The 57,671-nt window shown below is 39.5% G+C and carries 54 protein-coding genes (1 of these 54 running past the window's edge); 35 read left to right on the plus strand and 19 right to left on the minus strand.

The features are described from left to right. Nucleotides 1-190: 190 nt before the first annotated feature. Nucleotides 191-1,234 (minus strand): metal-dependent hydrolase, encoded by a 1,044-nt coding sequence (locus tag PSI06_RS07925; protein WP_126008969.1) that lies wholly within the window; start codon nucleotides 1,232-1,234, stop codon nucleotides 191-193. A 266-nt stretch (nucleotides 1,235-1,500) separates the two neighbouring features. Then, complete coding sequence (locus tag PSI06_RS07930; RefSeq protein WP_273603537.1) at nucleotides 1,501-2,388, minus strand: LysR family transcriptional regulator; 888 nt, start codon at nucleotides 2,386-2,388, stop codon at nucleotides 1,501-1,503. 114 nt (nucleotides 2,389-2,502) lie between these two features. On the opposite strand from PSI06_RS07930, the gene PSI06_RS07935 reads away from it, so the two are divergent. The 3 genes from PSI06_RS07935 (at nucleotide 2,503) to PSI06_RS07945 (ending at nucleotide 4,999) form a co-directional block, all read left to right on the plus strand. Continuing rightward, complete coding sequence (locus tag PSI06_RS07935) at nucleotides 2,503-3,675, plus strand: MFS transporter (RefSeq protein ID WP_004586485.1); 1,173 nt, start codon at nucleotides 2,503-2,505, stop codon at nucleotides 3,673-3,675. Nucleotides 3,676-3,830: 155 nt separating this feature from the next. Then, nucleotides 3,831-4,646, plus strand: a complete 816-nt coding sequence (dkgB, locus tag PSI06_RS07940) for a 2,5-didehydrogluconate reductase DkgB (RefSeq protein ID WP_004586484.1) — start codon at nucleotides 3,831-3,833, stop codon at nucleotides 4,644-4,646. Nucleotides 4,647-4,711: 65 nt separating this feature from the next. Beyond that, nucleotides 4,712-4,999 (plus strand): putative quinol monooxygenase, encoded by a 288-nt coding sequence (locus PSI06_RS07945; protein WP_004586483.1) that lies wholly within the window; start codon nucleotides 4,712-4,714, stop codon nucleotides 4,997-4,999. A 117-nt stretch (nucleotides 5,000-5,116) separates the two neighbouring features. Here the strand turns inward: PSI06_RS07945 and PSI06_RS07950 are convergent, their stop codons facing one another. Further along, on the minus strand, nucleotides 5,117-5,770 hold the full coding sequence (locus PSI06_RS07950) for a DUF6058 family natural product biosynthesis protein (RefSeq protein ID WP_273603538.1): 654 nt from the start codon (nucleotides 5,768-5,770) through the stop codon (nucleotides 5,117-5,119). Between the two features lie 172 nt (nucleotides 5,771-5,942). Between PSI06_RS07950 and dapA the strand changes: the two genes are divergently transcribed. The 21 genes from dapA (at nucleotide 5,943) to PSI06_RS08055 (ending at nucleotide 24,498) form a co-directional block, all read left to right on the plus strand. Continuing rightward, entirely contained in the window at nucleotides 5,943-6,860 is a 918-nt protein-coding gene (gene dapA / locus PSI06_RS07955) for a 4-hydroxy-tetrahydrodipicolinate synthase (RefSeq protein WP_138577308.1), read from the plus strand. A gap of 119 nt (nucleotides 6,861-6,979) precedes the next feature. Then, entirely contained in the window at nucleotides 6,980-7,675 is a 696-nt protein-coding gene (locus PSI06_RS07960; RefSeq protein ID WP_095206597.1) for a beta-ketoacyl synthase chain length factor, read from the plus strand. Beyond that, nucleotides 7,668-8,453: a lysophospholipid acyltransferase family protein gene (locus PSI06_RS07965; RefSeq protein WP_273605004.1), complete on the plus strand. Its 786-nt coding sequence runs from the start codon at nucleotides 7,668-7,670 to the stop codon at nucleotides 8,451-8,453. The genes PSI06_RS07960 and PSI06_RS07965 overlap by 8 nt, the downstream gene beginning before the upstream one ends. Then, nucleotides 8,450-8,707, plus strand: a complete 258-nt coding sequence (locus PSI06_RS07970) for a phosphopantetheine-binding protein (protein ID WP_004586478.1) — start codon at nucleotides 8,450-8,452, stop codon at nucleotides 8,705-8,707. Before PSI06_RS07965 ends, PSI06_RS07970 begins: the two co-directional genes overlap by 4 nt. A 22-nt stretch (nucleotides 8,708-8,729) precedes the next feature. Next, the gene (locus tag PSI06_RS07975) at nucleotides 8,730-8,975 is read left to right on the plus strand and encodes an acyl carrier protein (RefSeq protein ID WP_004586477.1); all 246 of its coding nucleotides are present in this window, start codon (nucleotides 8,730-8,732) and stop codon (nucleotides 8,973-8,975) included. Nucleotides 8,976-9,007: 32 nt separating this feature from the next. Continuing rightward, on the plus strand, nucleotides 9,008-9,544 hold the full coding sequence (locus PSI06_RS07980; protein WP_273603539.1) for a hypothetical protein: 537 nt from the start codon (nucleotides 9,008-9,010) through the stop codon (nucleotides 9,542-9,544). Further along, nucleotides 9,531-10,901, plus strand: a complete 1,371-nt coding sequence (locus tag PSI06_RS07985; protein ID WP_273603540.1) for an AMP-binding protein — start codon at nucleotides 9,531-9,533, stop codon at nucleotides 10,899-10,901. The genes PSI06_RS07980 and PSI06_RS07985 overlap by 14 nt, the downstream gene beginning before the upstream one ends. Beyond that, nucleotides 10,885-11,250, plus strand: coding sequence for an ApeI family dehydratase (locus PSI06_RS07990; RefSeq protein ID WP_029771994.1), 366 nt, complete (start codon nucleotides 10,885-10,887; stop codon nucleotides 11,248-11,250). The genes PSI06_RS07985 and PSI06_RS07990 overlap by 17 nt, the downstream gene beginning before the upstream one ends. Beyond that, nucleotides 11,243-11,992, plus strand: a complete 750-nt coding sequence (locus tag PSI06_RS07995; protein ID WP_273603541.1) for a glycosyltransferase family 2 protein — start codon at nucleotides 11,243-11,245, stop codon at nucleotides 11,990-11,992. The genes PSI06_RS07990 and PSI06_RS07995 overlap by 8 nt, the downstream gene beginning before the upstream one ends. Beyond that, the gene (locus tag PSI06_RS08000; RefSeq protein WP_029771996.1) at nucleotides 11,982-12,941 is read left to right on the plus strand and encodes an LpxL/LpxP family acyltransferase; all 960 of its coding nucleotides are present in this window, start codon (nucleotides 11,982-11,984) and stop codon (nucleotides 12,939-12,941) included. The genes PSI06_RS07995 and PSI06_RS08000 overlap by 11 nt, the downstream gene beginning before the upstream one ends. After that, the gene (locus tag PSI06_RS08005; RefSeq protein WP_443197788.1) at nucleotides 12,925-14,487 is read left to right on the plus strand and encodes an HAL/PAL/TAL family ammonia-lyase; all 1,563 of its coding nucleotides are present in this window, start codon (nucleotides 12,925-12,927) and stop codon (nucleotides 14,485-14,487) included. Before PSI06_RS08000 ends, PSI06_RS08005 begins: the two co-directional genes overlap by 17 nt. After that, nucleotides 14,480-14,908: an acyl-CoA thioesterase gene (locus PSI06_RS08010; protein WP_064387201.1), complete on the plus strand. Its 429-nt coding sequence runs from the start codon at nucleotides 14,480-14,482 to the stop codon at nucleotides 14,906-14,908. The genes PSI06_RS08005 and PSI06_RS08010 overlap by 8 nt, the downstream gene beginning before the upstream one ends. A 14-nt stretch (nucleotides 14,909-14,922) precedes the next feature. Continuing rightward, nucleotides 14,923-15,444 (plus strand): outer membrane lipoprotein carrier protein LolA, encoded by a 522-nt coding sequence (locus tag PSI06_RS08015; RefSeq protein WP_264389863.1) that lies wholly within the window; start codon nucleotides 14,923-14,925, stop codon nucleotides 15,442-15,444. Between the two features lie 29 nt (nucleotides 15,445-15,473). Then, the gene (locus PSI06_RS08020) at nucleotides 15,474-17,720 is read left to right on the plus strand and encodes a transporter (RefSeq protein WP_273603543.1); all 2,247 of its coding nucleotides are present in this window, start codon (nucleotides 15,474-15,476) and stop codon (nucleotides 17,718-17,720) included. A 4-nt stretch (nucleotides 17,721-17,724) separates the two neighbouring features. After that, a complete protein-coding gene (locus PSI06_RS08025; protein WP_273603544.1) occupies nucleotides 17,725-18,963 on the plus strand; it encodes an NAD(P)/FAD-dependent oxidoreductase in 1,239 nt (412 codons plus the stop codon). Continuing rightward, the gene (locus PSI06_RS08030; RefSeq protein ID WP_004586466.1) at nucleotides 18,951-19,538 is read left to right on the plus strand and encodes a DUF3261 domain-containing protein; all 588 of its coding nucleotides are present in this window, start codon (nucleotides 18,951-18,953) and stop codon (nucleotides 19,536-19,538) included. The genes PSI06_RS08025 and PSI06_RS08030 overlap by 13 nt, the downstream gene beginning before the upstream one ends. Continuing rightward, nucleotides 19,538-20,707, plus strand: coding sequence for a beta-ketoacyl-ACP synthase (locus tag PSI06_RS08035; RefSeq protein ID WP_004586465.1), 1,170 nt, complete (start codon nucleotides 19,538-19,540; stop codon nucleotides 20,705-20,707). Before PSI06_RS08030 ends, PSI06_RS08035 begins: the two co-directional genes overlap by 1 nt. Then, on the plus strand, nucleotides 20,700-21,155 hold the full coding sequence (locus tag PSI06_RS08040) for an ApeP family dehydratase (RefSeq protein WP_004586464.1): 456 nt from the start codon (nucleotides 20,700-20,702) through the stop codon (nucleotides 21,153-21,155). The genes PSI06_RS08035 and PSI06_RS08040 overlap by 8 nt, the downstream gene beginning before the upstream one ends. Then, complete coding sequence (fabG, locus tag PSI06_RS08045; protein WP_273603545.1) at nucleotides 21,152-21,877, plus strand: 3-oxoacyl-ACP reductase FabG; 726 nt, start codon at nucleotides 21,152-21,154, stop codon at nucleotides 21,875-21,877. The genes PSI06_RS08040 and fabG overlap by 4 nt, the downstream gene beginning before the upstream one ends. Further along, entirely contained in the window at nucleotides 21,877-23,106 is a 1,230-nt protein-coding gene (locus PSI06_RS08050) for a beta-ketoacyl-ACP synthase (RefSeq protein ID WP_273603546.1), read from the plus strand. The genes fabG and PSI06_RS08050 overlap by 1 nt, the downstream gene beginning before the upstream one ends. A 90-nt stretch (nucleotides 23,107-23,196) precedes the next feature. After that, nucleotides 23,197-24,498, plus strand: coding sequence for a DEAD/DEAH box helicase (locus PSI06_RS08055; RefSeq protein ID WP_004586461.1), 1,302 nt, complete (start codon nucleotides 23,197-23,199; stop codon nucleotides 24,496-24,498). A 34-nt stretch (nucleotides 24,499-24,532) separates the two neighbouring features. Here PSI06_RS08055 and PSI06_RS08060 read toward each other — a convergent pair whose 3' ends face one another. Further along, a complete protein-coding gene (locus PSI06_RS08060) occupies nucleotides 24,533-26,032 on the minus strand; it encodes an amidase family protein (protein ID WP_004586460.1) in 1,500 nt (499 codons plus the stop codon). 92 nt (nucleotides 26,033-26,124) lie between these two features. Beyond that, nucleotides 26,125-27,732: an NAD(P)/FAD-dependent oxidoreductase gene (locus PSI06_RS08065; protein WP_273603547.1), complete on the minus strand. Its 1,608-nt coding sequence runs from the start codon at nucleotides 27,730-27,732 to the stop codon at nucleotides 26,125-26,127. Nucleotides 27,733-27,924: 192 nt separating this feature from the next. Between PSI06_RS08065 and fdxA the strand changes: the two genes are divergently transcribed. The 4 genes from fdxA to PSI06_RS08085 all read left to right on the plus strand — a co-directional run bounded on the left by fdxA (nucleotide 27,925) and on the right by PSI06_RS08085 (nucleotide 33,252). Next, nucleotides 27,925-28,248: a ferredoxin FdxA gene (gene fdxA / locus PSI06_RS08070; RefSeq protein ID WP_029774458.1), complete on the plus strand. Its 324-nt coding sequence runs from the start codon at nucleotides 27,925-27,927 to the stop codon at nucleotides 28,246-28,248. A gap of 140 nt (nucleotides 28,249-28,388) precedes the next feature. Continuing rightward, nucleotides 28,389-30,635 carry a carbohydrate binding family 9 domain-containing protein gene (locus tag PSI06_RS08075; RefSeq protein ID WP_273603548.1) on the plus strand — a complete coding sequence of 749 codons (2,247 nt, stop codon included), beginning with the start codon at nucleotides 28,389-28,391 and terminating at the stop codon, nucleotides 30,633-30,635. 21 nt (nucleotides 30,636-30,656) lie between these two features. Next, complete coding sequence (locus PSI06_RS08080) at nucleotides 30,657-31,115, plus strand: Sbal_3080 family lipoprotein (protein ID WP_004586456.1); 459 nt, start codon at nucleotides 30,657-30,659, stop codon at nucleotides 31,113-31,115. Nucleotides 31,116-31,344: 229 nt separating this feature from the next. After that, the gene (locus PSI06_RS08085; protein WP_273605005.1) at nucleotides 31,345-33,252 is read left to right on the plus strand and encodes a putative bifunctional diguanylate cyclase/phosphodiesterase; all 1,908 of its coding nucleotides are present in this window, start codon (nucleotides 31,345-31,347) and stop codon (nucleotides 33,250-33,252) included. Between the two features lie 260 nt (nucleotides 33,253-33,512). Here PSI06_RS08085 and PSI06_RS08090 read toward each other — a convergent pair whose 3' ends face one another. The 7 genes from PSI06_RS08090 to PSI06_RS08120 all read right to left on the minus strand — a co-directional run bounded on the left by PSI06_RS08090 (nucleotide 33,513) and on the right by PSI06_RS08120 (nucleotide 40,283). Next, nucleotides 33,513-34,214 (minus strand): TorF family putative porin, encoded by a 702-nt coding sequence (locus PSI06_RS08090; RefSeq protein WP_004586454.1) that lies wholly within the window; start codon nucleotides 34,212-34,214, stop codon nucleotides 33,513-33,515. 9 nt (nucleotides 34,215-34,223) lie between these two features. Further along, a complete protein-coding gene (locus PSI06_RS08095) occupies nucleotides 34,224-35,441 on the minus strand; it encodes a BCCT family transporter (protein WP_004586453.1) in 1,218 nt (405 codons plus the stop codon). Between the two features lie 146 nt (nucleotides 35,442-35,587). Continuing rightward, complete coding sequence (gene betA / locus PSI06_RS08100) at nucleotides 35,588-37,255, minus strand: choline dehydrogenase (protein ID WP_273603550.1); 1,668 nt, start codon at nucleotides 37,253-37,255, stop codon at nucleotides 35,588-35,590. Nucleotides 37,256-37,265: 10 nt separating this feature from the next. Beyond that, nucleotides 37,266-38,729, minus strand: a complete 1,464-nt coding sequence (gene betB, locus PSI06_RS08105; protein WP_138684780.1) for a betaine-aldehyde dehydrogenase — start codon at nucleotides 38,727-38,729, stop codon at nucleotides 37,266-37,268. A gap of 1 nt (nucleotide 38,730) precedes the next feature. Beyond that, nucleotides 38,731-39,306 carry a transcriptional regulator BetI gene (gene betI / locus PSI06_RS08110; protein WP_024031790.1) on the minus strand — a complete coding sequence of 192 codons (576 nt, stop codon included), beginning with the start codon at nucleotides 39,304-39,306 and terminating at the stop codon, nucleotides 38,731-38,733. A gap of 414 nt (nucleotides 39,307-39,720) precedes the next feature. Continuing rightward, nucleotides 39,721-40,026 carry a hypothetical protein gene (locus PSI06_RS08115; protein ID WP_273603551.1) on the minus strand — a complete coding sequence of 102 codons (306 nt, stop codon included), beginning with the start codon at nucleotides 40,024-40,026 and terminating at the stop codon, nucleotides 39,721-39,723. Next, nucleotides 40,026-40,283 (minus strand): DUF3081 domain-containing protein, encoded by a 258-nt coding sequence (locus PSI06_RS08120; RefSeq protein WP_024031788.1) that lies wholly within the window; start codon nucleotides 40,281-40,283, stop codon nucleotides 40,026-40,028. Before PSI06_RS08120 ends, PSI06_RS08115 begins: the two co-directional genes overlap by 1 nt. A 146-nt stretch (nucleotides 40,284-40,429) precedes the next feature. Between PSI06_RS08120 and PSI06_RS08125 the strand changes: the two genes are divergently transcribed. Further along, nucleotides 40,430-41,710, plus strand: a complete 1,281-nt coding sequence (locus PSI06_RS08125; RefSeq protein WP_273603552.1) for a flavohemoglobin expression-modulating QEGLA motif protein — start codon at nucleotides 40,430-40,432, stop codon at nucleotides 41,708-41,710. 160 nt (nucleotides 41,711-41,870) lie between these two features. On the opposite strand, the gene PSI06_RS08130 is transcribed toward PSI06_RS08125, so the two are convergent. The 6 genes from PSI06_RS08130 to PSI06_RS08155 all read right to left on the minus strand — a co-directional run bounded on the left by PSI06_RS08130 (nucleotide 41,871) and on the right by PSI06_RS08155 (nucleotide 48,890). Further along, nucleotides 41,871-43,094: a type III PLP-dependent enzyme gene (locus tag PSI06_RS08130; RefSeq protein ID WP_273603553.1), complete on the minus strand. Its 1,224-nt coding sequence runs from the start codon at nucleotides 43,092-43,094 to the stop codon at nucleotides 41,871-41,873. A gap of 293 nt (nucleotides 43,095-43,387) precedes the next feature. Continuing rightward, a complete protein-coding gene (locus tag PSI06_RS08135; protein ID WP_273603554.1) occupies nucleotides 43,388-44,242 on the minus strand; it encodes a transporter substrate-binding domain-containing protein in 855 nt (284 codons plus the stop codon). A 57-nt stretch (nucleotides 44,243-44,299) separates the two neighbouring features. After that, nucleotides 44,300-45,103 carry a DUF1338 domain-containing protein gene (locus PSI06_RS08140; RefSeq protein WP_256846281.1) on the minus strand — a complete coding sequence of 268 codons (804 nt, stop codon included), beginning with the start codon at nucleotides 45,101-45,103 and terminating at the stop codon, nucleotides 44,300-44,302. Between the two features lie 27 nt (nucleotides 45,104-45,130). Next, nucleotides 45,131-46,597 (minus strand): succinylglutamate-semialdehyde dehydrogenase, encoded by a 1,467-nt coding sequence (gene astD, locus PSI06_RS08145; RefSeq protein WP_273603555.1) that lies wholly within the window; start codon nucleotides 46,595-46,597, stop codon nucleotides 45,131-45,133. A gap of 7 nt (nucleotides 46,598-46,604) precedes the next feature. Further along, on the minus strand, nucleotides 46,605-47,639 hold the full coding sequence (astA, locus tag PSI06_RS08150; protein ID WP_004586442.1) for an arginine N-succinyltransferase: 1,035 nt from the start codon (nucleotides 47,637-47,639) through the stop codon (nucleotides 46,605-46,607). 45 nt (nucleotides 47,640-47,684) lie between these two features. After that, nucleotides 47,685-48,890 carry an aspartate aminotransferase family protein gene (locus tag PSI06_RS08155; protein ID WP_273603556.1) on the minus strand — a complete coding sequence of 402 codons (1,206 nt, stop codon included), beginning with the start codon at nucleotides 48,888-48,890 and terminating at the stop codon, nucleotides 47,685-47,687. Between the two features lie 182 nt (nucleotides 48,891-49,072). On the opposite strand from PSI06_RS08155, the gene PSI06_RS08160 reads away from it, so the two are divergent. After that, nucleotides 49,073-49,501, plus strand: a complete 429-nt coding sequence (locus PSI06_RS08160; RefSeq protein WP_004586440.1) for an Lrp/AsnC family transcriptional regulator — start codon at nucleotides 49,073-49,075, stop codon at nucleotides 49,499-49,501. A gap of 128 nt (nucleotides 49,502-49,629) precedes the next feature. After that, entirely contained in the window at nucleotides 49,630-50,802 is a 1,173-nt protein-coding gene (locus PSI06_RS08165; RefSeq protein WP_273603557.1) for a cellulose-binding family II protein, read from the plus strand. 53 nt (nucleotides 50,803-50,855) lie between these two features. Here PSI06_RS08165 and PSI06_RS08170 read toward each other — a convergent pair whose 3' ends face one another. Beyond that, nucleotides 50,856-51,788: a hypothetical protein gene (locus PSI06_RS08170; RefSeq protein WP_029774473.1), complete on the minus strand. Its 933-nt coding sequence runs from the start codon at nucleotides 51,786-51,788 to the stop codon at nucleotides 50,856-50,858. 372 nt (nucleotides 51,789-52,160) lie between these two features. Between PSI06_RS08170 and PSI06_RS08175 the strand changes: the two genes are divergently transcribed. The 4 genes in view from PSI06_RS08175 to glgX are tightly spaced (at most 9 nt apart) and all read left to right on the plus strand, a layout consistent with a single transcriptional unit that may run on beyond the window. Next, the gene (locus PSI06_RS08175) at nucleotides 52,161-52,463 is read left to right on the plus strand and encodes an isoamylase early set domain-containing protein (RefSeq protein ID WP_004586437.1); all 303 of its coding nucleotides are present in this window, start codon (nucleotides 52,161-52,163) and stop codon (nucleotides 52,461-52,463) included. 9 nt (nucleotides 52,464-52,472) lie between these two features. Then, complete coding sequence (gene malQ, locus PSI06_RS08180) at nucleotides 52,473-54,470, plus strand: 4-alpha-glucanotransferase (protein WP_273603558.1); 1,998 nt, start codon at nucleotides 52,473-52,475, stop codon at nucleotides 54,468-54,470. Then, a complete protein-coding gene (glgB, locus tag PSI06_RS08185; RefSeq protein WP_273603559.1) occupies nucleotides 54,463-56,682 on the plus strand; it encodes a 1,4-alpha-glucan branching protein GlgB in 2,220 nt (739 codons plus the stop codon). Before malQ ends, glgB begins: the two co-directional genes overlap by 8 nt. Beyond that, nucleotides 56,675-57,671 carry the beginning of a glycogen debranching protein GlgX gene (glgX, locus tag PSI06_RS08190; protein ID WP_004586434.1) on the plus strand. 1,067 nt of this gene lie beyond the right edge of the window, so 997 of the gene's 2,064 nt are visible here — the first part of the coding sequence; its start codon is at nucleotides 56,675-56,677; the stop codon falls past the right edge of the window. The genes glgB and glgX overlap by 8 nt, the downstream gene beginning before the upstream one ends.

Raw genomic sequence — 57,671 nt, forward strand, 5'->3', positions numbered from 1 at the left:
ATTCCATGTCCCGTCTGTTAACATTAATCTTGGCATGTAGGTTCGGTGTAAAGTTTTCTGGCGAATTCAATTATACCTTATCTTCATGCTGTTTGTTTTTCATACCACAAAGATCAACACGCCCTAGCGAAAGCAAACTTAAATATTTTAACGCCAGCTCAGATTAATGAATGCAATTATAATCAGAGTGTTAAGGCGTTTTCATACAATTTTTATCTGCATAGGGCGGGGCTAAACTGACATCAGGGTTCCAAATTCTACCCCACACTTTACTTAGGCTACTTAAATTTGAGCGCTGATTTAGTTTTTCAAAGTTGCTTACCTGCACTCCTTTGTTGGTTTTTTCACCAACTGCAAAATTAAATACGTAATAACACTCTATGCCCATACGTAAGTCGGATAAAACAATTTTATTTTGCTGCTCTTTCACGCTATAAAAACCTTTAGTAAACCATTGTAAGCGTTGTACGCCCCATTCATTTTTAATATCGTTTAGTAAAGCGGGGCTTGTGTTATAGCGGTTTATTGTAACCTCTTCAGGGGAGTCAAATACCGAGGCATAACTTATGTAATATTGCCCATCAGACATTGCAACAACTCGCCATAGCAAGGTTGTAAGCGGGGCGGGGGTGCTTACATAGTTATTAATGTGTATGTGTTTATGTGCAAACGCGGCGTCTATTTTATTGTTAATTATTACTTTTAAAATAAGAGAGCTACATAAATAAAGGCTACTGAGCACAAGCATAGCGGCATTAATTTTATAAATGCGCGGTGTGTGTATTTTAGGTATTAAAGTGCACAGAAAGGCCAACAATAACGGCAAGGTGTACAGGGGGTCAATTATAAATATATTTGAAATAGCAAAAGGGTGCTCGCTAAGCGGCCATATTAATTGCGTACCATATACTGTAAAGCTATCAAGTAATGCATGGGTCGATAAACATAAAAATACCAGCCAAAACCAGCGCGCCTTATGTATTTGCATACCGGAGTGTATTTTTAAAATAAGCCAAACAATAAGGGGGCTAATTAATAAGTGCACAATAAACGAATGGCTAAAACCGCGATGATAAGTAAATGCCTCCACTGGCCCGCCATAAGGAATAAAAACATCTAAGTCGGGTAAAGTACCTAAAGCAGCACCCCATAAAGCGGCTTTTCGGCCAATTTTATTACCTAATACGGCGTAACCTACTGCGCTACCTAAAACTACCTGCGTTAACGAGTCCATTTTATTCCTTCTTATTTAGGGTGTTAGTTATGCTTCCCTTGGGCTTAATACTAATCCACAATAATACTTAATCATATTGCGGGGCTAAACGTGTCGCTACCTGCGTTAAAAAATTTTAATTTACGACTGCATGGATGCAGAAGGTAGAGCAATGCAGGAGCAATTGCTGAGAACAACGAAATAGCAAATTTTTTGCCTAGCTATCAACACGTTTTTCCAGCCTCAATATAGATTACTTAATTAAGCGTTTGGTATAAAAACGTCACTTACAATTTCAGCAGTGGTTTTATAAAGTCTAAAAAGGCCATTATACGTGACGATACAGCACTGTTTTTGTAATACACCGCTTGCACAATTTCGCGGTTGTTTGGCGTGCTGATACTCCCTGGCAGTATTTCTATTAACTTGCCTGATTTTAAATCATCACCAATCATAAAGTGCGAAAGCAGCGCCACCCCTTGGTTTGCCAAGCATAGCTGGCGTACAGTTTCGCCGCTACTGGCGGTTAAGCCAAAATTTAAAGCTGTGGGCGATTTTAGCGGCCAGTTATTAAGTTTAGGCGAGTCGGTAAAACCAATGAGTTTATGCTGGTTTAAGTCGCTGGTGTGCGAAATAGTCGGTGTATGTTTAAGGTAACTAGGGCTTGCAACTAAATGCAATTTACTTACGCCGAGCTTTTTTGCATGTAGATTAGAGTCTTTTAACTCGCCTATACGAATTGCTAAGTCGGTTTTATGTTCGAGCAAATCTATAATGCTGTCGTGGGAGGTTATATCAAGCGTAATGTGGGGGTATTGCGTATTAAATTCAGAAATTAAAGGTACCAATTGGTGCAGTACAAAGGGGCTTGCTGCATCAATACGTAATTTTCCACTAGGGGCTTGTTTTAAAAGCTTTATGGCTTCTTCGCCGGTTTGTAAGGTGTTTAAGCCATCGCGAGCATATTTAATAAAGGTATGGCCCTCTTCGGTTAGTTCTAATCGGCGAGTGGTCCTATTTAGTAATGTACATTGTAACGTGTTTTCAAGGCGAGACACGGCCCGCGACACTTTTGCTACTTGCTGATCAAGCAAATTAGCTGCTGCTGAAAAGCTTCCGCTATCTACTACCGTTAAAAACATTTCTAAGTCTTCGGTTTTTGCATGCTGAGCCATACGTGAGCACCTTACTTTTGCATTAATTACAAAAGTATTTTGTCACTAATGCTATTTTTTGCAAACACATTTTTAGTCAAACTGTAAGTCTTAACTAATAATGAGGATTTAATTATGCCATTGGCTTTGTGGGCGCTCACCTTAAGCGCATTTGCAATAGGAACAACCGAGTTCGTAATAGTGGGATTAGTGCCTACTATTGCAAACGATTTAGGCGTAAGCCTACCTTCAGCTGGTTTGCTAGTTAGTTTATATGCAGTAGGGGTTGCCATTGGTGCACCAGTACTGACCGCACTAACTGGGCGTTGGAACCGTAAAATTGTACTAATAAGCTTAATGGGCTTATTTGTTTTAGGTAACTTACTTGCATGGCAAGCGCCTAGTTACGAAACATTAATACTAGCGCGTATTTTAACAGGCTTGGCTCACGGGGTGTTTTTCTCAATTGGCTCAATGATTGCCACAAGCTTAGTAAGTAAAGATAAAGAAGCCAGTGCTATTGCTATTATGTTTACCGGACTTACTGTAGCGCTAGTGACGGGTGTGCCACTAGGCACTTGGATTGGCCAACACTTTGGCTGGCGAGCAACGTTTTTAGTGGTGTCGGTACTGGGTTTAATCGCTTTAATTGGCAGCGCTATTTTAGTACCAAAAAACTTAAAACAGTCTATTCCGGCAACGTTTAAAGAGCAGCTTCAGGTTATTGTTAAGCCGCGCTTATTACTCGTATATTTAATGACAATTTTAGGTTACGGCGGCACGTTCACTGCGTTTACTTACTTAGCACCTATTTTAGAGCAAGAAACAGGTTTTGCTCCTTCAGCGATTGGTTTAATCATGCTGGTTTACGGTGTATCGGTAGCCATTGGTAATATTTGGGGCGGAAAACTGGCTGATAAACGCGGCCCAATTAGCGCACTGAGTATTATATTTAGCGCGCTGACAATTATTTTATTGGCTTTTACTTTTACGATGGAATCAAAAGTAGCGGCCGTACTGACTATTTTAGTATGGGGTGCATTTGCGTTTGGTAACGTACCAGGCTTACAGCTTTATGTCGTAAAGCAGGCGCAAAAGCATACTCCTAATGCGGTAGATGTCGCATCGGGCTTAAACATAGCGGCGTTTAATATTGGTATAGCACTGGGCTCAATTATTGGTGGCAGTGTAGTAGAGGGTATGTCACTTCAAGATACCGCTTGGATTGGCGCAGCAATTTGTGCTCTAGCATTAGTAGTAACTCGTTACAGTGGCATGCTTGATAAGCGAGAAGTGAAACAAGCATAAAGTATTCTGTTAAGGTTGAAACTTAAATTTATGACCTCATTACCTGTATTGAGGTCATAAATTTTTAGGTGACAACACAAAAGAAGTAAAAGGTGTATTTCGTAAAACTTTAAACAGTTTGTATTTTTAACCGATTATTTTATAAGGATAGAGCCATGACACAACGTGTAATAGAAATGCCAGATTTAGGCATGGGAACATTCCGTTTAGAAGGCGATACCGCCTACAATTCAGTAAAAATGGCGTTAGAAGTGGGGTTTCGTCATATTGATACTGCGCAAATTTATGGTAACGAAGAGCAAGTAGGCCAAGCCATAAAAGATAGTAACATTCCGCGCAGCGAAATATTTTTAACCACCAAAGTGTGGAACAACAAGCTTAACAAAACTGACTTTATTGCCAGCGTTGAAAAGTCACTTGAGAAATTACAAGTAGACTCTGTCGATCTACTGCTTATTCATTGGCCTGCGCCTTCAAATGATGAGCCAATGAGTGAGTACCTAACGGAGCTTTTAAAAGCTAAGCAGCTTGGTTTAACAAAACATATTGGCGTATCTAATTTTACTATTGCCAACTTAAACGAAGCAATGCAAACACTTGATTCGCGTGAAATATTTACTAACCAAGTTGAGGTGCATCCGTATTTAACCAATACTAAGCTACGCGCTTTTTGTGCCCAGCACGATATTCACGTTACAGCGTATATGCCATTTGTAGTTGGTAAAGTACTAAAAGATCAAACTATTATTGATATTGCTAATAAGCATGAGGCATCACCAGCGCAAGTAGTTATTGCATGGATTAATGCCAACGGCATGACCACTATTCCATCGTCAACTAAGCGTAAAAACTTAGAAGATAACTTTAATGACCATGTTAAATTAGACGCTGAAGACATTGCTCGTATTGACGGACTTGATTGTGGCGACCGCCAAGCAACGCCTGATTTTGCGCCGCAGTGGGATCAGTAATAAAATACGCAAAACAACATTAGGTGTAGCAAAGCTGCACCTTTATTTTTTTAAAAGGACTCCGTATGTTAACGGTAATTGCCACTATAGCGAGCAAAAATATCGACGCAGAGGTTGTTTTAACTGCGCTCGAAAATCTGCAAAAGTATTCACGTCAAGAAGTGGGTTGTTTGCGTTACGAGTTGTCGGTTAAACGAGACTCAGACAATACCGAGTACCTTGTAAGTGAGCAGTGGGCGTCGCAAGAACACTTTGAAGCTCATAAACAAGAGCCTCACTACAAAGCATTTGGTACCCAAGTTACCGGGCTTGTAACAAGCAGTAATATTGATGTGTACAACACCATCGGCTAGTAAAAAGCACTCTTAATATTGGTTAATGAGTAAAATACAGTGGCGGCGTAAGCATACATCGCCATTTGCGTTACTTAGTCTTTTAAATACCCACCTCGTATTAAAACCTCAGCCATTTTATTTAATCGATAAATCGTACTTTAAAATAAGTGCATCTATGTAACGGGCACGTAATGTGTGTTGTTTTTCGTGATCGGCGCCGTGGCCTAATGCTTTATTGAGTAATTTCATCGCGGGGTGAAGCTGCGTACGCTCTTGTTGATTTAAACTTCCTTTAGTGCGCAATTCAGTAATATCGTCTACCAGCAAGCGGCCTATATCCACACATACTATTTCGTCAATTAAACCGTTTTGTGTCAGTACGCCGTATTTGCTGCATAAAAACTGTTGCCACACTTGCTGTAAATGCTCGTCTATTTCGCAGCCAAATATTTCTTCATTAAAAATAAAACCTTGCTGGGCAAGTTTACTCAGGCTTGCCGTGTACTGCTGCGCAAAGTAATTAAAGGCATTGCTTGAGGATTCAATTTTTTGTTTTATTAGCCCTTGCCCCCAATTTACACAGCCGCGCGGGTAATAGTCATCGTACTCTTCACATTCATACAAACCAGAGTACGAGCTGCAACTTAATTGGCTTTTTATACAATAGCTTGGTTTAGGAAAAATACTTTGCTGCTGCCATGTATCTAGTTGCTCGGCATCAATATTTAAAGCATGGCAAAGCTCATCGGTGTTATAAAAATGAGTGGCTAAGTAGTCAGATAAACGCATAATGGCTCGCTTAAAGTTAAAAATACAAACACTGTTTAAATGTACAGTATTTGTATTTTGTATTATCAAACTAAATAACACAAGCCATTTTACGTTTATTATTCGCTTAGGCCTGCAAAAATGCGTGCAAGTATGTTACAAATAGCGCAAGTTTTATAAATAATGAATTTTTATGCGCACCCTAGAACAAATTAAACAAGCAAGCTTAATTACCGCCATTAAAACCCCATACTTAGCGAATGGTGAAATAGATTTAGCAAAGTACGATGAACTCGTTGAAATACAAATTGCAGCGGGTGTAGATGGCATTGTGGTTGGTGGTACAACCGGCGAAGGCCAGCTAATGAACTGGGAAGAGCATTTAATGCTTATCGCGCACAGTGCAAATAAATATGGCGATAAGCTGGTAATTGTAGGGAATACGGGTAGCAATAATACCCGCGAAGCTATTAAAGCCACTAAGTATGGCTTTGCAAGTGGTATGCATGCCGCGCTGCAAATTAACCCATATTATGGCCGCACTTCTATTGCTGGTGTTAACGAGCACTTTAAACGTGTACTGGATATTGGCCCTGCGTTTATTTACAACGTAGCAGGGCGCACAGGGCAAGATTTAACCCCTGATATTATTGAGCCATTAGCAAAACACCCTAATTTAATTGGTGTAAAAGAATGTGGTGGTAACGAGCGTATTGCTCATTACGAACAGCAAGGCATTGCGTGTTGGTCAGGTAACGATGACGAAGCACACGATGCACGTCACACGCACAATGCACACGGTGTTATATCGGTCACATCTAATCTTATACCAGGGTTGTTCCGCCAGTTAATGGATACTAAAAATGATGCGTTAAATACCTCATTACAACCTTTAATGAACTGGCTATTCTGCGAGCCAAACCCGATTGCAATAAACACCGCAATGATGATGACAGGCGCGGTAAATCCCGTATTTAGATTACCGTATGTGCCACTGAGCGATGAGCAGCAAGCACAAGGCGAGGCCTTAATAAACGAGCTTAACGTTGATGATATTGTGGGCAATAAAGCTAAGAGTATAAAACAAAGTGATATTGCTTTGCTTTCTTAGGTTATATGAGCCAGCGCTGAACAGTTAGTAAGTGCTGGCATTTATTTAATGAATATTTTACTTTTATTGCTAATATCGGTAAAATTCTCGCCCCCTTACTTACTAAATAACGTTTATTTGTGAAATTTGTTGTTGAACAACTCGCTACATGGATTAAGCCTGAACAGCGACAAAGCCCCTCTGAAAATTGGTACGACTCATCACCAATTACATTAAGTTGGGTACCTGCAATGCAGCGCAGAAGAATGACACCATTTGTAAAAATGGTTTTACATACTGCGCACCAGGTTACAAATGATAAAGGGTATGAAAACATGCCTGTTATTTTTTCATCACGCCATGGCGATTTCCATAAAACAGCTAATTTATTAGGAGAGCTTGGTGAGAAACAACCTCTATCTCCGACAGGCTTTGGTTTAAGTGTGCACAACGCTGCGATTGGTATGTATAGCATTATTAGCGGTAACACCCAACCTATGAACGCTATCGCAGCGGGTAAGGATAGCTTTGCTTGCGCTTTGATTGAAGCATATATAAAGTTGGTTGAGTATAAACAACCACATATATTACTTGTGCATACAGATGAGTCACTCCCAGAGCCGTACACAACATTTGTTGATGAGGCACAAATAACACATTCTATTGCGTTAGTTATACGTTTAGCTACAGAAAAAGAAGCTCATTTTAGTTTAACTAAACAAGCCACTAACAATAGCGAACAAACAACTACTCCTTTAAGTTTAGAGCTTGCTAAAGCAATGTTTAACAAACAAAGCGCCAGTGCTAATGGTTGGTTGTTAACACACTATGCTTAATACAATAATAAGAGTAATAGGCCTTGTTTGGCGCATTATAGCCACTGGCCTTTGTTTTAGTGTATTTGGTTTGGGTGGGCTATTTTTAGCCTTACTACTATTCCCCGTTCAACGTTTATTTCAACGCTGTCCTGTAAGGCAAAAAGAAGATGCGCGTACGGTAGTGCATTATAGCTTTAAATTTTTTGTCGCTTTAATGCATTATACTGGCGCTATCCGTTTTCATATTAAAGATAAAGCCCATTTAGCTAATTTGAAAGGCGAGCTTGTTTTGGCTAATCACCCATCACTTATTGATGTTGTGGTACTTATATCGGTTATTAAAAATGTTGATTGCGTTGTAAAAGCACACCTTTTTAAAAACCCTTTTATGCGTGGTGTGATAAAAAGTACAGGTTATATAAGCAATGAAGACCCGCAAGAATTATTAAAAGAATGCGAGCAAACACTAAAAAGAGGGAATAACTTAATTGTTTTTCCTGAGGGAACACGTTCAGTACCTCATAATTCGCTTAAATTTAAAAGAGGGGCTGCAAATATAGCCCTTAGATGTCATGCCCCTATAACCACCGTATTGATTAAAATGAAACCTAATACGTTAACTAAAGGGACGCCTTGGTACAAAGTAGCCCCATACCAAGCGCATTTTTCTATGCAACTAGCACCACATTCTTTCAAAAGCGATATTATTTATACAAGCGACGTACCTGCAATACAGTCCCGCCAGCTTACGAAAGGCTTACAACAATACTTTACAAAAGAGCTTAGCTATATATGAGTGAATTAAAACAACAAATTAAACAATTGATTATTTCGAGCCTAGATCTTGAAGATATGACCACTGCCGATATAAAAGACGACGAGCCTTTATTTGTAGATGGTTTAGGGCTAGATAGCATTGATGCGCTAGAGCTCGGGCTTGCTATCAAAAAAGAATTTGACGTAAAAATTGATGCAAATTCAGAACAAACTAAAGCGCATTTTGCGAGTGTTAACTCTTTAGCGCAATTTATAGAACAATCACGTACTTAATTAACACACACTAGGAATAATAATGAAAACCGCTGCTGAAATTTATGATGTATTACACGGCATTTTAGAAAATGAATTTGAAATAGATGCTGAAGATATCTCTTTAGAAGCTAACCTGTACGAAGATTTAGACTTAGACAGTATTGACGCTGTAGATTTAGTTGTTAAGTTACGTGAAATTACAGGTAAGAAAATTGAGCCTGACGCATTTAAACAAGTTCGCACTGTGCAAGATGTTGTATCTGAAATAGAAAAGCTCGTTAAATAAGCATGTTTAAGGCATTTTTAACAGCGTTAATAATGATTTTTTTAACCTGTTACCCTTTCATTGTTTATATAGGGCTGACACGTTTCAACAGTTATTTACTCACTGTGATTTTATTAACACTGTTAATAATAAGGCTTTGGTTAAGCAAGCCTTTATTAGCTAAAATGCCATGGATAAAGCCAGCCTCATTACTTGGAATTTTAGCTATTGGCTTATCAAAAACGATGGGCAGTGATTTTGGTATTCGGCTTTATCCGGTTATTGTAAATACTGTTATGTTTTTTGTTTTTGCTTACTCGCTTTATAAAGGTCCAAGTATCATTGAAACGTTTGCGCGTATCACTGAGCCAAAGCTTGATAAAAGAGCCATTTCGTACACTAAAAATGTAACTAAAATATGGTGCGTTTTTTTTGTTTTTAACGCCAGTATAGCGTTATACACTAGTGTGTTTACAGCTCTTGATGTGTGGGCATTTTATAACGGTTTTATTGCATACATTATTATGGGTGTTTTATTTGCAGTAGAGTGGTTAGTAAGGAAAAAAGTAAAAAGGAATGCAGGTGTTTAATACTTTAGATAACGCAAGCATAAATATTCGATTTAATCATAATGGCTCAGCGTTATCTGAGCGTCAATTTGTTAATGATATTAATCAAGTTTTGGCCAAAATTCCGCAATCGCCTACTAAAGCATCGGCAGTGCTTTTCAACAGTAGTAGCTATGATTTTGCTGTAAACCTTTTTGCATTGGCGCATAAAGGCTGGACTATAATTTTACCGCCTAATGGTCAAAGCGAAACACTCAATGCGCTTTTAGAGCAAACCCCTTATTATTTGGGCGATAGCGATTTGGTCGAGCATGCGACTACGCCATTTGAAAATATTGGTAATTTAACAACGACACCTAACTACACACCGTTCAATAAAATTGCTTGGCCGAGTGAAGGTAACCTTGTTTTTTATACTTCTGGCTCTTCAGGTCAAGCTAAGCCTATTTTTAAATCGTGGCGAGTGCTTAATAAAGAGATAAAAACGCTCAACAGTACGTTTGCTTTAAAACGTAACCCTGTATTTATTGCTAGTGTTTCGCATCAGCATATTTACGGTTTGTTATTTAGAGTGTTATGGCCGCTTAGCAATAACCACATAATTGATACAGACTTGCTTAACTACCCCGAGCATATTGCTACTAAACTTAAAACAAATACACAGGCCGTGTTTATATCCAGTCCGGCACAGCTAAAGCGGCTGCATCAAGATAACGTTTTAATAGAAGAAAAGTCACATTTACAGTGGGTTTTCTCATCTGGTGGGCCGCTTCAAAATGAAGACGCTGTCACTTTAAATAAACAGCTAAATAAACCCATTACTCAAGTATTTGGCAGCACGGAAACTGGTGGAATTGCATATCGTCAGGTTGTGTCTTTAGAGAACGTTAGTCATTGGCAGCCATTTTTAGGGATCACATTACACAGTACCTCTGAACAACGATTAGTGTTAGATTCGCCTTTAGTTGAGCAAACAAACTATTTATTAGATGACCGAGGTACATTATTTCAAAATGGCCAATTTGAATTACTAGGTCGTTTTGACCGTATTATAAAGCTTGAAGAAAAACGCTTAAGCCTTGACGAACTAGAGCTACATTTATGCAAAAGTGAGTGGGTACAGGAAGCTAAAGTAATAACGCTAAATGGGAAACGTTTAGTATTAGGCGCTGTTATAGTGCTTACACATAAAGGACAAGCATATTTAAACGCCAATGGAAAGTTAGCGACTAATACGCTTTTAAAAACACATACATTGAATCGTTTTGAAGGGATCTGTACGCCTAAAAAATGGCGTTTTCTAAATCAATTACCCTACAACACGCAAGCTAAAATAAATTTAAAAGTATTGGAGTCTCTTTTTGTCAAAGCTGATTAACACAAAGCCTGAACTTGTTAACTGTGTATCGTCAACACAGAGTCATTGCCTAACGCTTTTTATACCGCCAAGTTTAGATTATTTTAAAGGTCACTTTAGTCAAGGCCCTATTTTAGCAGGTGTAGTGCAGCTCGATTGGGCCGTAGATGCCGTGCGAAAATACTTTAATGTTAAACGTGAAGTAAAAGATATTGAAGTGCTTAAGTTTCAGGTTGTTATTACCCCTGGTCTAACAATTAAATTAACTGTAGAAGAAAAGCCTGGCGGTAAGTATGGCTTTTCGTATCAATCAGATAAAGGCCAACACGCCTCAGGGCGTATAGTGTTTAAAAGTGATACAGATGAATAATTTTTGTATTGTTATACCTAATTTTAATCATGTAAGTGTTATAGATGAAGTACTTGCAACGTTAACTGAGTATACGCTGCCAATAATAATGGTTGATGATGCCAGTAGTGTGCAGGCTAAATCTCTTTTTGCTACTCTTGAGAAAAAATATGCCCACCTCACTCTTATATCGCATGAGCAAAATGAAGGCAAAGGCGGTGCGGTACAAACAGGTTTGCGTTGCGCGTATGAGCAAGGTTATAGCCATGCAATACAAGTAGATGCAGATGGGCAACATAATTTATCAGATATCAAAAAGTTGATTGAGCTTTCAAACACACACCCACAGGCATTAATTAGTTGTTGCCCAGTGTATGATGAATCGGTTCCTAAGCACCGTTACTTAGCACGTTATTTAACCCATGTGTGGGTATGGATAGAAACGCTCAGCTTTAAAATTGTGGACTCAATGTGTGGTTTTAGAGTCTACCCTTTAAATGTGACTAATAAGCTTATAAGTGAGGTTAAGCTCGGTAAACGTATGGACTTTGATCCAGAAATACTGGTTAGGTTATATTGGCGCAACGTTCCATTTGTTTTTTTACCAAGCCAGGTTATTTACCCAGAAAATGGCTTGTCACACTTCCAGCCACTCCAAGATAATGTGCGTATTTCGTGGTTACATACGCGTTTATTTTTTGGCATGCTGCTTCGTTCACCTGTTTTACTATGGCATAAATATAAGAGACGTTATGGCCGTTAAACATTGGTCTAAAATGCAAGAGCGAGGTAACTTTTTAGGTATACAAATATTACTATTTGCCCATAAAGTACTTGGTCGTAAAGGGCTGTGGGTTATTTTGTTCCCGGTTGTTTGCTATTTGTTTATTACCGGTAAAGTTGCACGCGCGGCTTCTAAGCAGTTTTTAGTCCAAGTTAATAATTACAATAATGTTGAGCGTAAAGTAACTTTTAAACAACAGCTTATGCATTTTTGTAGTTTTGCCGATAGCGCCCTTGATAAAATTGATGGTTGGCTCGGTCGAATTTCAAAAAAGGATATCCAATATACTAATGAACAGCTGTTTATTGATTTAAATGAGCAACAGCAAGGGGCCATTTTTATTGGCTCTCACTTGGGTAACCTTGAGGTATGTAGAGCACTGAGCCAGCATCGCAGCAGTAAAAAAATTAATGTGCTTGTATTTACTCATCACGCTGTTGAATTTAATAAAATGCTTAAAAAAATTAACCCCGCGGTGTCGGTTAACTTAATTCAAGTGAGCGATATGGGGCCTGATCTAGCTATTTTATTAAAAGATAAAGTAGAGCAGGGTGAAATAGTCGTTATTGTTGGTGATAGAACAAGCGCTACAACGGGTGAGCGATCAACACGTGTTGAGTTTTTAGGTAAGCCAGCATCTTTTTCTCAAGGGCCTTTTATATTAGCTGCATTATTAGATTGCCCCGTTTACTTTTTATTTTGCTTAAAAGATAAAAAAACAAAAAAGTATCATGTGATTTTTGAACATTATAGCCAAACATTAAAAATACCCCGCTCACAAAGGCAAGGTCTATTAACCACTGTAATTACAGATTTTTCTGCGCGTTTAGGCTTTTATGCCGCGCGGTATCCTTATCAGTGGTTTAATTTTTATGATTTTTGGCAAAACGATCAGCAAGTAGAACGCAGCAATGCAAAGGAGAAGTAGAGTGTCAGCTCAGGAAGTACAGCTTTTTGGAAACCAACAACTTTCTATTGAAGATATTGTTAATATTGCACATCAAAATACTCAGGTGCAATTAAGTGGCTGCGAGCAATTTAGCGCAAAGATTGATAGCGCGCTTAGCTTTTTAGACTCTCTACTCAAAGAAGATGGTGTGATTTATGGGGTAACTACAGGCTATGGTGACTCAGTCACGGTTCCTGTGCCACTTAACTTAGTTGATGAGCTGCCATTACATTTAACGCGCTTTCATGGTTGTGGACTAGGCGATGTGTTTAATAAAGTACAAGGGCGTGCAATTTTAGCTACTCGCTTAGCATCACTTTCACGAGGCTATTCTGGCGTAAGCTGGGAAATGCTTAATCTTCTCAAAGACTATTTAAACCTTGATATAGTACCTGTTATTCCTCAAGAAGGTTCGGTAGGCGCTAGCGGTGATTTAACCCCTCTGTCGTATGTAGCAGGTACTATGGTTGGTGAACGTGATGTTTTTTACAAAGATAAAATACTTAACAGCGCGCAGGTAATGCAAGCGGCTGGTTTAAAGCCTTTAACGCTTCGCCCAAAAGAGGGGCTTGCAGTTATGAATGGTACAGCTGTGATGACCGCACTGGCTTGTTTAGCGTTTGATAGAGCTAATTATTTAGCAAAACTTGCAAGTAGGATTACTGCATTGTCTAGCCTTGCTCTCAAAGGTAATAGTCATCATTTTGATGAAATTTTATTCTCTGTTAAGCCTCATCCTGGGCAGCAACAAGTTGCTAAATGGATACGAGATGATTTAAACCATCATGACCATCCTCGTAACGCTGATAGACTGCAAGATAGGTACTCTATTCGCTGTGCACCGCATGTTATTGGTGTATTGCAAGATAGTTTGCCATTTTTCAGGCAGATGATAGAAAACGAGCTTAATTCTGCAAACGATAACCCTATTATTGATGGCGAGGGTGAGCATGTACTTCATGGTGGCCATTTTTATGGCGGCCACATTGCAATGGCAATGGATAGTATGAAAACGGCGATTGCAAATCTGGCAGATTTAGCTGACAGGCAAATCGCTTCATTGGTCGATACTAAATTTAATAATGGATTACCATCAAATTTATCAGACAGTGAGGCTGAACGTCGTTACATAAATCATGGCTTTAAAGCCGTGCAAATAGGCGCCAGTGCTTATACTGCTGAAGCACTTAAGTTAACGATGCCTGCAAGTGTATTTTCTCGCTCTACTGAGTGCCATAATCAAGATAAAGTAAGTATGGGGACTATTGCCTCACGTGATTGTTTGCGTATTTTACAGCTTACAGAGCAGGTTATTGCAAGTACGTTACTAGCAAGTATTCAAGGGGTGAGGCTGCGTATTAAACAAGGCGAACTCGAATTTTCAAGTTTAACTGCAGATATGCAAGCGATGTATACTGACATAACTCATTATTTCGAAAACCTAACTGAAGATAGGCCAATGGAAGCGGTACTTAGACAAACCATTAGTTATATTCAAGAAAAACGTTGGGCTTTATATGAATAGTAAAGGCGCTTTGCTAACTCATGAAGTGGAAATTGAAATTCCATTTCATGACTGCGATCCGATGAATGTTGTATGGCATGGTAATTACCCTCGCTACTTAGAGGTGGCTCGCTGTGAGTTACTGCGATTATTTGATTACGACTATCCTCAAATGATGGAGTCGGGTTATGCGTGGCCAATAGTGGATATGCAAATTAAGTACGTGGCATCCGCCATATTTACCCAAAAAATTAAAGTGACCGCGCATTTAAAAGAGTTCGAAAACCGATTAAAAATTGATTATGTAATTACAGATGCCATAACGAATAAGCGTATTACTAAAGCGACTACTACTCAAGTTGCTGTTGAGATATCGACTAAAGAAATGCAGTTTGCCTCACCAGCGGTGATAGTTGATAAGCTTGCAAAAGTACTTAGCTAATATTGGATGATACTATGAATTATTTAAAAAATTGTGTGTTTGTAAGTTGTCTTTATTTTGTTTTTTTTAGTGCCAGTTTATTAGCTGCTACGACAGTTTCGGGTGAATTTAAGCAATTAAAGTATTTTGCCGGCTTCTCTAAACCATTCATCTCTAAAGGGGAGTTTACACTTGAAGGGGAAAAGCTGCTTTGGTATGTAAAAACACCAGTGCAAAGTACATTACTAATCGAGAATGGCCAAGTATTTGTGAAAAATAAAGAGGGTGAACTTACTCCTCAGCCTGGCAGCGAGCAGTTTGTAGGCTTATTAACTGACTTACTCGCATTAGATATGAAAGCCTTATATGCGCGGTTTGATGTAACAAATCAAACAGGCTGTTTATTATTAAAGCCAAAAGATACGCTATTAAAACAGCTGTTTAGCCATTTTATTCTTTGTGAAAATAACCAGCGTGTACAAAGTATAACCTTAAATGAGCACTCGGGTAGCAACACAGTAATAGAGTTTTCTTATGCAAATACACCTAATAATTAATAAGTGTAAGTAACCTTCGGAAAAGTGATGTGATTAAACGTATTAGTGTACTTATTACATGGTTTGGTTTTTTAGCTGTTTTACTTTGTGCTGCTTTGTATATCACTAAGCCTGTATTAAATGCTGATATGTTTAGTTTATTACCAAAATCACATTCTCAATTGGCGTACGGCGAAGAGGTCTTTTTTAAAAAAAATGCAAACCGTATTATGTTTTCATTTACTGGTGATGGTAAAAACTTAGCACATGACGAGCTTAAATCATGGCTGTTAAAACGTGATATAAAAAATAGCTTTGAACTGCCAAGCATTGAGCAGTTATCTTCAGTGTTCTCTGCGTATCAACATGCGCTGCTCAGCGAAAATTATAAAAATAGTATGGTTGATAAAGCACAGTTTGAGTCATTTTACCTTACTCAATTAAATCAATTAGGAAACCCTTTTGTAAGTGCCACACTAAAAGCCGATATTAGTTTAAGTCTTGCTGCATTTATAGGTGATAATTTAAAACAAAGTCAGTTATTCTCTTTAAGAAATGAGCGGTTAACGCGCCGTTTAAAGCATACTGATTATGCTGTTATATTGGCTACCATTCCTAACAATAGCCTCCCAATTGATGAGTCTATTAAGCTTGCGAACAGCATTAAAAATAAGCTTGAAAGTTTAAATGATACGTACCCACAGACCACTATTCGCTATTCAGGTGCTCTTTTTCATACAGCTGAAAACGCTCAGCAAGCTAAGTATGAAATGAGCTTATTTGGTGGCCTTAGTGTAATCGCATTACTTTTAATGGTGTTTTGGGTATTTAGGCAAGTCAGTAGCATTTTACTTGCAAGCTTAACCGTACTTAGTGCACTGGCTGGTGGTGCTACGGCCATGGTATTTGTGTTTAATTCGATTCATTTGTTAACACTAGTTTTTGCTGTAACCCTAATTGGTATAGCTATTGATTATGCATTTCATGCGATGACTGATTTAGCGTATGGCAACAGTTTTTACCAAAGTAGTGGGTTAAGTAAAGGCACAAAAACAGCTTTGCTTTTATCTTTTATTACAACAGGCCTCGGCTATAGCTGTTTATTAGGTGCGCCAATTTCACTTTTATCGCAAGTAGCAGTGTTTGTAATTGCTGGGCTTGCGAGCGCCTGGTTATTCACATTAATTATATTACCTATCTGGCAATCTAAGCTTGTACTCTCTGAGCGAAGTTTGATTAAAAGTCAGCAGTTATTAGGTTTAATGGTGCGCTTTAACCGTTGTAAGCAATCGGTTTTACTCGTATTGGGGTTGGTGTTAATGTTTTTGTTTTATCTTAAACCCATTTCATTTAACAACGATGTACGTTTACTAAATGCAAGCCCACAGCAACTAATACTTAATGAGCAAAAGCATTTAACTTTAATGGGACAGTTAGATGCCCACATTGTATTTTTATTTGCATCAAATGCTGAACAACTACTGCAAAAGCAAGAGCGACTAATAGATGATTTAAAGCGTATTAACCCACATCTTAAACACAATGCTATTAAGCGTTGGTTACCTAGTAAGCGCACGCAAAAAAATAATTTAGCGCTCTTTGATGGGGCTGTTAAAAACGATGTGTTAATTATCACTGAAAAATATACAGGGATAAAAGTTGAGTCAGCTAACACAGAACTTTTGAGTTACGACGCTTTATCAAATAGTCATTTTTCAGCACTTTTAAATGCACAAATGTTTGTTGAGCCTAATAAGGCTGTTACTTGGTTTTCTGTATCGGGAATATCCACGCACGCGTTAACTTCTAGCGTTAATGCTTATGAAGATGCGTTTATATATAACAAGCCTGAGCAAATCAGTAGCCTACTTGAAAACTACAGCCAGTATTTATTGCTTACATTGGGCGTGGCCATTGTTATTTGCTTTGTTTTATTTAGCTATAAATTTGGCCTTCGGATTGGCACTGTGCAGGTGATAACATTAAGTGCCAGCCTATTGACTATGCTTTGGGTATGTAATGCAGCGCAAGGAAGTATCTCAATTTTTAATCTGCTAGGTGGCTTACTCATTATTGGCCTAGCCATAGATTATTTAGTGTTTTACCAAATTAACAACTTAACGGCGGTAAATGTATTGGCCATTAGCTTGTCGGCCGCCTCTTCGATGTGTGTATTTGGTATGCTCGCCTTTTCAAATACTCCCGCCATTTTTAGTTTTGGCCTTACTGTTATGGTAGGGATTTTAGCCGTATATATTTTATCTCCATTAAGTGTATTAAAGTCTCAAAAGGAATAATAATTTGAACAACCTTGAGCAGTATGATGTTGTGGTTATAGGAGCAGGGCCTTCAGGTGCACTTGTAAGTAGCTTATTAGTACAAAAAGGCTGGAAAGTGCTGGTGCTAGAGCAACAAGTATTTCCTCGTTTTTCAATTGGCGAAAGCTTATTACCTCAATGTATGGAGTATTTAGCTGATGCTGGGCTAGTTAAAACAATACATGAACATGCAGATGAGCTTGGCTTTCAATTTAAAGATGGTGCTGCGTTTCATCGTAATGGCCAAAATACAGCTATAAATTTTACTGAAAAATTTAGCCCTGGCCCGGGTACTACTTTTCAAGTTAAACGGGCTGATTTTGATAAGCTGATTGCTGATAGAGCGCAGCATCAAGGCGTTGAAATTCGCTATCAGCATAGTGTTATTGGTTTTACTGATGAAGCTGCTAGTGCGACGCTGCAAGTGCAAAATAATAAAAATCAAACGTATGACGTAAGGGCTAAGTTTGTACTTGATGCGAGTGGTTTCGGCCGAGTTTTACCAAAACTTTTAAATTTAGAAAAACCTTCTACTTTTCCTGTGCGTAGTGCTTATTTCAGTCACTTTAATGATGGCATTACTGACGAGCTGTTTGATAGAAATAAAATTTTAATAACCGTTCACCCTAAATTTAATGATGTTTGGTATTGGCTCATCCCCTTTAGTGATGGCACGTCCAGCATTGGGGTTGTTGCAAAGCAAGCACGCTTTAATAAGAGTAGTGAAGCTGACACCTTAAAACAGTTTATAGAGCAAGACCCTTACTTAAAAAAACTTTTAGCTAATCGCGTACCTATAACACAGGCGCGTAGCATTAGTGGTTACTCTGCTAATGTATGTACGCTACATGGAAAACATTTTGCTTTACTAGGCAATGCGGGTGAATTTTTAGATCCGGTGTTTTCATCTGGGGTGACTATTGCTTTAAAGTCTGCACACTTAATTGCCCCCTTTATTGATGATTATTTAAATGGAGAAGTGATTGATTTTGAGGAATGTTACGCCGAGCCATTGCAGGCAGGAGTTGATTGTTTTAAAACCTTTGTTAAAGGTTGGTACGATACCCGATTTCAAGACGTTATTTTCTATTCAGAGCAAAACTCGCAGGTTCGTGAAATGATCAGTGCTATTTTAGCGGGTTACGCATGGGATAAAAATAATCCATTTGTTGCTCAAAGTGAGCGTCGTTTAAATGTATTAGCGCAGCTATGTCAAAATTAATCCCAGTTATTGAGGCTCATACCAGACACTTTTTAAAATGTACTTTTATAGCTTTAGTGTGTGTTTGCATAACAGCATGTAGTAGCACATATAAAAGCAGTGAGCGTGTTGATATTTCTGCAGCCACTACACTTGATATTTCGCATGTGCCTGTACAAATGTTTGATCAAAATTGGCAGCATGTTTTATATATTCAAAACAATGAGAAAGAGCATACATTATTAGCACAATTAGAAATAAACAAGCAGGGTACTATCAACTTATTGTTAATGACTACACAAGGCTTACCTATTTTAAAGCTTGAGAAACTAAATAACCAACCACCTAATGTTACTAAAATGATAGTCGGTGTTGATTTAGACCCAGCTTATATATTGGCAGATATTGCCTTAGTGCATTGGCCTGTATTATTTCTTAATGAGAAAATATCTGGGGCGATTATAAAGCAGATAGCCACACAAAGGCGTGTAGTAAAAAATAACCGCTCGATTATTACAATAAATTATAGCGATAATAAAACAGTACTAAATAATAGTGAGCGACATTATCAAATTACATTTGAGAAGGTAAACTAGTGACTTTTTGGTTAAATGATTTAGGCATTGTAAGTGCAATGGGCAAAGGCGTTGAAGATACAATTATTAGCCTAAATAACTTACAAAATAATGAAGCCCCACAGCTTTTAAAGACAAAAGATTTAAGCACAGAGGGTTTGCCATTTTATGTTGGGCACGTGGACTGCGTTCCTCTAAGTCAAAAGCACCGTATTGATACGCTAATTGATATAGCCCTTGAGCAAATATCCCCAACACTTAATCGTTTTTCACATATTGATAAATCACGAATTGCTGTTGTGGTAGGTACAAGTACATCTGGGGTGCATGATGGCGAACAAGCTCGAGCTGACCACGACAGTTCAGGTGTGTGGCCAAGTGACTTTTTATATGCTGATCAAGAACTTGCTACTCCTTCGCATTACATAGCCGAAAAAGTAGGGGCGTTAGGTCCTTGTTATAGTATTTCAACGGCATGTACCTCAAGTGCTAAAGCTCTCATTAGCGCAAAAGCTTTAATAACTGCTGACTTAGCAGACGTTGTAATTTGTGGTGGCGTAGACAGCCTTTGCAAACTTACCATTAATGGATTTAATGCCTTGGCATCAATGAGCACAGGAATGTGTAAGCCTTTTTGCGATGACAGAGATGGTATTAATATTGGTGAGGGTGCTGCGTTATTTGTCATGAGTAAAGAAGCACCGTTAGAAAATGGCGTCATGTTTTTAGGTGGTGGTGAAAGCTCTGATGCTCATCACATTTCGGCGCCAGACCCTAGCGGTAATGGTGCAAAATCGGCAATGAAAGCAGCTCTGGCCGTTGCTGACTTATTACCTAGTGATATTGACTATATAAATGCACACGGCACAGCAACAATTAAAAATGACGAAATGGAAGCCCTTGCAATTAATAGTGTGTTTGGCAACAATACACCGCTGAGCTCCAGTAAGTACTTAACTGGGCACACTTTAGGTGCAGCTGGTGCAATTGAAGCAGGTATTTGTTGGCTGTTGCTCAGAGGGAGAGGAAATATTACTTTGCCTTTTAATAAATGCACACACAGAAATAAGCTGGCAGATGTTAATGTTATTGAGCAAGCTAGCACGGTTAAATTAAATTACTGTCTATCTAACTCATTTGCGTTTGGTGGTAATAATGCTAGTTTGATTTTAGGTACTCATAATGAATAATTATTCTATAGAGCAGGTTGTACCCCACGATGCTCCTATGATTTTAATAGATCAGTTAGTTGAATACAGCGATGAAAGTGCAACCTGCTCTGTGACTATTACACCCCAAAGCCCTTTTTATAATGAGCAAATTGAGGGAGTGCCAAGTTATATAGGTGTTGAATATATGGCCCAGTCTATAGCTGCCTATGCTGGAGCATTAGCTAACGATATTAATGAAGCGGTTAAAATTGGCTTTTTGATCGGCACGCGAAAATATAAAACACATCAGGCCATGTTTTGTAAAAACAGCACCTTAACTATTTATGTTCACAAGCTTTACCAAGAAGAATCTGGTTTAAGTGTGTTTGAATGCCAAATAAGCGAAAATAAAAAAATATTGTGTGATGCAAAAATAAATGTATTTCAGCCAGAAGATCCGCTGGAATTTATAAGAGAAAACCAATGAATAAAAGAATTTTAGTGACCGGCTCTAGCCGGGGTATAGGTAAGGCTATTGCACTTAAACTTGCAGCTCAAGGCTATGACATTACTGTTCATTGCAGAACTGGTTTAGAGCAAGCTCAGCAAACATGTGCAGAAATACACGCACTTGGACAAAGCACTACACTACTACAATTTGACGTATGCGATAGAGAAGCGGCAAAGCAACAAATTGAGCAAGATATTACAAACAATGGTGCTTACTATGGTGTGGTGTGTAATGCGGGCATTACCAACGATATGGCTTTTCCGGCAATGCAGGGCGATGATTGGGATAGCGTAATTAGAACTGGGTTAGATGGCTTTTATAATGTTGTGCACCCAACAGTTATGCCCATGGTACAAACTCGTAAAGGTGGGCGCATTATTACTATGGCTTCAGTGTCGGGTATTGCGGGCAACAGAGGGCAAGTAAATTACAGCGCAGCGAAAGCAGGTATTATTGGCGCTACCAAAGCTCTATCGCTGGAACTAGCTAAGCGAAAAATTACTGTAAATTGTGTAGCGCCTGGTTTAATTGAAACAGCAATGACGGATGAGCTTCCGGTTGCTGAAATGATGAAAATGATTCCACTTAAACGTATGGGAACAGTGAACGAAGTGGCTGGTACGGTTGCATTTTTAATGTCTGATGATGCTGCTTACATCACTCGCCAAGTTATTTCGGTTAACGGCGGGATGGTTTAATGAAACGTGTTGTTGTTACAGGGATGTCGGTTATAACCGCATTGGGCGATGATTGGGATGAATTTAAAAGCGCCTTGATTAAAGGTGAAAATGCAGTTGTAACAATGCGTGAATGGGATAAAGCTGATGGGCTTAATACGCGCTTAGCTGCCCCTGTCACCCATTTTGAAAAACCTAACCATTATAAACGTAAGCAAATACGCTCAATGGGGCGAGTGGCACTTATGTCCACACGTGCAACTGAGCGTGCGCTTGAGCAAGCAGATTTACTTGAACATAAAAGTCTTACAGATGGCTCTACCGGTGTAGCATATGGCTCATCCACCGGCTCAACACCGCCACTTCTCGCATTTGCAAATATGTTGGAAAGTGGCTCAATGTCTGGAGTCACAGCTACAAGCTATATTCAAATGATGGCACATACAGCACCAGTAAATGTAGGCGTATTTTTTGGCTTAAAAGGACGAGTGATCACTACAAGTTCGGCATGTACGTCTGGCTCGCAGGGTATTGGCTACGCCTATGAGGCAATTAAATTTGGTCGTCAAAAAATAATGGTAGCAGGGGGGGCAGAAGAACTTTGTATTACCGAAGCAGCTGTATTTGATACGCTGTATGCTACAAGTATTAAAAATGACACCCCTAAAAATACGCCTCGCTCATTTGATAAAAACCGTGATGGATTGGTTATAGGAGAAGGTGCCGGTACTTTAATACTTGAAGAGTATGAGCATGCTAAAGCTAGAGGGGCAAATATATTGGCTGAGGTTGTCGGTTTTGGCTGTAACTCTGATGGACAACATGTTACTCAACCATCTTCAGATACCATGCAAATAGCTATTGAAATGGCATTGCAAGATGCCAATTTATCACCTGATAAAGTAGGTTATGTCAATGCGCATGGTACCTCAACCGATAGAGGTGATATAGCTGAGTCTCATGCCACTTTTAATGCGCTGGGAGTTAAACCTATTAGCTCTTTAAAAAGCTATTTAGGGCATACTTTAGGGGCGTGTGGTGCAATAGAAGCATGGGCTACTATTAATATGATGAGCGATAATTGGTTTGCACCTACAATAAATTTAACCGATATAGATAATGATTGCGCTGAGCTTGATTATATTAAGACACAAGGGCGAGAAATTAACACCGATTATGTCATGAGTAATAACTTTGCATTTGGTGGGATTAATACATCTCTTATTTTTAAACGGTATAAGCAAGATTAATCAAGTTTATAAACACTAATCACTAACTGTTGACGTGTTTTTGCTGTATAATTTGCGACCCTTGATAAATGTGGCCGCAGGTTATACAGCATGAATTTTAAATCTTTTAGTTTTTCCCCTGAACTTATTCAGGCGTTAGACGAACTTAATTACCACACCCTTACGCCCATTCAGCGTTCAGCTATTCCGGCTGTTCGTAAAGGTAAAGACGTTTTAGCAAGTGCCCAAACAGGCACAGGTAAAACGGCTGCGTTTGCTTTACCTATCATCCAAAAATTAACTGAATCTGAGCTAAGCACAAGCAATGCTCCGCACGCGTTAGTGCTTGCGCCAACTCGTGAGCTTGCAGAGCAAATAGCAAATAACTTTAAAGCCTATGCAAAACATACCGCTTTAAAAGTAGTGAGCCTATTTGGCGGTGTTAATACCGCAGGCCAAGCAAATGCACTTAAAGACGGCGTAGATGTTGTAGTTGCAACCCCAGGGCGTTTACTAGATCATATTCGTTTAGGTAATTTAAGCCTAGCAAGCGTTAAACACTTAGTACTTGATGAAGCTGACCGTATGCTTGATATGGGCTTTATTGAAGATATGCAAAGTGTTATTAAAAGTTGTGACGAGCAGCGCCAAATTTTACTTTTCTCAGCCACTTTTCCAGCGGCTATTAAGCAGTTTGCAGCAAAAGTATTAAAACAGCCTGAAATTGTTCGCGTAGATCAAACTAATAGTACTGCAAGTACAGTACAGCATGTTGTGTACCCAGTTGAAGAGCGCCGTAAACAAGAGCTGCTTTCTGAGCTTATTGGTAAAAAGAACTGGCAACAGGTACTTGTGTTTGTAAACATGAAAGAAACGGCGGATGAGCTGGTTAAAGAGCTTAACCTTGATGGTATTCCTGCCACTGTATGTCATGGTGATAAATCGCAAGGTAACCGCCGCCGTGCACTTCGTGAATTTAAAGAAGGCAAAGTACGTGTTTTAGTGGCTACCGAAGTTGCTGCGCGTGGTATTGATATTGAAGGCCTACCACGAGTAATTAATATTGATTTACCATGGCTTGCAGAAGATTACGTACATCGCATTGGCCGTACAGGTCGTGCTGGTAATCAAGGCCAAGCAATTTCGTTTGTAAGCCGCGAAGAAGAAAACACCTTGTTTGAAATAGAGTCGTTAATTGGCCAAAAAATCAAGCGTGTTTACTTAGAGGGTTATGAAGTAAGTAGCCGTGAAGTACTTATTGATAAAATAGGTAAAAAACCAGCGCATTTACGCCGTAGCCGTACTAATAAGCCAACAGGGCAAGCAACAGGCGAAGCACGTGCGGTAAATCGCTCACGTATTTCAAATGTGCGTAAAAGCTTAAAAGGCGCCAAGCTTACCCTTAAAAAGTAAGCTAAAACGTAAATTTTAATTAAAAAACCTGAGTTTACTCAGGTTTTTTTGTATTTAATGACAGTGTTTTATCAATTATATCAGCATAAGTGTACGCAGCTTGCTCTTGGTTTATGTTAGCAATAATAGATAATCCAACCGGTAAGTTACTTACCTTGCCCACAGGGAGTGTTATATGTGTGCTTCCTGCTATTGCGGGCAAAGAGCTACTGCTGCCTTTAAAATTATCACCGTTAATGAGGTCGGTTTTCCACGCTGGCGATACTGTTGGGGCAATAACAATATCTATATCATTATTTTTATATAAATTAGTAATTGCTGATTTAGCCAGTGCACGGTAGCGTGTTTTAACGCGTTGGTATTTATCTTTATTCGTTAAATCAATTGCCTGCGACTTAGTAAGTATATCTTGTCCGAAGTAGGGCATTTCTGTTTCTTTATTTTGGCTATTAAAGTTAATGAGTGCCTCTAAGCTTTTAGTTTTTACTTCTTTTGGTGTGTTAGATAAGTAATGATTTATTTCAGCTTTAAAATCGTAAAGTAAAATGTAGTATTCATCAGCGAATAAAGTATCTAGATTGTCGGTTACTTCTATTTCAGTAACGGTATGCCCTGCTTGTTTAAGTGCATTTAATTGCTTTTTATAAAGCTGCTGAGTTTGAATCGTAAATTTATCACTTGGTAGCGCACCAATTTTGAGTGCTGATTTAGCCGTTAACTCTTTTGAATTTAAAACAAACTCATGTGTTGATACATCTTTTTTATCTTCGCCTTGTAATACTGCAAGCACAAGTAGTGCATCTTTTAGGGTATGAGCCATAGGCCCAACAGTGTCTTGGCTGCTTGAAAGGGGAATAACCCCATTGCGCGATACTTGGCCCATGCTTGGTTTTATAGCATATACACCGTTAACTGATGCGGGGCAGGTAATAGAGCCATCGGTTTCTGTGCCCAGTGCAATTGGTGCAAAGTTAAGTGCTACGGCCACTGCAGAGCCAGCACTAGAACCACACGGGTTTCTAGTTATATCGTGAGCATTATGTGTTTGTCCACCTACAGCGCTCCACCCAGAGGAAGAGTACGAAGATCGAAAATTGGCCCATTCACTCAAGTTTGCTTTACCTAAAATAATAGCACCCGCTTCTCGCAGTTTTTTAACTACAAAAGCATCTTTATTAGTAATATTGTTTTTTAAAGCCAAAGAGCCCGCTGTAGTCGGTAATTTACCTTTGGTCTCTATGTTATCTTTAAGCAGAACGGGTATGCCGTGAAGTGGCCCGGCCCATTTAGAATTTGCATAGAGTAAATCTAAAGCTTTAGCCTGTTCAATAGCTGAGGGATCGATATTAATCACAGCGTTATATTGTGGGTTGAGTTTTTCTATTCGGTTTATATAAGCTTGTGTAACGTGTTGTGCATTTGTAGTTTTGTTTTTATAAACTGCGTGAATTTGCTCTATAGTTTTTAAATTATTCGCTTTAGCACTAAATACACAAAGCACACAAATTAAAGAAATAATGGTTGTTTTGGTCATTCTATTAAGCCGCTAATTATTATTTATTATACATTTAGCACAAAAAAGCCCCACAAAGTGAGGCTTTTCGGTAAATAACTTAAAAAACCGGTTTAAGCGTTTTCTAACATTGAGAGTGCAACTGCTTCAGCCGCTTTAATACCATCAATGCCTGCAGATAAAATACCACCTGCGTAACCTGCGCCTTCACCTGCTGGGTATAAACCTTTTGTATTTATACTTTGAAAGCTTTTATCGCGTTTGATACTAATAGGCGATGATGTACGCGTTTCTACACCGGTTAATAAGCCATCGTTAGTTGAAAAACCACGAATTTGCTTATTAAATGCAGGTATGGCTTCGCGTATAGCATCGATAGCAAACTGCGGGAGTACATTTGCTAAATCGGTGAGTTTTATTCCTGGTGTAAACGACGGTTGTACATCACCTAAATCGCCCGATGCTTTTCCTTTTAAAAAGTCGCCAATTAACTGTGCTGGTGCATCGTAGTTGCTACCGCCTAATGCATAGGCTTGCTCTTCTAGTTTACGTTGCAAATCAATGCCGGCAAGCGGGTGACCAGGGAAGTCTTTTTCAGGTGTAATACCTACTACAATGGCACTATTTGCATTGCGCTCACCACGAGAGTATTGGCTCATACCGTTTGTTACTACACGGCCTTCTTCAGAGGTGGCGGCTACAACAGTCCCTCCTGGGCACATACAAAAGCTGTAAACTGTGCGGCCATTATCACAATGGTGAACGAGTTTATAATCAGCAGAGCCTAAAATGGGGTTACCTGCGTTAGGTCCAAAACGACACTCATCAATCATCGATTGCTTGTGCTCGATTCTAAAGCCCACAGAAAACGGTTTAGCTTCTACATAAATGCCTTTATCGTGGAGCATTTTAAAGGTATCACGGGCGCTATGTCCCACAGCAAGTACTACATGGCGGGTTTTGAGCTTTTCACCGTTTGAAAGCGTTAAGCCAGTTACTTGACCATCATCTATATGAATGTCGTCTACGCGCGTACTAAAGCGGATTTCGCCGCCAAGTTCAATAATACGTGCGCGCATTTTTTCAATCATGGTAACAAGTTTAAACGTACCAATGTGTGGCTTACTTACATATAAAATTTCATCTGGTGCGCCGGCTTCTACAAATTCGGTGATAACTTTACGCCCGTAATGTTTTGGATCTTTTACTTGGCTGTATAGTTTACCGTCTGAAAATGTACCTGCGCCACCCTCGCCAAACTGCACATTAGACTCTGTATTAAGGGTACGTTTACGCCAAAAGCCAAAGGTGTCTTTGGTACGTTCGCGTACTTCTTTACCGCGCTCTAAAATAATAGGGTTAAAACCCATTTGAGCCAGCACTAAGCCCGCAAATAATCCACACGGGCCAAAGCCAATTACGACAGGGCGCTCAGTAAGGTTAGCGGGGGCGTGGGCAACAAATTTGTATGAGGTATCAGGGGCAGGTTTTACGTGCTGATCTTTAGCAAATGCGTTTAACAGTGCTTCTTCGTTATCTACTTCAATATCGAGGGTATAAATAAGTAAAATAGCCGTTTTTTTACGTGCATCGTACCCACGTTTAAACACATTGTAGCTGTGTAGCTGCGCTGGCTGTATTTTTAGTTTATCAACTATGGCTTGGCCTATAGCGTCTTCGTTATGGTCAAGCGGCAGCTTTATTTCGGTTAAACGTATCATTGTTATCTCTTTTAGGTGTCTTAGCGGTAATATTATCCGCTCACAATAAGAAGTGTAGGGCACGTAATGGCTATACATTAAGGGCGCATATATTACGTTAAATTGACCGCAGATGGCACATATTTATTGTGTTTTTAATGGGGTTGGGTATGATCCTCGCTTTAGATAATTAATTACTAGGTTTAAACTATTATGGCGTTTGTGGTCACCGAAAACTGTATTAAGTGTAAATACACAGATTGTGTGGCAGTGTGCCCTGCAGATGCCTTTTACGAAGGCCCTAACTTTTTAGCAATAAGCCCTATTGATTGCATAGATTGTGGATTATGCGTACCAGAGTGCCCAGCTGAAGCAATTTACCAAGAAGATGAGCTGCCAGAAGACCAAAAAGAGTTTACCGAGCTTAATGCTGAGCTTGCATTGGTGTGGCCACGCATTGTTGAGGTAAAACCAGCGCCTGCTGATGCCGATAGTTGGAATGGCGTGGCTAATAAGCTTAAATTAATTGAAACCTAGCTTTTAAATTAAGCCTTTAATATTAATTAGTTAAAAAAACCATTGTTTTTAGTATCAAACTATTAACAAATGTACTGACTTAAATTACACTGCATAAATAAGTTTACCTTTTAAGGGTAAACACGTCTAAATGGATGTTTATGCAGTACTTAATAATTATAAAAAAACAATGCAGTGCTTTATTCCCCTTCTTATTAGCACTTTTATTTTCTAACCACCTTTACGCCAGTGAAAAACAGCAGCATTCTCTTGAACATATAAATGCAGATATTACTGTAGACGGCGTACTTGATGAGCCCCACTGGCAAAATGCCACTTTAGTTCCTATAGCATTTCAAGATGAGCCTAACGAAAAGGGCGCCCCACCGGTTAAAACTGATGCTTACATGTATGAAGATGGCAGCAACTTATATGTTGCTTTTGTAGCCGAAGATCCACAGCCGAGCGAAATAACAGCTTCTCTACGTGACAGAGATACGCTTTGGCAAGATGATACGGTTATTTTAATTATTGACACTTTTAACGACGAACGTTCAGCTTACGAATTTTATGTAAATCCATTGGGTGCGCAAGGTGATACGCGGATGAGTGACACCGATGGCTGGCAATCAGACCCGTCTTGGGATGCAATATGGGATAGCGCAGGGCAAATTACCGACCAAGGGTTTGTGGTTGAAATGCGTATACCTTTTAAAGCGCTAAGATTTCCTGAAAATAAAACAGATTTAACATGGGGCTTTGCCCTTATGCGAAATTACCAACGTGATGTACTGTATCAGCTTTCAAATATGGGGTTTGACCGAGATATAAAATGCAGTTTATGTCAGTTTGATAAATTAAATGGTTTTAAAAATATAAAAGCCAGTAAAAATCTGCAACTAACGCCAACACTTACGGCGCTCAGAAATGATTCAAAACCTACCTTGCCAGGGCAGTGGGATAATGGCGATATAGACACCGAAGCTGGCCTTGATTTACGCTGGGGGGTTACACAAGATGCGGTAATTAATGCCACTATAAACCCAGATTTTTCGCAAATAGAAAGTGATGCGTTAGCCCTTGATGTAAATACCACGTACTCAATTTATTATGCAGAAAAACGACCATTTTTTTTAGACGGCGCATCCTACTTTAAAAGCAGTTTATTTGAACTATTGTATACCCGCACTATTGCAGAGCCTGAAGTAGGGGCAAAATTAACAGGTAAAACAGGGCAACATAGCTATGCATTTATGTATGCCGATGACAATAATAGCAATATTTTATTGCCAACAAATCAAGGCTCTGGTTTTGCAATTTTAGAGGATAAAACCCATGCAGCAGCAGCGCGTTATCAATACGATATTGGCCAACAAGGCACTATAGGGCTAAGTACGACTCACCGCGAAAGCGATGACTACTACAATACAGTGCTTTCTGTCGATGGCAGCTATTGGTTTAATCAATCAGATCTACTGACCTACCAGGTAGCTACAACAGATTCTAAAAACTCTGATTTTTTAACAAGTAACTATAACTTATCTAAAACTCAATCTGATGAAGCGTACGCTATAGAGTTTACCCGTGATAAACGTGACTACAATTTGTTTGCTAGCTACGAAAATATAGGTAAAGACTATCGTACTGACTTAGGTTATCAAGAAAAAGTAGATTATGAGAACGTAGGCTTTGGGGGCGGGCAAACCTGGTATGCAGATGAGTCTGGCTTATTAACGTCATGGTCTTATGAGGCTGATTGGGATAAAACATGGGCGCAAAATGGCGACCTACTTGAAGAAGAATACCAAGGGTTTATAACATTAAAAGGGCAAAAGCAGTCTATTTTTGAAATTGGCTTACTGCATCGTTATGAAAACTATAATGATGCTTTTTATAACCAAAATATTGGCTTTGTTTATACGGGCTTTAAACCTAAAAATAATATATGGCTTTCGTTTTATGGCGAGTATGGCAGCCGCATTGATTACGCCAATGAGCAAATTGGCGATTCGTATGCAACGCAAACACAAGTTACGTGGGATATAAACGATCATTGGCAAGTAGACGCTACACATAACTACAGCGTTTTAGATAACCCTCAAGGTGAGCGAGTTTATACTGCTAACTTATTAGATTTTAGGCTTTATTATAAATTTAGCATGCGCTCTATGCTCAAGCTTATATTGCAATTTGAAGACATTGATAGAAATAGAGACGCCTACTACTACCAAGTTAGCCACATTAATAAAGACTATGGCAGCCAATTAGTTTACTCGTACAAAATTAATGCTCAAACATTATTTTATTTAGGCTACTCAGATAAAAGCTATCAAGACGATTCTCTAAAACACGTTGAAAGAGATCAACGCACATTTTTTACAAAAGTGAGCTATGCATGGCAACTTTAAATAACCATAAAAAGGATGAATATGAAAACAATAAAAATAACTATCGCAGCTGCAATGGTAGCAACCCTAGCGGGTTGTGCTGCTAAGCAAGATATAACTCGCTTTGACACTGTGAAACCAGAAGTAGTATGTATAGCTGAACATAAGGCAGTTAAAGAAGGCGTTGTCACAGCAATGGAAGAAGGGTTTGCAAAACATAACGTCAAAACACGTGTAATTGCTGCTAACTATGTATTGAAACATCAGGAGTATCAAACTGAATTACCTAATGCTGACATCGCAGGGTGTAATGCCGTTGCTTATTACGTGGCTAACTGGCATTGGGATTTAGCGTTGTACATGTCATACGCGAATATTTGGGTTACAGACGCTCAAACCAATAAAAAAATTGCGCAAGCATCTTATCGCACCGGCGGTGGTTTGGATAAGTTTATAGACGCGAAAGAAAAAATTATCGAACTAATCGATGGTATGTATTAAATACTTGTAATATTAGTTTTTTCAAACATTTTAAGCTTAAGGTTTATTTTTATTCATCACACTCTATAATTAGTTAATTACTAAGCATTAATTTATTCTTTTTGAGTACAGTTCTAAAAATTTTAATGAATAAGGACTGTGCTATAGCTTGCTTAGTACTAAAAACAGGCGATATAATCGTCTTTTAGTAACGGGTTTATAGGATAAGTAATTTAGATGGATTTTGTTGATGAATAAATTTAAACCCTTAGGCGGCATTTTTTTTGTATTTATCTTGTTTTGCTTTTGTTTAAACATCGAACTAACAAACCAGATTAACCGCATTAATTTATTCAACCCTGATATAGATTTACGCCACTTTGATATTGTAGATACAACGCTCGAAATGGCGCCTTGGTATAACCCTATGCTCAATGGGCACTATTTAATACACCAGCCTTCTGCCGATTTTTTGTTAGTTAAAACTACCGACACGGAATTTATCGCTGCAAACGCAACAAAGCTTATTTTAATGACGTTAACGTCGCCAATAAACTTTATATTGGTGTGTATGGTATTGTTTGTTGGCTTTACAATTATTCGTAAAGAGCGTAAAAAAATCTCTTATCAGCATCAAATTGCACAGCTAAATAACAACGCTAATCAATTGCTTGTAGCCTTTAACCTACAACCCCAACACGGCAACCCATCAGGGCTGGGTAATTTAAGCCAGTCAATAAACAATTTAAATACCCATGTTGCTAATTATTTAAAGCAAACACAAACAAGTATCTGCCAAGATAAGCTAACTTTGCTCATTGACCGCCATGCTTATATTGAGCATATAGATAGGCAAATAAATTTTACTGATGAAGAGCAGCTTAAATGCGCCTTATTGTTTATTGACCTAGATGGGTTTAAACAGGTAAATGACTCGTTTGGCCACAGCTTTGGTGATGAAATTTTGGTACAGGTTGCTACGCGCCTAGCTAACGTATTACGCCATCATAAGTTAAGTAATATTAACGAGGCGAATCAGTTAGAGCAAAATTTATCACGTTTAGGCGGTGACGAATTTTCAATTTTTATTGAGTCGGTAGATACCGATAATAAAGTAGTCGATATTGCTAAGCACGTACTCAGTGAACTTGAAAAAGACTTTGTACTGGGTAATAAAATAATAAAAATTAGCGCCAGTATTGGTATAGCGGCGTACCCAGAGAGCGCATCAACACCACAAGCATTATTGCAATTGGCCGATGTGGCAGTGTACCGTGCAAAAAGCGATGGTAAAGGCATTTTTAAAGTGTACTCCCCAGAGATGGGTAATAAAATGCGCCGCTATCACTATTTATTAGAAGAGCTGCGTTTGGCGGTTGCGTGTAAAGACTTTTACTTATCTTTTCAACCTATCGTGCATGTAGAAGATTGCATGATAGATTATTTTGAAGCGCTTACACGCTGGGAACATCCTATAGAAGGGATGATTTCACCGGCGGAGTTTATACCTATTGCCGAAGAGTCTAACCTTATTTTAGAGCTCGGCGATTGGATTATGCATGAGTCGTGTAGGCAAATGGCAGCATGGCATAATGCCGGTATGCGCAAAGTAAAAATTTCGGTTAATGTATCGGGTGTGCAACTAAAACACCGCTCAGTGTACGATTGGATAATGAAAAACCTAAAAAACACAGGGCTGCCATCGCATTCTTTAATGCTAGAAATAACAGAGTCTACGTTTATTAAAGCCAGTAAAAGTATGATTGAAGAGCTTGAGCGGCTTCGTGCAGAAGGTGTGACAATTGCTATTGACGATTTTGGTACCGGCTTTAGTTCATTAAGTACATTGGCTGATTTGCCCATTGATGTAATAAAAATAGATCGCTCGTTTATCTCTCAAGCCGATAAAAGTCCAAAGTACAATGACATCCTTAATACGATTAGCGAGTTAGGTCAAAAGTTAGGACTTAAAATAGTGGCAGAGGGCGTAGAAGAAATTGAGCAGTTTGAACTTGTAAAACGCATGGGAGTAAGCTCTGTGCAAGGCTATTTGGTTAGTCGCCCTCAATCATCTATCAATGTGGGTAACAAAGTTTTGCGTAAAAATACGGCTAACTTATCTGCAGCGGGCACCAGCGCGTGGGAAATAGAAAGTTAGAGCCTGTTTATTATAGGTAATTTAATAGCTTATGTAGGGTTTTAGGCTCAGGTTATGCTATGAAATTGCCACTACCGATAGCGATTAACTTGAGCATTCACTGGTGCAGCTATTCAGGCCGCGAAATGTTAAACCCTGTATTGTGCTTAATTGCCCCTAAATAAAACTAAGTTCTTTAGGACTACAGCCTTAAAATTTAGTAAAAAAAATGCCACTTTTAAAAGTGGCATTTTTGTTTGTAGAATCTAACAACTACAATTTTATAAATCGAATGTGCGTGATATAGCAAGTACTATACGCTCATCAGCGTAATCGTAATCTAGGCTTGTGTCTTCAGCAGCAATCTCAATACCAAAGCCTTCGTAGCTAGTTTGGTACGCTAGGCGGTAATGTTTGTATGATTTCTTTTGGTTTACATCCCATGCCCATTTTTCGCCATCAAGCGAATTAGAAATATCAAAGCTTGCACGAATGGCATGATTCGGGGCAATTTCAAAGGTGTGGGCAATCATAGAAATAACATGGCCAGCCCCTGTACCAAAGTAATCCCAGCTATACCAAAAGTTTAGCTCTGTTTGACCATACTCACTTGCATAGCCAAATTTTGTGTAGGCTTCGGCGTAGTTACCATCGCTGTTATTACCTTGGTATGTGTAATAAGCAATACCGTAATCAGCGCTAACCGTGTCAGTTAATTGCACGTATTTACCTAGGTAGGCATCAAGTTCAAAATCAGTGTCATCACCAAAATCTACATTAGATGCCCATGCACCCGCGTAAACACCGCTGTCGAACGCGTAATCAAGGCTTGCTTGAATTGCAGGGTCGTTATCAGTTTGTGTTACACCGTTAAAAGTATAGTCAGATGCTGCTGTAATGGTTGTTGACCAGTTAGCTGACACCGTAGTTGATAAAAGTGCGAAAGGTAGCGCTACTGCTAATTGTTTTAGTTTGTTATTCATTGTTGATCCCTAATGTACAGTTTCTATTTTTGTGTAATCTATTTTGTTTGCTTTTGGCGAACTGTCTATATTGTTAACCGTTTTAAATTTGCTGTAGCCAATAAACGCAGCACAACCAAAAAACAGTGCAATAACTAACGCGCCAACCCATTGAATTTGTAAAAACTCAAGCTTAAACAATAGGGTTAGTAACGAAAGGGCAACAATATTTAGTATCATATAGTTCATTTTACCTAAACGTTTAACCGTTAAGTTAAGGTTATCTGTGTATAAGCGTATTAATGAATCAAGCGAATTAATAACAAACACTATCCCAACAAATACCATGGCAAAGTTTTTAATACCCGCTGTTGAAATACCCATTTCGTGGTAGTGGTAAAGTACGCTAAACCAAATCGCAATCGGAATAGATGGAAATATCAACATTGCACCTAATACTTGGTATGTTTTAAGGCCGCCTACAAAACGAGACGTAAATTGGCCAATCATAATGCTCCACGCAAACCACCAAAATAGATAAAATTCATGGTAGTCATTAAGCGGTAAAACAAACTGATTTATATTGGCAAAGTAAGTACCAATTTCAGCAAGGTTATTGGTAAATGCCGACATTTCGCTATCACCAACGACAAAGGCACCTGCCCACATAAAGGCAATTAATGCGATAAATAACCACGTTGTAGAAATACTTAAAAAGCGCACGTATTTAATATCTGTACTTGAGTACACAGCAAAGCAAATAGCTGCAAATACAATAAAGTAGAAGGTAGGTATAACGCTCGAACCATCGCCTAGCTCTGGTAAGTACCACGGCAAGTTAGAAAGCAGTAGGTAAGCTGTAAAGGCACATGTGCCAATAATAACTACGTTATTAATGAACTTAACCCATGAAATTTCGAAAAATTTAACTTTGGGCTCTATTACACAGAAATAAAAGCACGTAAGAAAGTAAAATCCCCAGATCAAGAATCCCCAATAGCCAAACTCAATAGCCAGTGGGTTTGCAAACGCGTATTCTGGGCTTGCTTTTATGTCTGCATAACCTGCAAATTCGGTTAATGGAAACATGATTAGGCCAACGTCTAGGCCTGAGGTAAATAAGATTGCGATAAAGGTAAACGTTCTCACTGGTGTTACGCCTACTACGCGTACGTTACCCCATTTAAATAAAATAGTAATAACAGCAAGTAGCGTAAATATAATGCCAGCACTAAGCCAAATAGTCATTATCGCCCTCCCAAAATGAATAAAAGTAACTCATAAGTTCTCCGTTTTTGTTTTATTACTTGCACAAACACCGCGTAACCAATTTACGCCGTGAGCCACTGCAAGTTTAACGTGCCCTACATAGTGTTAGGCACGTTATGGCTTAATTAAATCTCGCTATTACGTTGCGTTGTTTGCCAATTACTGCTCATGGCAACGTTTACCGATGCCAGTGTAAGTGGGGCTTTACCTAAAATTAGATCAGCTGCTTTTTCTGCAACCATAATTGTAGGGGCATTTAAGTTGCCATTTGGCACCGTAGGGAAGATTGACGAGTCAACAACACGCAGTCCTTCAATACCGTGAACTTGGGTATTAGAATTAACCACGGCCATGTCATCTTCGCCCATTTTGCAAGAACAAGACGGGTGATAGGCACTTTCTACTGCTTGGCGTACAAAGGCATCTATTTCTTCGTCGGTTTGAATGTGCTTACCTGGTTGAATTTCTTCATCGCGGTAGTCATCAAATGCGCTTTGCTCAATAATGTCGCGAGTTAGGCGCACACACGCTCTAAAGCCTTCAATATCGTCTTTATGCTGCAAGTAGTTAAATAAAATTTTCGGCGGTTGCTCAGGATTAGCTGATTGAATAGTGACACTACCACGGCTTTTAGGTTTGTTATGACCTACATGCACCTGAAAACCATGACCCGCAAATGCACTGCGCCCATCGTAGCGCATCGCCGCTGGTAAAAAGTGGTACTGAATATCTGGCCATTCAACGTCTGGTTTTGAGCGAATAAACGCACACGACTCAAAGTGGTTTGTTGCACCTAAGCCTTTTCGGGTCAGTAGCCATTTAGCGCCAATTAAGCCTTTTGAAATAAGACCTAATTTACCGTTTAAGGTAATAGGTTGTTTACACTTGTACTGAAAGTAAAACTCAAGATGATCTTGTAAGTTTTGACCTACGCCTGGTAAATGATGCTTTACCTCAACACCGGCTTCTTCTAGTATGGCTTTATCGCCAATACCCGAAAGCTGTAAAATATGAGGTGAGCCAATTGGACCTGCACTTAATACAACGTCTTTAGTCGCATGCGCCGTTTTAAGAGTGCCATTTACTGTGTACTCAATGCCTGTGGCTTTTTTGCCTTCTAAAATCACTTTTTGTGCTAAAGCACCTGTAATAACTGTTAGGTTACTGCGTGATTTTACTGGGTCTAAATACTCGCGCGAGGCCGAACTGCGAACACCGTCTTTAACAGTCATGTGCATCGGGCCAAAGCCTTCTTGCTGAGCTGCGTTGTAGTCGTCTGTGTGTGCATACCCTGCTTCTACACCTGCTTTAATAAAGGTGGTGTAAAGCGGGTTTTGCATTTCGTTACCGTTATTAACGCCAAGCGGGCCTGTGCCACCACGGTGCGCATTTTCACCTAAATAAAAGCTTTCTGCTTTTTTAAAGTAAGGTAAGCACGACTGATAATCCCAGCCGTTAGCACCGTGTTGCTGCCACTCGTCAAAATCTTTTGCGTGGCCACGTACATATACCATGCCATTAATTGATGATGAACCGCCTAACACTTTACCGCGTGGGCAGTGCATTTCTCGGTTATCTAAATACGGCTCTGGCTGAGTGTGAAATTGCCATGCGTATTTATCTGTATTCATAGGAATAGAGAGCGCCGTTGGCATTTTTATAAATATACTTTTATCGCTACCACCGGTTTCTAGCAATAGCACTTTATTGTTTGTATCTTCAGATAAGCGATTTGCAAGTACACAACCTGCAGAACCGGCGCCAACAATAATATAGTCGTAAGTGTTACTCATAGTTGCCACCTTAAAACGGGCTTTCTATGTCGGCCATGCCCACATAAATAGACTTAGTTTGCGTGTAATGATCAAGCGTTTCTATGCCATTTTCACGGCCAATACCTGATTGCTTGTAACCACCAACAGGCATTTCAGCAGGTGAATTACCGTAAGCATTAATCCAACAAATACCAGCTTCTAATTGGTGAATAACACGGTGCGCACGTTTAATATCGCTAGTAAATACGCCTGCGGCTAAGCCAAGATGTGTACCATTTGCACGGACGATAACATCGTCTTCGTCTTCAAAAACAAGTACGCTCATAACTGGGCCAAAAATTTCTTCTTTAACAATAGTCATTTCATCGTTGCAATCGGTAAATACCGTAGGTGCTACAAAGTAGCCATTAGGCGCTGATTCAGGAGAAAGAGTTGTACCGCCAGTAAGTAGGGTTGCACCTTCGGCCAAGCCACTTTCTATGTAGCTCATTACCAATTCTTGATGCTTTTTAGAAATTAATGCCCCAAAGTTAGTATTTAAATCTTGTGGGTCGCCGGCAATAATATTTTGCTCAGTACGTGTTTTAAGCTCATCAATAAATTGTTGATATACATTTTTATGAACATAAATACGGGTACAGTTAGTACAAATTTCGCCTTGCGTATAAAAGTTACCTAGCATGGCAGCACTGACTGCTTGCTCAATATTAGCATCTTCAAACACTAATAAAGGTGATTTACCACCTAATTCCATTGTTACGTCTTTTAATGTACCAGCAGCGCTTGCCACTACTTTTTTACCTGTGCCTACTTCACCAGTAAACGACACTTTGTCTATTTCACTGTGAGAGGTTAACCACTGACCTACATCACCTGCACCTTGCACAACGTTAAATACGCCGGCAGGTACGCCTGCTTCAACAAAAACTTCAGCTAGTTTAATAGCACCTAAAGGGGTTTCTTCAGAAGGTTTAAAAATAAACGCATTTCCTGCGGCAAGGGCAGGGCCCGATTTCCAACATGCAATTTGCAGCGGATAGTTCCATGCACCAATACCAGCACAAATGCCTAGTGGCTCTTTGCGGGTATAGTAAAAGTCTTCGCCAACCATTTGCTGCTGGCCAACTTGCGCTGGTGCTAGGCCCGCAAAGTATTCAATTACATCTGCGCCTGTTTCTATATCAACGCAGTTAGCTTCTTGCATTGGTTTACCTGTATCAAGCACTTCAACTAAGGCAAGCTCGTCATTACGCTCACGCAATAAAGCAACCGCTTTTAATAAAATACGGCTACGTTCTATTGGGCTCATTTTTGACCATTGAGCAAAGCCTTGTTTTGCACTTTCGATAGCCGCGTTTTGAATAAATTCGTCGGCAACTTCTACCGAGTAAATAACTTCATCTGTGGCTGGGTTTTTTACATCAAAAGTTTCACCACTTTGGTTTGCAAGGAAGTGGCCGTTAATAAAGTTTTGATAGACAGGTGTAGTCACGCTAGGCTCCATATTGCTTGATGAGTGAATGTACATAGCTTTTTGCTAATGTTTCACTGTGTTTAAATTGGTTTTCGTCAGATTGACTTAATACTGCTCTTAACCATAGGCCATCAATCATGGCGGCGCTAAGTTCTGCAGCTTGCTTTGCTTGCTTTACGGGCATTAGTTGCTTAAAAGAAAATGCTAAATTACTTTGCAAGCGATTACTGTTTACATTTTGCAGCCTGTGCAGTTCTTGATCGTGCATTGACTGCGCCCAAAAACTTAACCACGTACGTGTGGTGTCGTTGCGCTGTTGAACAAGTGCAAAGTTGGCCTCAACAATAAACATCAAACGCTCAATTGCGCTGGTGGTTGGCTCAACTTTTTCAATTAATTCATTTTTTAAATTCGATAACAAATACCTAACGGTTGCCTCTATTAACCCCTGCTTGCCACCAAAGTAATGACTAATAATGCCAGATGATAAACCCGCATTTTTACTGATGGTGTTAATAGTTGTTCCTTGCAAACCGCGCTGTGCAACTGACTCAATGGTCGCGTCAATTAGCTGCTGACGCCTGACAGGTTCCATTCCGACTTTAGGCATAATTTTTATTAATTGAACGTTCAATAAAGATAAGCTTAATGTAATAGCTCTAACAATTCAAGGCGCAAGTAAACAACCAGATACCAAGATGTAGATGGATTATTAATAAAAACGGGTTAATTTGTAGTAGTGCCATATGTAGGTCTTTATTAATAAAGTCATCTATATTCAATGGGTTACACTTTTGTTTTTAAACGCTGAAAATAGTAAGGATTTGTTTACGGGGTATGAGTAATAAAAAAGATAAATATTCGTTAGAATGGTAATAGTTAGAGTACGAAGGGTATTTTAAATAAGCAAACGAAACCACTTTACGCGTTTAATTAGTGTACTAATTAAAAGAGTAGCAGTGTGTAATGGCTGTAAGAGGAGGGGTTAAGGTTAAAAAAGGCGTGTAAATTAGGCGCTATTAATAACGCCTTTAAATAATAGTGGGTAGCGTCTAAGGCGATTACCTATGTAATCATCGGCTAAGATTTGTTGGCATATAAAATTAACATTGTTACTGGCCTCAAACACCCAGTCAAAGCGTTCAATAGCCAGCAAAAAACCGCGTTTAAGGTGAGTCTGTTCGCGGTATTCATTTAGGTTTCGACGGATTATCTCCAGCTTTTCTGGGTGCGCTTGCAGCTCAGTAATTACCTGGTTTATAAACGAGGTGGTTTGCTTGTTTGTGGTGCGTTTACGAATGCGTCTTGGCTGCATTATTCCTCATTAGCAATGTTGTATAGTTTTTTTAAAAAGTCGTCTTTATGTTTGTCATGCTCATAATCTAGGTGATAAGCATTATGAAACCCAAAGCGCAACAATACGCCGCTACCTTCTAAGTAAATAGTGTAGCCGTCAATGTCAGAGTAAGCCGTAACACCTTGATAATGTTTACCAATATCATTTTGTTTACCGCGCTGCTGAATACGTTCGTACACAGAGAGGATCTGCTTGTTATCGAGTTCGTTTTTCATCATTAACCCTTAATTGTTTAAAGCTATTACGTTTTATATATGAGGGTCGATCACCGTAAAAACAATGGCTAAAAAGCGCTAAAATAATCTTGCTATTAACTGGTTTTACCTTATGCTCAAGCCTCATTTTTTGTTGAGCTTACACCATGATAGACAAGGCTTTACTCCTTAAAACTCACGAACTGTCAGAGCAATTAATTGCTTTACAAACACCCATTAGAATACTCGATGCCATTAACTGGGATAAACAAATCAAAGAGGCGTTTTTTAGGCAAAAGTGCCAAAAAAATCCGCTAATCGATAGCGCCTATTACCAGCAACGAGATTTAGGATTTGTCCCCAGCGAATTACGCCAAGCGTTTTCTAACTTGCATCGCAATATTATTAACCAGTTAGGTCAGCTAAATCCTATTTCTCAATACATGGGTAAAATGTGTAGTGAGTATAAAACGGTGCTCAGTATGCTTGAGTATAGAGGAACGCCTGAGTTTCATGATTTGTCGGTAGAGCTTTTTGGTCACCCAAAAGATTTATTTCATGCAGGTGAACCTTCACTGTTCGAACTTGCCAATATGATAGAAAAGCCACTGCAAAACTTATTAATAGCCGATATTTTGCCTGATAATCCTAAAAATATTAATGCAAGTGATGCCGTGCGTATTTTATCTGAGCAAGTAAATAGCAGTATGGCGGGTATTAATGTAGAGGTTATGCTCAGCGATGGGATTGTCAGTGATGCTGCTGCAGGTGCAAATAACATTAAGCTAAATCAAGATGTTAAATTCTCCCAGCGTGAGCTTGATATTTTAGAAGTGCACGAAGGGTGGATACACGTAGGTACAACGCAAAACGGGCTAGCTCAGCCTTATTTAACCTGTTTAAGTAAAGGGACGCCAAGCTCAACAGTGACTCAAGAAGGGTTAGCTGTTTTAACAGAAATAATTACCCTTAAATCAACGCCTAGGCGTTTATCAAAGTTAGTAAATCGTATTCAAGCAGTTACTAAAGTGATTGATGGCGCAGAGTTTGTTGATATATACCGTGACTACTTAGCGCAAGGGCTTTCAAAAGATGAAAGCTATACGTTAGCACAACGTGTATTTAGAGGCAGCACGGCAACAGGCTTACCTTTTACTAAGGATATTGCTTACATTAAAGGATTTGTGCTGGTATATAACTTAATTCGTGTTGCTATACAGCTTGGGCGCATTGATCAGCTGCCATTATTGTTGGTCGGAAAAATATCGATTGATGATTTTAGACTTATATCGCAATTACATAGTTTAGGTGTAATAGAAAGTCCAAAATTTGTACCACCACATTTTAAAGATTTACGAGGTTTAGCAACGTGGCTAAGCTTTGGCAGATTTATAGGTGACTTATCGTTTGAACAGTTAGAAAACGACTATAAACCATTATTTTTGTAATAAGTAGCGCAGGTTGCTTTTATTAGAGCCTGCTCTGTTGAGCAAAAAGGTAAACAAGCCCCAGTTATTTAATGCAATAAAAAAAACGCAGTTGGAATGAGCAACTGCGTTGAAATGTATAGGTACAAGCCAGCGTACCTATAGCGAGGAACTTATTTTCTTAACCTGTTAATACTTGGCTGTGCATTTGCTCGTTTAATACAACGACCTCAGCACGTTTAAAAAAGTTAAAGTCGGTTGCTGTAGCAAGTGTGTAGGCACCCATCATACGGCTAATAATTAAATCGCCATTGTTTAGTTTTGGCAGCATAATTGAATCACTTATTACATCTATACTGTCGCATGTTGGGCCTGCAAGTACCGACTCAAAACGCTCGCTATCTTGTTTTGCACTATCGATAGGGTAGGCTGCTTCATCAAACATTAAACCGCTAAAAGAGCCATAAACGCCATCATCTAAGTAGTACCATGTTTTACCTTCGCGCGTGGCTTGTCCCATTACAGAGGCAACACTGGTTACACTACTTGCTACAATAAAACGGCCAGGTTCAGCAATAATTTGCATTGTTTCCGGTAATTGTGTCAACGCGATATTAATAGGCGCACAAAATACATCAATTGGTAGCACATCTGCGCTGTACGGCACAGGAAACCCACCACCAATATCGAGCGTACTAAGTGCTGGTAAGCCTAACTCAGCCACCTGTTTAACCACTTTTGCAGATGCATTTATCGCTTCAACGTATTTAGTTGGGTTAGGTGATTGCGAGCCAACATGAAACGATAACCCTTTAATACGAATACCAAGTTGCTGGGCAAGGCTAATAATGTCGATTGCCGCCTCTGGGCTGCAGCCAAACTTTTTAGATAAGTCAGCAAATGCATCTTTATTACGAAAGCTTAAACGCACTAAAATTTCGGCTTGATCTTTATAGGCAATAAATTTTTCAAGCTCGTTAATGTTATCCACCACAAACACTGTACAGCCGTAGGCAAGTGCGTCGCGAATGTCACTGTCGCGCTTTATTGGGTGCGTGTGAATTGTACGCTCGCTTGGTACGCCTTGGCTTGCTACTAAGTCAACTTCGCCACTGGTTGCTAAATCAAAGCTTGCGCCTTCATCTAACAAAGTGCGCACGACAGCAGCATGCGGTAAAGGCTTTAAAGCAAAATGTAACACAACGCCAGGCAGTGCATGTTTAAGTGCACGGTATTGACGACGTATAGCGTCGCAGTCAAGCACCATTAGAGGTGCGCAAAATTGTGAAGCAAGTTGTTCAATGTGGGCAATACTCGGTTGCGCGCAATCAATTGCTTGATTTGCAGCAACCGCTGCTGCAGGTACTTTAGTTACGGTGTCTTGTTGTTGTGTTGATAAAGCCATTTTATTTTCCGAGTCAATTAAGCAACTGCTCGGGTATGGTGTATCCACGAGTCAGTTGAGTGAGATCAATAGTGCAAACGCACAGTCAAATTCACTCTTGGATAGTTGCTCTATCGCCTTGCTACAAACGGGGTTTGTAATGTACTCGGATTGGCTATCATCAAGAAGCGGCGAGATAATAATGTAGGTTTTTATTTAGCGCAATAAAAATTTTAAATAAATTTAAAATAATTTATTTGTTATTAAAATCAGTGGCTTATGTTGATTTGTGGAGTTTGTCTTGACGATTGATTTTACTCATCAGAGGTTAAGTATACGTGCTCTTGAGAGTAAGCAAGCATCATAGCGCTAGATGTATCAGCACTATAGGCTTGTTGTAAACTTTTTTGTAAGCGGTCGTAAATTTCGGGGGTGTTCATTAAAATATTGATGGCTTTTATTACTTTTTCGCCAAGCTCTGACTTACTACATGCAAAGTAGCCATTAACAAATTCTGGAAATTCAGCTATTTCACGGCTATCTATTTGTTTTAGTTGCTCACTGGTGAGTGCACCGAGTACGTTAACCTCGTAATCGACAATCATGTCTATTCTATTATGGATGAGAAGTTGAGGCAGTTGAGAGCTGGTATCTTCTGAGCTTATCGCTGCAATTTGCTCATTATACTTTGTTAAAACAGGCTCAAGTTTTTGATAACTCGTTCCTGAGTCTACGGCAAGGGTAAAGTCTTTTTCTAGTAGTTGAGCAACAGAGACTCGTTCAGGAAAGTTTTGTAAGGTGCGTTTAAATGCGTATATTTTTCGTTGCTCGTAAATAGTAGTTGGTATATTTAAGAACAAAATATGTTTTTCACGCTCGGGCGTTTTTATTATATCGTAGCTGCACACTGCTTCATTACCCATAAGCCGCTTGATTAAACGAGCTTGGTTGGTCCACTGCAATTTAGTATTAATTGTATGATTGAGCAGGCTTTCGAACGTTTTATCTGAGTTTAAAAAGCCATCAGTAGACGCATTCGCTCTAGAGAGTAATGTAAGTGGTTCATTTGCATGGCTCAATGATGATATAAGCAGTACATGCAAGATAATCAAAAATTTAGTAAATACAGGCATAAAACTTAGTGTAAATGTTCTAAATATTTTTGTCATAAAAAAAAGCCCAAACGGGCTTTTTTTTAAGTTAAAACATTAAGGCATGTTTTATTTTTAACGCGCGTTAGTGCTTTCAAAGATTTTATCAGCAGAGGCTGCAACAAACCCCGTGTAAAGCTCGCCATCGGCTTTAGGGTATCTAATGGCAAACTCATAAAAGCAGCTAGGGATGCGCAGTTCGCCGTCGCTGAAGGTGACAGCGTAATCATCAGCAAGCGTTGATGATTGCTCTAATAACACCTCTGGTGAGCCTTTTACTTCGCCGCCTGATGTATTTAGGGCAAAGCCTGCGTCTTTAAGTGCTTGGTTAACATCCTGAATATTATCAAACTTAGCAAGCATATTAATATTTACAGTAAAGTGGTTTGCACGGTAGCCCCATGCCGACATCCACGCTGCGTACTCACTTTCAGCGAGTAACTGCTTGTAAGTATCGCTACTTACTTGCCAATGGGTGCCTGAGTATAAAAAGTTATCGGCAGTTACTGCGTTTTCATCTATTTGCTCTACCATATCTGTCACAATGGCTTGTAACTCTGGTGAACACTTTTCAACTAATAGCTCTGAAATAAATACTTTAGGTTGCTTAGGGTCGCTATGCTCGTAGTGTTTAGCATAGAGCTTTTTAGCTTCAAAGTGGTATTCACCACACTCTGTATAACCAAGTGCTAAAAAGTGCGCGGCTAGTTTTTCTAGGCCTACTTTTTCAATATTAAAGGTCCGCAGCGCAATATGGTCGTTAATAATGTCATCTTTTTGCGTTGAGCCTAATAAATCATGAATTTTATCTGCCGAGGGGGTAACGGCTAAATAGTTATCCCATAGGTTTTCAAATAATGTATTTACGTTAGTGTGCATGTTAAATCCTTAAATTGGGTTATTCACTTATTCAATTACTAAGCCTGGCGCTAAAGTTTGTGGCAGGTTTACCTTATCGGCCTCAACTGATGCTACAGGGTAGGCACAATAATCAGCGGCATAATACGCACTGGCTCTGTGGTTACCACTTGCGCCTATGCCACCAAACGGTGCCGCACTAGAGGCACCCGTAATAGGGCGGTTCCAATTGACAATGCCGGCACGAATGCGCTTTAAAAAGTGGCTGTAATCATCTTCGTTATCGCCAAGTAAGCCTGCTGATAAACCAAAGTTGGTGTTATTAGCCTCTGCTATTGCGCTGTCAAAGTCGTTGTAGCGATACACTTTAATGAGCGGGCCAAAGTGTTCTTCATCGGCCATGTTGGTAATGTTAGTTACATCAATAATACCTGGGCTTACAAACCCAGTGCCTGCTTTTAGCTGCTTAAGCTCAACAAGTATTTCGCCACCACTTGCAACTAATTCATTTTGCGCTGCAACCATGCCTAAGGCGGCTTTTTCGCTGATCATGGCGCCCATAAATGGTTGATCGCCAGCAAAGCTGTCATCAACAACAATGTTTTTAGTGGCGCTAATCAGTTTTTCTAAAATAGCATCGCCATTGAGCGATTTCTCAATAAACACGCGGCGTGCACAAGTACAGCGCTGGCCAGAAGTAATAAAGCCCGATTGAATAATATCGTGCACTGCAGCGCTTACATCGGCTACATTTTTAACGATTAAAGGGTTATTACCGCCCATTTCAAGCGCTAATATTTTACCTGGGTGGCCTGCAAACTGTTTATGTAATAAATGGCCGGTGTTTGAGCTGCCGGTAAAAAATAAGCCGTCTATGTTTTGATGCGAAGCAAGAGCTTTACCTGTTTCTACTTCACCTTGCACTAGGTTAATAACACCTGCTGGTAAGCCTGCTTTTAACCAAAGTGATAAAGTAAATTCAGCAACGTGAGGAGTTAGCTCAGACGGTTTAAATACCACGGTGTTACCCGCTAAAATAGCAGGGACTATATGGCCATTAGGTAAATGCCCAGGAAAGTTATACGGGCCAAATATAGCCACAACGCCGTGTGGTTTATGGCGTATAAAGGCTTTTGCACCCGGCATTGGGTTTTCAGTGGTGCCGGTACGCTCGTTGTACGCTTTAATCGAAATGGCCACTTTACCTGTCATAGCGCCTACTTCTGTGCGTGTTTCCCAAAGAGGCTTGCCGGTTTCGCGCGCTATAATGGCTGCAAATTCTTCGCTGTGCTCTTTTAATTGTGCTACAAAGTTTTCAAGTATGGTTATACGCGACTCAATAGGCGTATCTGCCCATTGTACTTGTGCGGCTCTAGCTGCATTGATTGCAGCATCTACTTGCTCTGCTGTTGCGCCATTACCTTGCCATACAACTTTGCCGTTACTCGGATTAACAGAGCTAAAAGCGTGGCCTTGGCCTGAATGCCATTGGTTATTTATAAGGTGTGTGTTCATATTTGTTTTACAGGCGGAAAAAACGCGCTGCATCTCCTTGGGATAAATTAAGGGCATCAGCCACTTCTTGGCTTATTACTAATGTGTGCTTAGCGTGGTTATAGTGGGCGTGCTGGGTAAAGGTTGCTCTAAACCCACCTACACCTTGATTGCAAACGGCTAAAGTATCTGAGCTGTGCTGGCTAATATGTTCCAGCTCGCCAATTGTAATAGGGCATACTTGAGACTCACGAATACTGCGAATATTACCAAGCTTGGCTTCTACCGTTGGGCCTGCATCAAACAAATCAACATAGCCACGGTGCTCAAAACCTTCTTTTTCGAGCAGTTTAAGTGCCGGTTTAGTTTTTTCATGCACGTTGCCAATCACTGCTTGGGCTTTTTTACTTAGTAGATTGACGTAAATAGGGTATTTAGGCATTAACTCACTAATAAACACTTTATCGCCAAGCCCTACTAAATGATCGGCCTTGGGAAACTCAATACTAAAAAAGTGCTCTTGCAGCCACTGCCAAAACGGTGAATGACCATCTTCGTCACTTACGCCGCGCATTTCAGCAATCACAGTATCGGCAAAACGCTCGCTGTGCTGCGCCATAAATAAAAAGCGTGAGCGTGATAAAAAGCGCCCGGTTAAGCCTTTACGGCTGTTTTCGCGCAAAAACAAAGTACATATTTCAGAGCATCCGGTGTAATCGTTACACATGCTTAAAATATCAACGGTGTTATAAACATTAAGTGTAGGCGAGTGGTGTACTGTTTTACCTAAATGGTAATGATACAAAGGCACAGATAAACCAACAGCGGCTTCTATGGCGGTTGTGCCAATGACCTCACCTGTTTCACTGTCTTCTAAAACAAATAGGTAGCTTTCATCTAACGGCTGATTGATATTTTTAGCAAAGCTTTTTTCGGCGCGGTCTATTTTGTCTTTTAATAGCTGGTCGTCCACCGGAAGTGAGGTAAACCCATGGCCCGATTCAATCGCAATTTGCTTAAGTGCAGCAAAGTCTTCAGTGGTAATAGGACGTAATACTTGCATTTATTACTTGCTCCAACAGCGCGCCCTAAGGCGCGCTTAATTAAATTAGCCGTTTACTACGTCGCTTACTGCTTTTTCAAAGCGTGCTAGGCCTTCTTTAATATCTTCAAATGGAATAACTAAAGAAGGGGTAAAACGAATAACATTCATGCCTGCAACAAGGTTCATTAAACCATTGTTAGCACTGGCAACTAAAAAGTCACGTGCACGGCCTTCAAATTTATCGTTTAATACCGCACCAATAAGTAAACCTTTACCACGTACTTCACTAAATACGTTGTATTTTTCGTTTATTGCATTTAAACCATCGCGAAATAGTTGTTCACGCTCTTTAACGCCGTTGAGTACATCCGGTGTGTTTACGGTGTCAAATGCAGCTTCTGCTACTGCACAAGCTAGTGGGTTACCACCGTACGTAGAGCCGTGCGTACCAACTTTTAAGTGCTCTGCGATATGAGTACGAGTGATCATAGCGCCAATAGGAAAACCACCGCCTAACGCTTTAGCTGTCGTTAAAATATCGGGCACTACACCTAAACCTTCGTAAGCGTATAAATCGCCAGTGCGGCCAACGCCTGTTTGTACTTCATCAAAAATTAGCAGTGCATTGTGCTTGGTACATAACTCGCGTACTTTTTTAGCAAATTCGTCGGTAGGTGAAATAATGCCGCCTTCACCTTGTAGTGGCTCCATCATTACGGCACATGTTTTATCACTGATAAGTGCTTCAAATGCTGCAATATCGTTATAATCACAATGCATAATGTCGCCAGGTTTAGGGCCAAAGCCATCAGAGTAAGCAGCTTGCCCGCCCACCGTTACAGTAAAAAATGTACGGCCGTGAAACCCTTTGTTAAATGCAATAATTTGCGATTTTTCTTCGCCGTGTACGTCAAGTGCAAAACGACGAGCAAGCTTAAGAGCCGCTTCGTTGGCTTCTGCGCCTGAGTTTGCAAAATACACTTTATCAGCAAATGTCGCTTCAACCATTTTTTGTGCTAAACGCAGGGCAGGTTCGTTAGTCATCACATTTGATAAGTGCCAAATTTTTTCGCCTTGCTCTTTTAAAGCAGATACAAGCGCTGGGTGACAGTGGCCTAAACAATTAACGGCAATACCGCCTGCAAAATCAATAAACTCATTGTTATTTTGATCCCACACACGTGAGCCTTCGCCGCGCACTGGAATAACTGCCGACGGGTTGTAGTTTGGCACCATTACATCGTTAAATAAGTCTCTTGTTACTTGCATTATGTACACCTAAAAATTGTGAATATTGGATAAAGATTAGCAAAATAAAAACGTTAGCGTTTTCTCAGCTAGGTAATTTTTGTTATTAAGCACTATTATCGAAGGTTGTAGGTTAAATTTGCAGTGCTATTTTGTGAAAAATGATTACAATAAAAGTCAAAATAACGAAATTAATAAGCAATATGATAACTCCACAAGACGAAAAGCTACTTTCAATTTTAAAAACCAATGCAAGAGCCAGTATTTCTGACTTGGCACGCATGCTTAATTTATCGCGCTCTACCGTGCAAAGCCGTATGTTAAAACTTGAAGAAACAGGTGTTATAAAAGGCTATAGCGTAGACTACGGTGAAGACTATTTGACCAGTATGGTCTCGGCTCATGTATCTATAAAGGTGATGCAAAAACTCACCACTAAAACCAATTTAGAACTTAAACAAATTGATGCTATTTCCCAGCTTTATGCCATAAGTGGGGAGTTTGATTTAATTGCTGTAGTACAAGCGCAAAACTTAGAAAAGCTAAGCCATTTACTTGATGATATAGGTAATTTAGATGGGGTAGAGCGCACAACATCGTCAGTGATTTTAGAAACAAAATTTAAGCGTTAAAGTTAAGTGTTACTAAAGCGAAAGGTTACCTATTGATTTAACTTAATATTTAATTTTATCGAAGTTAGATATTTTGGCAAAGCCTTACTATACTTATTGTAATTAACACAATTATTTAGCAATGGATTATGCCCACAACGTTATTTTTTGCACTTTTAACTTTAACTGAACCCTTAAAATTAGGTACCAATGTATCGCTTACAACACCAGATAATGCGGTTAACCAAGTGCAATGTATTTTACACAATATGGACATGCCATTTGAGTTGCAATCGTTACCTTGGCTGAGGGCTCGTCGCGAGGTAAAACAAGATAGGTTGGATGGGTATTTTACAACGCATTTAACCTCTGAGATGAGCCAGTATGGTAAGTTGTCATCACCTATTTACCTAGAAAATTGGTACTGGTTTACTCATCCCGATAGCGTTAATAAAGACCCCAAAAAAATACGTTATGGCGTGGTCCATGGCAGTTATCAGGCTAATTGGTTTAAAACGCAAAATATTACCTCGTTAGTTGAAGTAAACTCGCTAGAAGAAATAGTAAACGTACTTCACCATCATAGAGTAGACAAAGTATTACTTGATTTAGATGACTTTAATAATGCTGCCGATCACTTAGGTATTGACGCATCTGCCTACCCGCGCTCATTTTATCGTTATGTGCCTTTAGGTGTTTTTGCTGCTAATAAGCTTATTAATTCGCACCCTTCTTTTTTAGAAAAATTCAACGAAACGATTCCTCAATGTGCCCCTGCACCGTTTTATTTATCACAGGGTGAGCAAGTACAAATACTAAATACGTTGTTAGAGCCAATAAAGGCGTTAATTTCACAGCCCATAATTACCGATGCCGCGGCGCAAAGTAACCATATAAAGCTGAAAAACAAAGCGCTTAAACTCGCTGACGAGCATTGGATAAAAGAAGTCAAAACACATCAACATGATTTAGCTAAAAAAATGTTACTTACTGATGCTTCATTATATTTAAAACAATGGCAAAGGCAGTTCAAAGGCATAATTACCGAAATTATAGTGACAGATAAGCAAGGTAAAAATGTGGCTATAAGCAAAATCACCAGTGATTATTGGCAAGGGGATGAGAATAAATTTAGCCTCGTATACCAGCAGTCTTTAGTGTATCGCTTTGACAGTGTTGAATATGATGCTTCAACACATCATTTTCAGGTGCAATTAAGTCTACCCATAAAAAATGCCAAGGGCGATCATATTGGCGTTATTATTTTGGGAGTTGATGTAGAAAAAGCGCTGCACTCATTTAATAACAACGCATTAAATTAATAGCGTGTGCAGCGTCTTATTAAAGCGCGCGTGTATAGCAAAATTTTGTGTAGCTATTTATTTACGGCAGTCTTTGGCGCTTGTCTGATAACGGTTTTTTGTGCTTCATTTAATTTAATAACGTAAGCATTTCCTCCTACCAGCCCTTTAAATTCTTCATCGGTAAAAATAAGTGTATTATCATCATAAAAGGTGATCGCTTCTTTTTGCGTGACAATACCTAAATCGATTCGAGACACATCACCAGAAAAAAACTTGTCGCCTTTAAAGTTCTCGAACAGCCAAATGCTTGTAGAATCAAGTAACACAAGTTTAGTCCTGTCAGGGCTAAGAGCAGCGGATGTGATCCAACAGAGTTTTTCTAGAGTTGTGCATGTTTTAAATGAATCAATTAACTGAGCATCAAAATTGGCTGCATGATCGCCCACTTTATAAACATTGGTTATGCCATCGAAAGGTTCTGTTCTATTTTTGGTAAATAAATATAAATGGCGTTTGTACTCTACAAAGGCCTCTAAATCAAAGTTGCGTTTGTTAGGGGTAATGGGAGTGCCATCCATTTCAGGATAGGTAAACTTAATAATTTCGGCTTCGGTGGTCTCTGTTTTTATGTCTATTGGGTTTTCTATTTTATAGATAGTTAACCACTTTCTATCGTTTTTATTATTGCCAAAATCACCTAAGAAAAAATGACCAAATTTATTTTGCGTCATGTCTTCCCAGTCTATATTTTTAGCATTCGTAACAAGGATTTCTTTTTCAATAGCGCCATCTTCGCCTAGGCGATAAAGTTTTGGGTCGTCACCGCCATCATTAATCGCCCACAAGCGCTTTTTTTTATCAAACTCAATGCCTGAAATTTCTTTTAATTTAGGGTCTACTGATAATTGCTTTTTACTATAAAGGGTATATACAGAAAGGCTTACAAAGGAGGCAAGTGCAATAAATACAATTACCGTAGTAAATAAAATGCTTTTTTTCAACATGAAATTTTTGGTATTTCAGAGACGTAAGATGCTGTGTATTATTACTTAAGCACACTGATAACGAAAGAATTTTATAGGTTAGTGTGAACCTTTATATGATTTTTTGCTCAATATATTAATAATGAAAAATGATTAAGTTGGTTTAATACTTGCTGTACATTAGTTTGTCATTAATAAGCGAAAATTTTTATCGTAATCGCACCTTATATGTGCAGCTAAAAACTTTTTGCACTGTAATAATGCGTAAATAAAAATTTGTTTAAATTACCCGCGTTTAATGATGTTTAAATGCACCCCACATCGCCCTTTAAAGTGTTGTATCGGCCCTGTGGCAAAGATTAAGTACCCATTTTGGTTTAGTTGGAGCCTACTATGTTGAATAAACGTTTTTTCAAAACAAAAAATGAAGCTGAAGTTACCTTTGAGTTTACCCACCCTGATGCAGAGCAAGTAAGTTTACTTGGCGAATTTACCGATTGGCAGCCGGTGCCTATGAAGCTTAATAAAAAAGAAGGGGTCTTTAAATGTAAGCAACGCTTGCCAGTTGATCAGCAGTTTCATTTTCGTTATTTAATTAATGGTGATATTTGGGATAACGACCACCAAGCAGATGACTACCTACCTAATACATTTGGCACAGAAAATAGCATAGTGAACACTCAACGCATAAATTAAGGCGAGTAAATGGACGCACTTTCGCAGTTGTTTTATCTGCACGGTATCGGTTATGAGTTTACTAAATACACGGGCGAGAAGGTTATATTTAGCGAAGACACGCGCAAACGTGCCTTACAATGTTGTGGTGTAAATACCGAAGATGAACACCAAATAGCACAGCTTAATTATCAATTAGATGTTGCGCCTTGGTTAGAGTTAGCACCCGATACCAGCTTAGTGAATTTAACTGATAACCTTTTTTATATTCGTATAGATGAGCGTCAACGTGATTTACCTGTGGCGATAACGTTGCCAAAGTTAAACGTAACCTATGAGCGTGCTAACTTACATAATTTGGCTATTACGGGCGATTACTATGTACATGGCGTGCGTTATATTGAAGTAGCAGTGCCGTTAGGGGCTATCCCGGTAGGTTATCATCAGGCGCTGGTTAGTGTAGGGGAGCAAAGCAAAGAGATTCAATTGTGGGCCACCCCAGAAAAAGTTTTTCAAGTAGATGATACTAAGCGCACTGGGCTTTCGCTGCAGTTGTACACAGTTAAAAACAAAGCAGGTCTAGGTGTAGGGGATTTTAATGATTTACTAGAGCTATGTGACTTATGTGCACAGCAACACATGGACTACATATTACTCAACCCATTACATTTGCTGTTTGCACAGCAGAGTGAGCGAGCCAGTCCCTATAGCCCTAATAGCCGTGCGTTATTAAATCCTTTGTACATTTGTGTTGAACTATCAGCTGATGCTAAAAACAATCCACAATTAGATGCTTTGTTACACAGTGATGAGGTAAAAGCGCTTTTTAACAGCAATGAACAGTTTATAAATTATGAAAAAGTAAGCGCCGTTAAATATGCATTATTTAAAGCGCTATTTAGTCATTTTGAAGCACATGCCAGCGCTTCACGACGCGATGAGTTTGCACAGTTTTGCAAACAAAACGCCCAGACCCTAACTACGCTAAATTCAGCTAACCCTACCTTTGATTACTACTTACAATGGCAGGCTAAATTACAATTAAGCCATTGTCAGCAGCACTGTTTAAATAAAGGCATGGCAATAGGTTTAGTTAATGACCTTGCTGTTGGTTGTGCAGGTGATGGCGTTGAGTATCAATCTCAGCAATCACTTTTTAGTGATAATGCCAATGTTGGCGCGCCACCGGACCCTTGGGCACAAGCGGGGCAAAATTGGGGGCTGCCTGCACTTAACCCGCAACAATTAAAAAATAATCACTTTGCCTTTTATCGCTCACTTATTAGCTCAAACATGCAAGGCGTTGGCGGTTTGCGCATTGATCACGTTATGGCACTAAGGCGCTTATGGTGGTGCTTTGAAAATAATCACTTACAAGATGGCTGTTATGTTTATTACCCTTTTGAGCACTTATTGGCTATTTTAAAAATAGAGTCTCACCTTAATCAGTGCATAGTAATAGGTGAAGACTTAGGCATAGTCCCGCCCGAGGTAAAACACGCACTTGCTGCAAGTGGTATTTATTCAAATAGCTTATTTTATTTTGAAAAACAACATGATGGCGAGTTTTTACCGTTACAAGAATTACCTAAGCATTGCTTAATTATGATAGCTAATCATGACGTACCGCCATTTTGTGGCTGGTGGCAAACAGATGATTTAGATATTAAACGTCAGTATCAGCTTATTGATGATCAGCAGTACCAACAGCAATTGCACGAACGACAACAAGAAAAACAACGATTACTGCGTTTTATACGGTTACATAGCGCAGAGCAACTTAGCGAAACTAGCGATGCTATGTGCGTTTACGGTGAACTTGCCAAAGCACTTGCACACAGTGAGACCCGTTTATTTGCACTTCAGCTTGATGATTTAGATAAACAAACGTATCCGGTGAATATACCCGGTACTAATACCGAATACCCAAATTGGCGCCGTGTTTTAACTCATTCAAGCAACGCTATTTTTAAAAATAATGCCAGTACTTTGGCTGCAGTTAATTCAATAAGGAAAGGATATGAGTAGTACCGCACCAAAGGATTCATTACAGACCCATTACGACGCACAGGTAACTGCACTACAAGGCGGCAGATTTAAAGACCCTTTTAGTTTTTTAGGGGCACATGCTTATAAAAATGGCTACGAAATACGCGTGTATTTACCCGCGGCTAAAAATGTAAATATTATTATTAATGATAAAAAAGTTATTGCTAAGCGTTATAACAGTAGCGATTTATTCATTACAACAAGCAACGAAATGCCAACGCAACCTTATAAGTGCAACGTTGAATATTCAAACTCAGCATTATGTTTTTACGATGAATATAGCTTTGCAAGCAGCCTAGATACAGGTGCAATGTATTTATTTAACGAAGGCAGTTTAGAGCATGCATATAAACATTTAGGCGCACACTTTATTAATCAACAAGGGGTTGATGGAGTGCGTTTTTGTGTGTGGGCGCCTAATGCAGCCAGTGTATCTGTTATTGGCGAATTTAACCTTTGGCAAGCTAATCGTCATTATATGCGTTTTCATCCTGCGTGTGGTGTATGGGAGCTTTTTATCGCAGGGCTTCAGCCCGATACCTGTTATAAATTTTCTATTGTGACACAGCAAGGCGATGTGCTTGAAAAAGCAGATCCGTTTGCCTTTAAAATGCAGCAAGCTCCGGGTACGGCCAGTGTGTTACAACAGCAAGCAGCGTCTATTTCGCTGAGTGATAGCGAGCTTAAAAATCGTCAAAAGCGTAACCATATAGACGCGCCGGTAAGTATTTACGAAGTGCACTTAGGGTCATGGCAAAGGGCTGAAGAAAACCGCTATTTAAGCTATAGCGAACTTGCCGACAAACTGGTTAATTACACGCTTGAAATGGGCTTTACGCATATTCAATTAATGCCAATAAGTGAATACCCGTTTGATGGCTCTTGGGGTTACCAGCCGGTGGGGTTGTTTGCACCAACTAGTCGCTTTGGTGATTACAGCAGTTTTAAATACTTTGTTCAGCAGTGCCACAAAGCAAACTTAGGCGTGCTACTTGATTGGGTGCCTGGGCATTTTCCTAGTGATCCGCATGGTTTACACCACTTTGACGGCACGCATTTATTTGAACATGCCGATATTCGACAGGGCTTTCATCCTGATTGGAATACCTATATTTATAATTACGACCGCCCGGAGGTTAAAAGCTTTTTAATCTCTAATGCGATGTATTGGCTAGAGCAATTTGGCCTTGATGGACTGCGCGTAGATGCGGTGGCTTCAATGCTTTATTTAGATTACAGCCGCAAAGAAGGTGAATGGGTTGCCAATTGTTATGGTGGGCGAGAAAACCTAGGCGCTATTGAGTGCTTAAAGCAGGTGAATTTGCGTAGTTATAAAAACAATCCGGGCATTATGATGGTGGCTGAAGAGTCGACCGCGTGGCCGGGGGTCACTCAAAGTGTTGATCACAATGGCTTAGGTTTTGGCTACAAATGGAATATGGGGTGGATGAACGACAGCCTTCATTACATGCAACACGACCCGCTTTATAGGCAGCATCATCATCACGAAATGACGTTTTCTATGGTGTACGCATTTAGCGAAAATTACATTTTACCGCTAAGTCATGACGAAGTTGTACATGGTAAAGGCTCATTAATTGAAAAAATGCCTGGTGATGATTGGCAAAAATTTGCGAATTTACGTGCGTATTACGCATTTATGTGGGCGCACCCAGGTAAAAAGCTGCTGTTTATGGGCGGCGAAATAGCACAGCGAAAAGAGTGGGATCACAATCATTCTATTGATTGGCATTTGCTAGAGCATAAAAGCCACTGCGGTATACAAAACACTGTACAAGCGCTTAATACTGTTTATCAAAAGTCGCCTGCACTGTATGAACTCGACTCAAGCCCTGCGGGTTTTGAATGGATAGATAACAACAATAACGAGCAAAGTATATTTAGTTTTGTACGTTATGCTAAAAATGCCCACGACTTTATTGTAGTAGTGGCAAACTTTACGCCTGTTTCTTATCAAGAGTATGAAATTGGGGTACCCGCAGCGGGTAAATATAAGGTTATTTTAAACACCGATGATGACGCTTTTTTTGGCTCAGGTATTAAAGTAACAGCAAACAAAAACGCCACGGTTAGTAGCGTTAAGGCAAGCGTTCATGGCTTTTCGCATAGCATTAAAATTGCAATGGGCGGGTTAACGACGATTTATTTACAAAAGGTTGAAGATGAGTAATCGATTTGAGGTTTCACATGGGCAACCACAGCCACTTGGCGCAACTATTAGCAGTGGCGGCGTTAACTTTAGCTTGTACGCACCTAAAGCAACACAAGCTTATGTGTGCTTATTTGATAAAAGTGGGCACTCTGAAATATTAAAAGTAACCATGCATATCAACGAAGGCGGTATATGGACAGCCCATGTAGCACCCTTAGCCGAAGGCGCATTATATGGTTATCGCGTAGAAGGGGAGTACAGTCCTGAAAAAGGTCTGCTGTTTAACGAGCACAAGTTGCTGATAGACCCTTATGCAAAAGACTTATTTGGCGAATTTACATGGAGTGAGCGCCACTATGGGCAAATGCCTATTGGCACGAAAAGCACCGTTAATAATGCCATTGATATACCTAAATCACGGGTTGTTAATAGCCAGCCTTATAAACATAAAAAGCCAAACCATAGCTGGTCTAATATCGTTATTTATGAGTGCCATGTAAAAGGCGCCACGTGCCGACACCCTAATATGCCTAAAAATTTGCAAGGCAAGTTTTTAGGCTTAAGCCACCCTAGCTTTATTGAGCATTTGCATAATTTAGGGGTTACCGCACTAGAGCTGCTCCCTGTACATGCTTTTATAAGTGAGCAGTTTTTAACGGCAAAGGGGCTGCAAAATTATTGGGGCTACAACACACTTAACTTTTTTACCCCGCATAAAGATTATTTAGTTGATGATGACATTAACGAATTTAAGCGCATGGTTAGCGAGCTTCATAAAGCAGATATAGAGGTTATTTTAGATGTGGTTTATAACCACACCGCAGAAGCGGGCGCCGATGGGCCGATTTTATCGCTCAGGGGGTTAGATAACCTAGCTTACTACCGAACGGTGGCTGATAAGCCTCAGGTGTATATAAACGATACAGGCTGCGGTAACACCATTAATATTGATCATCCTAAAACCTTAAAGCTGGTACTTGATAGCTTACGTTATTGGGTGCAAGTAA

This window comes from Pseudoalteromonas sp. GABNS16E, assembly GCF_028598715.1.
GTDB lineage: Bacteria > Pseudomonadota > Gammaproteobacteria > Enterobacterales > Alteromonadaceae > Pseudoalteromonas > Pseudoalteromonas atlantica.

Coding starts and splice junctions, on each gene's coding strand:
- PSI06_RS07925 (WP_126008969.1), bottom strand. CDS start 1,234: ATGGACTCGTTAACGCAGGTAGTTTTAGGTAGCGCAGTAGGTTACGCC.
- PSI06_RS07930 (WP_273603537.1), bottom strand. CDS start 2,388: ATGGCTCAGCATGCAAAAACCGAAGACTTAGAAATGTTTTTAACGGTA.
- PSI06_RS07935 (WP_004586485.1), top strand. CDS start 2,503: ATGCCATTGGCTTTGTGGGCGCTCACCTTAAGCGCATTTGCAATAGGA.
- dkgB (WP_004586484.1), top strand. CDS start 3,831: ATGACACAACGTGTAATAGAAATGCCAGATTTAGGCATGGGAACATTC.
- PSI06_RS07945 (WP_004586483.1), top strand. CDS start 4,712: ATGTTAACGGTAATTGCCACTATAGCGAGCAAAAATATCGACGCAGAG.
- PSI06_RS07950 (WP_273603538.1), bottom strand. CDS start 5,770: ATGCGTTTATCTGACTACTTAGCCACTCATTTTTATAACACCGATGAG.
- dapA (WP_138577308.1), top strand. CDS start 5,943: ATGCGCACCCTAGAACAAATTAAACAAGCAAGCTTAATTACCGCCATT.
- PSI06_RS07965 (WP_273605004.1), top strand. CDS start 7,668: ATGCTTAATACAATAATAAGAGTAATAGGCCTTGTTTGGCGCATTATA.
- PSI06_RS07970 (WP_004586478.1), top strand. CDS start 8,450: ATGAGTGAATTAAAACAACAAATTAAACAATTGATTATTTCGAGCCTA.
- PSI06_RS07975 (WP_004586477.1), top strand. CDS start 8,730: ATGAAAACCGCTGCTGAAATTTATGATGTATTACACGGCATTTTAGAA.
- PSI06_RS07980 (WP_273603539.1), top strand. CDS start 9,008: ATGATTTTTTTAACCTGTTACCCTTTCATTGTTTATATAGGGCTGACA.
- PSI06_RS07985 (WP_273603540.1), top strand. CDS start 9,531: ATGCAGGTGTTTAATACTTTAGATAACGCAAGCATAAATATTCGATTT.
- PSI06_RS07995 (WP_273603541.1), top strand. CDS start 11,243: ATGAATAATTTTTGTATTGTTATACCTAATTTTAATCATGTAAGTGTT.
- PSI06_RS08000 (WP_029771996.1), top strand. CDS start 11,982: ATGGCCGTTAAACATTGGTCTAAAATGCAAGAGCGAGGTAACTTTTTA.
- PSI06_RS08005 (WP_443197788.1), top strand. CDS start 12,925: ATGCAAAGGAGAAGTAGAGTGTCAGCTCAGGAAGTACAGCTTTTTGGA.
- PSI06_RS08010 (WP_064387201.1), top strand. CDS start 14,480: ATGAATAGTAAAGGCGCTTTGCTAACTCATGAAGTGGAAATTGAAATT.
- PSI06_RS08015 (WP_264389863.1), top strand. CDS start 14,923: ATGAATTATTTAAAAAATTGTGTGTTTGTAAGTTGTCTTTATTTTGTT.
- PSI06_RS08030 (WP_004586466.1), top strand. CDS start 18,951: ATGTCAAAATTAATCCCAGTTATTGAGGCTCATACCAGACACTTTTTA.
- PSI06_RS08040 (WP_004586464.1), top strand. CDS start 20,700: ATGAATAATTATTCTATAGAGCAGGTTGTACCCCACGATGCTCCTATG.
- fabG (WP_273603545.1), top strand. CDS start 21,152: ATGAATAAAAGAATTTTAGTGACCGGCTCTAGCCGGGGTATAGGTAAG.
- PSI06_RS08050 (WP_273603546.1), top strand. CDS start 21,877: ATGAAACGTGTTGTTGTTACAGGGATGTCGGTTATAACCGCATTGGGC.
- PSI06_RS08055 (WP_004586461.1), top strand. CDS start 23,197: ATGAATTTTAAATCTTTTAGTTTTTCCCCTGAACTTATTCAGGCGTTA.
- PSI06_RS08060 (WP_004586460.1), bottom strand. CDS start 26,032: ATGACCAAAACAACCATTATTTCTTTAATTTGTGTGCTTTGTGTATTT.
- PSI06_RS08065 (WP_273603547.1), bottom strand. CDS start 27,732: ATGATACGTTTAACCGAAATAAAGCTGCCGCTTGACCATAACGAAGAC.
- fdxA (WP_029774458.1), top strand. CDS start 27,925: ATGGCGTTTGTGGTCACCGAAAACTGTATTAAGTGTAAATACACAGAT.
- PSI06_RS08075 (WP_273603548.1), top strand. CDS start 28,389: ATGCAGTACTTAATAATTATAAAAAAACAATGCAGTGCTTTATTCCCC.
- PSI06_RS08080 (WP_004586456.1), top strand. CDS start 30,657: ATGAAAACAATAAAAATAACTATCGCAGCTGCAATGGTAGCAACCCTA.
- PSI06_RS08085 (WP_273605005.1), top strand. CDS start 31,345: ATGAATAAATTTAAACCCTTAGGCGGCATTTTTTTTGTATTTATCTTG.
- PSI06_RS08090 (WP_004586454.1), bottom strand. CDS start 34,214: ATGAATAACAAACTAAAACAATTAGCAGTAGCGCTACCTTTCGCACTT.
- PSI06_RS08095 (WP_004586453.1), bottom strand. CDS start 35,441: ATGACTATTTGGCTTAGTGCTGGCATTATATTTACGCTACTTGCTGTT.
- betA (WP_273603550.1), bottom strand. CDS start 37,255: ATGAGTAACACTTACGACTATATTATTGTTGGCGCCGGTTCTGCAGGT.
- betI (WP_024031790.1), bottom strand. CDS start 39,306: ATGGAACCTGTCAGGCGTCAGCAGCTAATTGACGCGACCATTGAGTCA.
- PSI06_RS08115 (WP_273603551.1), bottom strand. CDS start 40,026: ATGCAGCCAAGACGCATTCGTAAACGCACCACAAACAAGCAAACCACC.
- PSI06_RS08120 (WP_024031788.1), bottom strand. CDS start 40,283: ATGAAAAACGAACTCGATAACAAGCAGATCCTCTCTGTGTACGAACGT.
- PSI06_RS08125 (WP_273603552.1), top strand. CDS start 40,430: ATGATAGACAAGGCTTTACTCCTTAAAACTCACGAACTGTCAGAGCAA.
- PSI06_RS08130 (WP_273603553.1), bottom strand. CDS start 43,094: ATGGCTTTATCAACACAACAACAAGACACCGTAACTAAAGTACCTGCA.
- PSI06_RS08135 (WP_273603554.1), bottom strand. CDS start 44,242: ATGACAAAAATATTTAGAACATTTACACTAAGTTTTATGCCTGTATTT.
- PSI06_RS08140 (WP_256846281.1), bottom strand. CDS start 45,103: ATGCACACTAACGTAAATACATTATTTGAAAACCTATGGGATAACTAT.
- astD (WP_273603555.1), bottom strand. CDS start 46,597: ATGAACACACACCTTATAAATAACCAATGGCATTCAGGCCAAGGCCAC.
- astA (WP_004586442.1), bottom strand. CDS start 47,639: ATGCAAGTATTACGTCCTATTACCACTGAAGACTTTGCTGCACTTAAG.
- PSI06_RS08155 (WP_273603556.1), bottom strand. CDS start 48,890: ATGCAAGTAACAAGAGACTTATTTAACGATGTAATGGTGCCAAACTAC.
- PSI06_RS08160 (WP_004586440.1), top strand. CDS start 49,073: ATGATAACTCCACAAGACGAAAAGCTACTTTCAATTTTAAAAACCAAT.
- PSI06_RS08165 (WP_273603557.1), top strand. CDS start 49,630: ATGCCCACAACGTTATTTTTTGCACTTTTAACTTTAACTGAACCCTTA.
- PSI06_RS08170 (WP_029774473.1), bottom strand. CDS start 51,788: ATGTTGAAAAAAAGCATTTTATTTACTACGGTAATTGTATTTATTGCA.
- PSI06_RS08175 (WP_004586437.1), top strand. CDS start 52,161: ATGTTGAATAAACGTTTTTTCAAAACAAAAAATGAAGCTGAAGTTACC.
- malQ (WP_273603558.1), top strand. CDS start 52,473: ATGGACGCACTTTCGCAGTTGTTTTATCTGCACGGTATCGGTTATGAG.
- glgB (WP_273603559.1), top strand. CDS start 54,463: ATGAGTAGTACCGCACCAAAGGATTCATTACAGACCCATTACGACGCA.